The organism is Priestia sp. YIM B13489, assembly GCF_042787645.1.
GTDB lineage: Bacteria > Bacillota > Bacilli > Bacillales > Bacillaceae_H > Priestia > Priestia megaterium.
This window is the reverse complement of sequence record NZ_JBHZOQ010000053.1, coordinates 1-56,353: the sequence shown is the minus strand read 5'-3', so window position 1 is coordinate 56,353 and position 56,353 is coordinate 1. Positions and strand designations below refer to the sequence as shown.

Sequence of the window (56,353 nt, the reverse complement as noted above, 5' to 3'; positions counted from 1 at the left end):
AGCCTACGGATGAAAACTTCTCAGGTTTCATCTTTAAAATTCAAGCGAACATGAACCCAGCTCACCGCGACCGCATTGCGTTCGTACGCGTATGTTCAGGGAAATTCGAGCGTGGAATGAACGTGACGTTAGCAAGAACGAACCGTAAAATGAAGCTAGCGCAGTCTCATCAGTTCTTGGCATCAAGCCGTGAAACAGTAGACACAGCGTATCCAGGGGATATCATTGGCTTGTATGACTCGGGTACGTATCAGATTGGCGATACCATTGTAGGAGAGGGAAAAGTATTCGAATTTGATGCTCTTCCAAAGTTCCCGCCTGAACTGTTTGTAAAAGTTCGTGCGAAAAATGCAATGAAATCTAAGCACTTTGAAAAAGGGATTAATCAGCTTGTACAAGAAGGAGCCGTACAGCTTTACCGTACGCCGTTCTTTGGAGATTATATTTTAGGAGCAGTCGGTGAACTTCAGTTCCAAGTGTTTGAACACCGTATGAAAGGCGAGTACAACGTCGATCTTGAATTCACGCGCATGTCTCATAACATTGCAAAATGGGTAGACAAATCAACAATTGAAGATCGCATGCTAGATTCTCGCGTGATGCTAGTAGAAGATCGTGATAAACATGCCGTTCTTATGTTTGAAAACGATTTTGTATGGCGTTTGTTCCAGGACAAATATCCATCTGTTAAATTCCTAGACCCGTTTAATCTATAAAAGAGTATAAAAAAAGGAAAACGATACATACTACTTTCATAAGTAGACAGTCGATTTTCCTCCTTTGCTTAAGAGTCAGTATTTACTGGCTCTTTTTTTAGTGAGCCACTGATTTTAAATTTAAAAGAATGACTCCTGCAATGATTAATACGATGCCAAATACCATCGTGAGACTGCCGCTTTCTTTCCAAATAACTACGCCAATCACAGCTGTCACAGCAGTTCCTACACCAGACCAGATGGCATACGCAACGCTGAGTGGAATGTGCTGAAGCGATGTGGAAAGCGCATAGAAAGCCAGACCAAACCCTAATAAAACACCAAGACTAGGCCAAAATTTTGTAAATCCGTTTGATGCTTTTAACATAGATGTACCGAATAACTCTGAACTAATAGCAATCGCTAAAAATAAATAGGCTTTCATCGAAAACCCTCCTCTGTTAATTTCCGAAGTTGTTGTTGAATCTGTTTTTGCATGTCTGGATCCACGGGTGCGAGCCCAAACATTTGACTGAACCATAATCCGTCAGCTGCTAGGCGCACAATGGTAGCAAGGACTGGATCAATGTCGTCTTGTTCAATGTGCTGCTGCCACTTTTCGTATTGCTTTTGAAAGTGCTGCAGGAGTTCAGGATTGGTTGCAATACCTGCAAGTAACCCCGCGCTCATCACTTGTTCACGCTGAAGGTCATGAAGCGTCTCAGCGAGATAAGCCCGGCTCCATTTGCCAGGAGAATTGTCATGTTCAACTTGTACGTTTAGTCCGTCATCATATTTCTTTGTGACTGAATACAGCATTTGCTTAATCAATTCATCTTTTGAAGAGAAGTGATACAACAAACCGCCTTTACTGACGCCGGCTTCTTTTGCTACTTTTTCAAGCGTCAAATTTCCAACGCCGTCACGCTGTACAACCTGCGTAGCTGCAAGCAATATATCATCAAATGTAGACACACGAATTTCCTCCTTTTTGATTTTCCCTAGAATACTTTACCGTCTGGACGGTTTGTTTGGCAATACTTTTATTTCGAATTTCAAAAAAAATTTTTGTGCACACTAAAATATAAAGTATAAAAACAAAAATAAACGAGTAAACAAAGGGTTAATACCTTTACTATATGAAGAAAAAGAAAAAATAAAGCCTGGGTATATGAAAGATAAAAGAAAGGTGTGAAGAAACGGATGAGGGATGTGTATCAAAGTTTTCAAGAACTATCACAGTGTGAACGAGCGGGAATTGATTACGAAATAGAATGTGTCGTTCGCCGGAGAGAAATTGTCGTGCTTGCTATTCACGGAGGAACGATGGAAATTGGGACAGAAGAAGTAGCAGAAAAAATAGCAGAAAAGCTGAACGCAACGGTGTACGTATTTAAAACGCTGAAAACAGAAAATCCGTTTGAATTGCATGTTACGTCTGCAAACTACGATGAAGAAATGGCGCGTCACCTTGTTAAAAAATCAGAGGTCACGATTTCTCTTCACGGTGCCTACAGCGACGTCTGCACGACTTATATCGGAGGAAGAGACGAAAAGTTAGAAAAAGCGGTGCGTCATGCACTCTCAGGTTTTCCGATCAGTGAAACGCCCGTGCATTTAAAAGGCGTTTCACCTCGAAATATCGCAAACGGCAATCAGCGCCACAAAGGGCTGCAGCTTGAAATAACCACTCCGCAGTATGAACAATTATTACAGAACAATCAGCTGTTTAACGAGTATGTGAATGCGGTAGTATCGGCTGTGAACTCAGTGATGTAAAGATAAATTCAACAGCTTCCTGTATATTGGCTGCAATAAAGGCTGCTTGTACGTCAGCCCATTTTTCCCGTACATGTAACGTGTCGTGCCCAGCTCCTGTTAACACTAAAATACATTGTGCTCCTGCTGCATGGGCCGCTACGAGGTCTTTCCACCGGTCGCCAATCACGATGCAATTAGCCAAATTTAAGCTGTGCTCCTCGGCTGCTTTTAACAGCATGCCCGGCCTTGGTTTGCGGCACGAACAATTGTCTGAATCTTCATGAGGACAAAGGTAAACAGCATCAAATCCAAAAGCTAAAAGCTCAGAGATAAACTGTGATTTCTTTACCTTTCCTTTTGTAATATCGGGCTGATTCGTAAAGGAAAACAGCGGAATGTTTTGTTTCTTTATGTCTATAATCGCTTGCTTTGCTTGGGGGAACAGCTGAAAATCACCTGGATATTGTATTTCATTACTGCCTCCAATCGTTCCGTCTCGGTCTAAAAATATTGCTTCAATCATATTCTTCACCTCTTTTTCTATCATAATATAAAACAGGATTAATTTGGTAAAAACTTTGTTTTTTGAAAAAAATCAAAGAAATATGACTGTCTTTTTACTTCTCATCATATGGATAAGTTAAATAGAAGTGGTGAGGAGGGGAAGACAAGTGAACGAAGAATCGTTTTATTCACCATTTATAAGCGAAGACGGAAAGAAAAAAACAATTGGAGAAATTGAGTTTTCAGATGTGCAGCGCATGATGAAAAAACATTTAGAAGAAGGCTATCAGCTTGAGTTCAAGCGCGAAGTAAGCTCAACGGTCAAACGGAAAATCCCAAATATCATCGCTTCGTTTGCCAATGAAAAAGGAGGGTGGCTTATTTTTGGCGTAGATGAAGACGACCATTCCATTAACCTGCTCGAGCGCAAAGAATATGAGCTGTTTATTAATAATATGCTTAAAGATGTCACCAATCCCATTCCTCGTATCGTTACGCGTTTTTTATCACCTGAAGATCACCCCGGGCAAGGTGTTTTTGTTATTTGGATTCCTGAAGGCCCGAACCCTCCGTACATGTCTTACGGGAAAATTTACAGAAGAATTGGAAGCGGCACATCTCCCGTTACGGAAATCGATGATCGCTATCATTTAGATCGACTCTATCAAAAATCCGAGGATCAAACGCAGCGAATAGAGGAATTTTGCACAAAAGAACTGTCTATCTATAACAGAAAATGGCCGATGCACGGGAAAAGCTATATTCATTACGGGATGTGTAATATGTACGTGCTGCCACTATATGATTTGCATTTAGTTGAACAAATGGAAGAAGAACGGTTAAAGCAATATATTTTAAGCAAGTCTAGCGAGCCAAAATACTATCGTTTGGACGACGAGAGTACGGTGATGCTGCATACACCGTTTGTTAAAGCCTCTTATTCAGCGGAATCCATCATTTTTCGAAGCACAGATGTGATTGATGCGTATGATAAAACAATTGCGTGGGAGCAGTTTTATAACGGATCAGCTAAGTTTCATATTCCTATTCCGTACATGGAAGAATCAAAACCAATTCATGACGTATTAAAGTCAAGTATTTCAAGCTACATCGATGAGACGATTTTTGAGCAGTTTCAATATATAAACGGACCCTTTTTTCTCACATCTTTAATCAGCTGCATCGGCGGATACATTGATTGTATGATGGAATTAAAAGCAGAGCTGGAAGATATGATTATTGTGATTGACTTAGAGAACGTTCGAAACGATGTGCTTTACTTTCCACATGAGCAATTTCAAACATTTCTAGAAGAAGAAGGGCTCGTCTTTTCAGATAAAAAGCAATATCGATTTAATCGATCATTTAAAACAACAAAATTAGGAGGGAATCTGGAGCTTCTTGCCTACGTTGATTATATCGTGACAGCGTTTGGCCTTTCAAAAAACCAGTCCATTGACTTTCTTAAACACTCATTAAATCAAGGATAAAATATACAATTTTTTGACAATAACTAAAAAAATGACAAAAGTGAAAAAAAGTATGATAATATCTTTCGTAAGTAATGAGCAAGTAAAGAAGAGAAAGGGGACTCTTTTTTACGGATGCCGTTGCTAGGTAGGGTTAAACATAAGGGGAGAAAAGGCAATGAAAAAAGCGACATCCATACTTCTAATTGTCCTAGCACTGGCTGGGTTAGGAGGAGTATGCGCTGCTTATTACCATTTGGAGCAGCAAAAGCAAACGGAAGAAATGACGTATGAACAGAAGTACATAACCGTAAGAAATGCATGAAAAAACCAGCCGATCGGCTGGTTTTTTTTGGGTTTCAAGTCATAGTAAGTAAAATAAAGATTTTGCTTGTTCAGTTTTTTTAAATAACTCCAATGATGTATAGACGCAAAATAGAAAGCCAACGCTTGAAAAAACAAAAAACAAGCGGAGAAAAGGGCGTTTTCTTTGAATGCGAAAGTACGTAAAAACAGCGAGTGAACATACAAGCAGTACGCTCATAGCAGCAAATCGAATCGCGAGGTCTGCTAAATCATCAACCGTACGCTGAAACAATTTTAGCGTTTCATCGTTCAAATCAGTCGCAGGAATGTTCGTTTTATCTTGCTGATTTAACACCCCTACATCCCATTTTTCTCGACTATAATCATGAGAAACCGTGTAGTAAAACGGACCAAGCTTTTTTTCATCTGCACCGTCGTCAGCAAGTGCTGAAGCTGGGTGCATGAATGCTAGAACAAAAAATAAAAAGCTCCACTTTCTCATTACCAAAGCCTCTTTCTAACTCAGACTATCTCCCATTATAAACCAAAAATTTTTATGTTTCCATCATCCCTCTTTCCTATTTCCATTTCTATATATAAAGTGAAAGGGGGAATAAAAGATGGCAGAAAAAATTCAGCATTCAAGCCAGCTTCGCTTAGTATTAGAACAAGGAATAAAAGAGGATGGAAAACCCGATTTAAAGACAAAATCCTATATGAACATTCAGCCTGGAGGTTCTGCAGATGCACTCATTACAGCAAGTGAAACCATTGCCAGCCTGCAGTCACTGCCGCTTGTTGAAATCAACGAAGTTGTCACGTTTTCACTTTTAAAATAAGAAAAGAGGTAGAGTATGAAAACTTTAACGATGCAGTTTTTGAATGAGTCACAAAAAGCAGTAAGCCTATCGATTGAATCACCTAAAGATACGTTAGACGCGGCAGCCATTACAGCAGCAATGAACGCGCTGATCGCAAGCGATGTCTTTACTTCAAGCGGCGGAGCACTCGTTTCCAGAAAAGGCGCTCAAATCGTCGAGCGAAATGTAACCGAATTTACGATTTAAAAATGAAAGTCCTTCCACTTCGGTGCGAAGGGCTTTTTTAAAAGGAGAGAGGAAGATGACAGAGTGGTTTACGCTTGTCTCAGACGTTGGTTTTCCCGTTGTGGTGACGCTTTATTTACTTCACCGAATTGAAGCCAAGCTCGATACAGTTGTGCTATCCATTCAGCATTTAACCGATGAAGTAAAAAAGTGATTATGACAATTGTAAGGCAGTTGTCATGGAAAAGTTGACGGATTCGACACCTCACACTACAATTGGTAGTGTGAGGTGTCGAATATGAAAATTGAAAAATTCAAATTTAACGAAACCGGCCTTAATCGCTTTTTTGGCCCGCTTGAAGCAAAAATTATGACGGCTTTATGGAACGGAAGTGAAATGTCCATTAAAGATGTGCAGCACGTGCTTGAGAAAGAAAAAGCAGTGAACTTCAACACCGTTATGACCGTTATGAATCGATTGGTGGAAAAAGGCGTGTTGCAAAAGCGTTTAAAAGGACGTACGTCGATGTATCAGCCGATTCTCTCTAAAGAGGAATTTATCGACGCTCAGTCGAAAGAGTTAACGCACGAATTGATCGACGAATTTGGCTCGCTTGCTGTTACTCATATGCTTGATGCGTTAGAAGAAGTTGATGATTCACTGTTAAGCATGCTCGAATCAAAAGTCAAACAGTTAAAAAAGGATGAATAATCAATGAATCAAGGAATACTAAAGCGTTCTAAGCTTATTTTTAACCTGTGCTTTTTTATTGCCGTGACGTTGCTTATGCAAATGGGCATGTATGTGCTGCATTTGCTGTTTGGATGGAATTTATCGTTTAACTTAATTTTACTTTGTAACAAAGTAGCCCACTTTTTCGGCTTGTTTTTTATTGAATACATGCTGAATGCGGTTATTTTTCATACGATGTTTGTACTGTTCATTAAAGCTGTAAAGCAAGTGATTCAAATGCGGAAAGTCCGTAAAATGATTACGAAGCTGCGAAATGAAACAACAACGGCTCACCTGCAAAAAGCGTACGGAAAGAATTTAACAGTTTTAACAACAGATCAGCCCATTGCATTAACAATGGGATTGTTTAGACCGCACATCGTTCTGTCTACAGGGTTGCTCTCGGTGCTTGATGAAAATGAACTAGAAGCTGTTATTTACCACGAGCAGTCACATGTTGCAAATAAAGATCCGCTCAAAACATTTTTACTAAGCACGCTTGCTTCTGCATTATGGTATATTCCGTTTATTAAATGGAGCCATAAACGTTTCAAAGTCATGCGTGAAGTGCTGGCTGATCAAGATGCCATTGTGAAAAATGGCACGTCTGCTCACATCGGTAGCGCCCTTTTAAAAATGGTTAAAACGGGACAGACAAGTCTTTCGTGTGCGCACGTATCGTTTGCTGATACGTCGGTTAATTATCGCATTCAATATATTTTAAATCCGGAAACGAAAATGCCGATGCAGCCTCCTGTTATTTTAACGCTGACGTCGCTATACGTGTTTTTTATTTTGTGTGCGCTAATTTTTACCGCTCTAACAGCTTTGTAAGTTTGTAAGAGAGAAAGAAAAGAAGGAGATGAGATTGTGTCAAAAGCAAAGAAAAAGAAAAAAGTAACGCCCAATCAGCAAACGTCCTCGAGCAAGTGGATTTTTTGGGTGATTGGAATTATTGCGGTCTGTATTTTAGGGTTAATCGTCCTTTCTAATATGTCAAAGGGCGGAGGAGATGAAAAGGTCGCTCTTACATATGATAATCAGCCGTATCTTGGAAAAGAGTCAGCTCCGGTAGAAGTGGTAGAGTTTGGAGATTACAAATGTCCGGCTTGTAAAAACTTCACGGAATCCTTTTTCCCGCTGATTCAAAAAGATTATGTAGATACAGGCAAAGTCAAATTCTACTTTATGAACTATGCGTTTATCAACAATGACTCATCTCGTGCAGCAGAGTTTGCCGAGACGGTATATAAAGAGCTTGGGAACGATACATTTTGGAAATTCCATGAACTTCTTTATAAAAAGCAAAACGCAGCGGATGAAAAGAAAGATGTCTTAACGGAATCTTACTTAGAAGATACGCTGAAAGAAGTATCTAGCGATGCCGATGCGAAAAAAGTAGCGAGTGCTTTTAAAGATGGAAAAGGAAAAGATGCGTTTGATCAAGATATGAAGACAGCCAATAACTTAGGCATCACAGGTACACCAACCATTTATGTAGGCGGCAAAAAATTCGAAGGAAAAACAATCAATGACTTTGATCAAATGGTCAAAGATGCGGCTAAGGAGAACAAATAATGAACAAGTCTTTGGTCTTCGGGTGGATTACAGCGCTTATCGCGATGCTTGGAAGCTTGACGTTTAGTGAAGTTCTTCACTTTATTCCGTGTGAACTTTGCTGGTATCAGCGAATTTTAATGTATCCGCTCGCGATTGTGCTAGGTGTAGCCGTGTATCGGAATGATACGTTCATCTACAAATACGTCCTGCCGTTTTCAGTGATTGGTATGGCGCTTTCAGGCTATCATTATTGCCTGCAGAAGATACCGGCTCTTAAAGCATTTGAAACGTGTACAAGCGGTGTTCCTTGCTCAGGTCAATATATTAACTGGCTTGGATTTATCACCATTCCTTTTTTAGCGTTTATTGCGTTTACTGTCATTACAATTATGATGCTTGTTCTTCGCAAGCAGGCGAAAAAAGCTTAACCTCCGGGTTAAGCTTTTTTGTATGGAAACAAAAAAAGTCCCGCTTCCAAGAAGCGGGTGCAAATAGGGTACATCTATGAAAAATGATGAAATTGTTTTGACAAGAACAGTATATAAAAGAAAAGTGAAAAAACGGTGAAAAGAGAAAAGCTTTTTTAAAAAAAAGGTGAAAATATGCTTTTCTTACAAAAAAAGCCCCGCTCACAAAAAGCGGGGAATAAATAGGGGTCATTTATGAAAAATGATGAAATTGCTTTGACAAACTTAGTATACAAAAGAAAAGTGAAAAAACGGTGAAAAGATGGAAGCTTTTAGAAAAAATAAAAAAAGACCTGTTTTGGGGAAACAGGTCACTAGAAAGGGAGTAAAACTATGAAAAAATATGCTAATTGGCTTTACACATACTATCTTATCGCCCAATAGTGAAAAAACAGTGAAAAGAAACATCAAACAAAAAAAGACCTGCTCTGGGGAAGCAGGTCTTCACNTTCGGATGGAGATCATCTTCGCGTCTAGATGAGTAGCGTTAGCTACACTGTAAGAAAGCGACTTCTTGTCGCACCATACTCCGAGTTATCGGCACTATTATCAAATGCTTTTTATCTTCATTCTAATAACATTTAAATTAGTTTTACATAATGGATTAAAGCAATATCTCTTATCCAATAAAAAGACAGCTTGCTTTATCAGCAAACTGCCTTTTTTGTAATGACCCGTCCGGGATTCGAACCCGTGTTACCTTTTTAAAAGGACAATTTCTCGACCACTCGGCCAACGGACCAGATAAAATTATAAAATGGCAGAGAAGAAGGGATTCGAACCCTCGCACCGCGTTAACGATCTACTCCCTTAGCAGGGGAGCCCCTTGAGCCACTTGGGTACTTCTCTGTATGGATCTCCCACTGAGATACTGTGGAATAATAGTAGGCCTAAGTGGGCTTGACACCGACCTCATCAGACTTGGGCTCTACCAAACTGAGCTGNATTCGTTCATTTCAGTGCTATTCAAGGTGAAGGTTTCAAATCATTAGAAGAAGGTCAAAAAGTTACTTTTGATATCGAAGAAGGTCAACGTGGAGCACAAGCTGCTAACGTTCACAAAGCATAATTAAAAGTGATAACAAAAAAGACTCCTTATAAAGGAGTCTTTTTTTATGGTCTTATAATTAGCAAACTATGATTTATCTACTATTAGTTCAATAGAAAACCCAGGCTTTAAAAAAAGCCTGGGTTTTAGACAAGACGATCGATACAAGGTTAATTAGTTATAACATATATTAGAAATAGAAAGCAAATATGAACAAAGACTTTTATATATATAGGTAGTGTTTAATATTTTAAAAAGCATAGGTGTACATTATCTTCTATGGGGATTACGGGGGATTTTATCAATAAGGCGTTTTTTAGCTTCCATCTGACTTTTACATAAAGGACATTTCTGATGACTATCGTAAGAGAAGTCTTTCCTCATCCAGCCTTTACACTTTTCTACTGTACATTCCCAAATTTCTGTTTCTTCTTGAACCGGAGGTTCTTGATTTCTTTTACTATAATACATACTAATCACTACTCCTCTCTTTATAAGTATGCCTTATAAAGAGAGCATAGATACTTTATATCTTTTCTTTCATTCATATTTTATTAGCATCAATTTCACATTTGAAAAAAGTGGAGTGGGGATATTAAGATATAATAATTAATGTTTAATGAATAGTTGTTACCGTGACGTGTAAAATACAATGGAAATAAAAAAGAATTTTTTTAGAAAAACTATTGACGTTTCATTTGATATGTTTTATTATTATTAAGCGTCGTTGAAACGACAACTTATGATTTGAACANGAAATGTTTGACTTGCTCAATTTAAAAAATAAAAATTAACGTTGACGTTTGTCGCTTTGTTCAGTTTTCAAAGTTCAAAATTCCGATTGGTGGAGCCTAGCGGGATCGAACCGCTGACCTCCTGCGTGCAAGGCAGGCGCTCTCCCAGCTGAGCTAAGGCCCCATCATGGTACTGATACTGGTAATCGTGGTCGGGAAGACAGGATTCGAACCTGCGACCCCTTGGTCCCAAACCAAGTGCTCTACCAAGCTGAGCTACTTCCCGTTCATGGCGCGCCCGAGAGGAGTCGAACCCCTAACCTTTTGATCCGTAGTCAAACGCTCTATCCAATTGAGCTACGGGCGCTTATTAAAATGGTGCCGAGGGCCGGACTTGAACCGGCACGGTAGTCACCTACCGCAGGATTTTAAGTCCTGTGTGTCTGCCAATTCCACCACCCCGGCAGGACTTATACGTGGAGGCGGCAACCGGATTTGAACCGGTGATAAAGGTTTTGCAGACCTTGGCCTTACCACTTGGCTATGCCGCCAATATATATGGAGCGGAAGACGAGGTTCGAACTCGCGACCCCCACCTTGGCAAGGTGGTGTTCTACCACTGAACTACTTCCGCTTATTAAAATGAGCCATGAAGGACTCGAACCTTCGACCCTCTGATTAAAAGTCAGATGCTCTACCAACTGAGCTAATGGCTCTCTATGGCTGGGCTAGCTGGATTCGAACCAACGCATGACGGAATCAAAATCCGTTGCCTTACCGCTTGGCGATAGCCCAATAATTTAAATGGCGGTCCCGACGGGAATCGAACCCGCGATCTCCTGCGTGACAGGCAGGCATGTTAACCGCTACACCACGGGACCGAAATAGAAAATGGCGGAGGAAGAGGGATTCGAACCCCCGCGGGCTTTAACACCCCTGTCGGTTTTCAAGACCGATCCCTTCAGCCGGACTTGGGTATTCCTCCAACCCTATAAATGGTGGACCCTGCAGGACTCGAACCTGCGACCGGACGGTTATGAGCCGTCTGCTCTAACCAGCTGAGCTAAGGGTCCANACATCGAAAAAGTGTATTTTCAGCAGAAGTGTAAAAAGCAAATAAGCAAAAAGTGTAAAATTCGACTTGACGTCTACAGTAAGTTTTTAATATAAACTGAGTATAAGTAAATTATTTGATAAAATGATAAGTAAGATAAAGTAATCATTAAGATTTTTAGAAAGAGGTTTTTATGAAGTTTAATAAGGCGTTATCTCTTATTAGTTTTGTTACTGTTATAATCTTTTCAATTATCCCTCATGTTGGAATTAAAGTTGTTGACGAGATTTTTAGATCATATTATTTTGGCTTTCCAGCTCGTTGGTTAGGCTATCATAGAAATGGTCAGTTTAGTTTTCAAGTATTTAATCTAGTATTTAACTTTTTAATCTTTTACTTTTTATTTTGGATAATAAGTAAATTCCTAAAAAGAATTTTAAGAGTTCAAATTTAATTAGTGTCTCTTTTATTTTCGATAAAGTGTTTTATAGTAACTAAACGTTTATAAGATATACAGTTATAAAATAGAAAAACCTATTGGTTCATCCGGCACCAATAGGTTTTTCTATTTAAAACAACAAGGATTTTAAAGTATTGGATAGATGCCTCACGGCGTCTTGAGTAGTTAGTTTGTTCCGGATGTGAAAATTTATTCATTGTTGGCTAATTTACATTTTAATTTTATAAATAGACATACTAATTGTATCCAATTTATTTAGTAATCGAAGGTGGAAGTCTAATAATGATGTATGTCTTTGTGTGCTTTTTAGTTTTTAATTTACTAGCATTTTTCGCACCTAAAAAATTAGTCCCTATTGAAATATATGCTACATGTATTTTTGCCTACGCTTATGGGGTAACAACAGATTTAGTGTTAGACCTGCATTACAATTTGTATGGTTATCTTCAAAAAGGGTTTCAGTGGTTATCGCTTTTAGCAGTTATTATGTATTTTCCCTCTATCAGTTTTTTGTTTTTAAATTTTTACCCATTTAACAAAGCTTTAGGAAGAAAAGTACTTTATATTTTAAGTTGGACACTTTTTTCTGTTGTATTCGAATGGTTCGTAGTTAACACGGACTTTTTTTATTATAATGGCTGGAAATTACTATATTCGGCTCTAGTATACCCAATTATTTTTCTTATTCTTGTAAATAACTTGAAATTGGTGAGAAAAATAGTTTCTAGTAAACGATAATTATCCTTCTGAAAACTCGAAAAAAATCCAAAAAAATTATCTGTTAAGTTATTTTATTAGGTTCTTTTTGTTGGGTTCCCTATAGTAACTAAAAATATATATGATATACATTAAAAAATCAGAAGCAGCTACCTCTTCATGAGATAGTTACTTCTGATTCTGAATAGCAGTTAATTCATCTTATTCCTTGCATTAAGAAAATACATCCATACATGTATGACAGTTGTCATACTAGTTACTTGACGTTTGTATGTTTTATTACCAGCTCCTATGCGCTACTATAAATTAATAAAGAAAAGCTGAATATTAAACACAGTAAAGATTTAAGGAGGTCANGGCTGAAGGGATCGGTCTTGAAAACCGACAGGGGTGTTAAAGCCCGCGGGGGTTCGAATCCCTCTTCCTCCGCCATTTATTTATATCATATTCATATCATCGCGGGGTGGAGCAGTTCGGTAGCTCGTCGGGCTCATAACCCGAAGGTCGCAGGTTCAAATCCTGTCCCCGCAACCAACTAATTATTATTGAAATACAGGTCTGGTGGCGATAGCGAAGAGGTCACACCCGTTCCCATACCGAACACGGAAGTTAAGCTCTTTAGCGCCAATGGTAGTTGGGACTTTGTCCCTGTGAGAGTAGGACGTTGCCAGGCAATGAATAAGACCCTTATGAGCCTCTTATAAAAGAGCATAGGGGTTTTTTATTTGAAATATTCTATTATAAGTAATGAAAATAACGCTTATCAAAGCGCTTATATAGATTTTTTTGGAGGATTAGCTCAGCTGGGAGAGCACCTGCCTTACAAGCAGGGGGTCGGCGGTTCGATCCCGTCATCCTCCACCACCGTGCCGGTGTAGCTCAACTGGTAGAGCAACTGACTTGTAATCAGTAGGTTGGGGGTTCAAGTCCTCTTGCCGGCACCATTTATATCGGAGGGGTAGCGAAGTGGCTAAACGCGGCGGACTGTAAATCCGCTCCTTCGGGTTCGGCAGTTCGAATCTGCCCCCCTCCACCATCTTTATTGGGCTATCGCCAAGCGGTAAGGCAACGGATTTTGATTCCGTCATGCGTTGGTTCGAATCCAGCTAGCCCAGCCATAGAGAGCCATTAGCTCAGTTGGTAGAGCATCTGACTTTTAATCAGAGGGTCGAAGGTTCGAGTCCTTCATGGCTCATTTTAATAAGCGGAAGTAGTTCAGTGGTAGAACACCACCTTGCCAAGGTGGGGGTCGCGAGTTCGAACCTCGTCTTCCGCTCCATTTCTATATAAAAAAAGATATTGGGNGAAACTTCACCTGTCACTTTACAGGCTAAATTAGGTGAATATTTTTTCAACACAATGTTCTCATTATCTACAAAAATTTCAACAGGGTCGTTCTTTTTAATATTTAATGTTCTTCTTAATTCGATGGGTAAGACTACTCTTCCCAGGTTGTCTAGTTTCCTAACGATGCCAGTAGCTTTCAATTTAAAACCTCCATAAAATATTACTTACATACCCATTAAGTGTACAATATGCTTTTTATTGTTTTCATTAGTAATATATTACATTTTTTGACGAGGGAAGATATTTCAATATGATAAGGTTAGAAATAAAGGTTGCATGGAAGAATTATAATAGAAATTGTTAAATCACTCAGCATTTTTAGTTTAATCTGATGTGTTGATTAGAGATGTAACTTATTTAAGATATTTATAACCTACATAAAACTAACTTTAGCATATAAGTAAATACTAAAACATTTTATAAAAATTAATAGTTTCATTATTTATACTTAGTGACGACAAATTGTGTGTTTTTCTTCAAAATAAATAGTAGTTAAAAGGTTTTATCATTCAATTAATGATATAGATTCTCCATATGTTCTTCTTTTTTCTATCTATAAAATTACTCCATCTTTCTCCTTGGCTGATATAATCATTAAACGTAGCATTCTTCATTACAATATGACCTCCACATTCATCTGCCACTTGTTTAGCAGACTCTTCATCAATGGGAAATGCTAATGATTCCTCATTAGTAAATTCGTAACTGGATACCTCTTTCCTTTTTACGTTCTTATACGAATGATATACGTAATATAATTTACCTACCTTTATAAAATAGTATGGATACTCGCTGTTAGGCAACTTTACTTCCCTCCATTTCTGCATCCTTCAATTGCTTTATAAGTTACTATTACTATCTTACTTGGACTTAAAAAGGTAAAATCCTTCTACGCCAAAGGGTTTCCTTCTTCATGTGTCCCGGAAAGCTGTATTATGTAAACTAGATCTGTATATCATATACAACTAAAAAAGAAAAATTCGGCTAAATGTATTGTTAAAATTACTGTTATTATGTAAAATTTTCTTATAAAACAGACTATGTGTTACTGGCGTAAACATGGAGAACCATGAGGAAGCACATAGATAACGGCCGTACGCCTGGGCAAAGTATTTGAACATGAGTTCAAATACTTTTTTTATTTAGAAAGGGGATTTTTTACATGAAAGAGATTGGTTTACGGTACGGAATGAACCCAAATCAAAGTAAAGCTAAAGTTCGGAATGCTAAAAACACGCCTATTAAAATCTTAAATGGAGAAGCGAGTTATATTAACTTTCTAGATGCATTAAACGCTTTTCAACTGGTTCAGGAGCTTCGACAGGCTACTGATCAACCTGCAGCTGCATCCTTTAAACACGTAAGTCCAGCAGGTGCAGCTGTGTACTCTCCACTAAATGAGACACTTACTGAATCCTATTTTGTTAAAGGCCTAGACCTGTCTCCATTAGCGATTGCTTATGCAAGAGCGCGTGGGACAGATAGGATGTCTTCATTTGGAGATTGTGCTGCTTTTAGTGATGAAGTGGATATAACTGTAGCTAACCTCCTCAAAACAGAGGTTTCTGATATGATTGTTTCACCAAGCTACACTCAAGAAGCACTAGAGATTTTGAAACAGAAAAAGAAAGGAAAATATCTAATTTTAGAGATTGATCCAAATTATGTGCCTGATCTAATTGAAAAAAGAACGATATTTGGCATTACTCTAGAACAACAAAGAAATGATGTACAGATTGGGAAAGAAGTTTTCAATCAGATTGTTACGACTCAATGTGATATCCCTGATCATGCAAAGAGAGACCTTCTTGTTGCTCTTATTACATTAAAATATACACAATCAAACTCCATTTGTTTCGCATTAGATGGCCAAACAATTGGAATTGGTGCTGGACAGCAGTCCCGTATTCATTGTACGAGGTTGGCTGCTGAAAAAGCTGATAAATGGTGGCTAAGACAACATCCAAGAGCCCTTAACATGAAGTTCAGAGAAGGCATTTCTCGTGTAGAAGTTAATAATGCAATTGATGGATGGCTGAATGATGATATTACTGAGGTAGAAAATGAGCACTGGAAACAATGTTTTGAGGAGGTCCCTGCTAGGCTAAGTAAGAGTGAAAAACGAGAATGGCTAAAAAGATTAAAAGGCGTTTCCTATGCATCCGACGCTTTTCTACCTTTCCGTGATAATATCGATCGTGCGGCTCAAAGTGGCGTTAAATATGTGGTTCAAACAGGAAATTCTTTACGAGATGAACAAGTTACACAGGCAGCAAATGAATATGGGATGATCATGGCACATTCAGGTATACGTGTATTCCATCATTGAGCTATGAATTAAATATGATTAGCCCAAAAGAGCCAAGACTTATAAAGGGATTGGCTCTTCTAGAATGTTTTCGATACATGCGATTATGGCAACTACATTTTATATCATTTACATATAGTCATCTTTCTTATGAAACGAGGTTATTATGAGTGTCTTTAATTTAATTCAGCTAATTTTTTCAAACGTTCTTTGTCCCTAATAATGTAACCTCGCGACTGCTTTTCAATAGTCTTTGATTTACATAGCTGGGCTAGTACATGGAGTAGATGGCGATATGATACACCCAAGTATTCGCATACTTCAGTATGTTTTTCTTTATAAAAGTTATCATCAGCCGACAACATTATAAAAGCAGCAAGACGGTTCTCGAGTGGATAGGCCTGATTTTGTGTATACTTTGCTGAAATTTTAGTTGCTTTCTCACTTAAAAAACTGCATAAATATCTGAGAAATGTTACATCTGTTAAGAGCTTATTTTTACAGGTGTTAATAGGAATAGCTAAACAAATGGTTTTAGTGACAGTTTGTATAGCTTTAGAATATCTTTGTGAATTTAATAGTTCCACTTCCCCCATAAATGTTGGAGCTTGTAAAAAATTAATCAAGGACACTTTCCCATTTTCGTGTGTAACATAGAGTTTTGCCTTACCTTCAACAAGATAATAAATATATTGAGGATAGGAGCCTTCCTTATAGATAAATTCACCACGTTCAAATTCGCAGACCTGAATAAATGGAGTAATTGGAAAGGAAAAAAGTGATTGAATAGAGTATTTCTCGATATAGTAACTTTGCATAGGCTCGTTTAAAAATTTCATTTTTTCTCCTACTATTATAAAAATATGAGATATCTCACATTATTTTATGTTTTTACATGCTATGATGCAATAAAAGTTGATAGATCAATAGGGAGTTGTTTCATAAAGATGATCAAACAAGATGAATATTGGAATGAAGTAGCTAATAAAAAAGAATTTACTACGCCTTTTCAACCTGAATTATTCCTAACACATGTTAATCACAATGCTGCCATATTAGATTATGGTTGTGGGTATGGACGGACTTTATTGGAATTAAGAAGTTACGATTATAACAATTTACATGGTGTAGACTTTTCAGAAGAAATGATTAAAAGAGCTAAGTCTCATAACTCAGAAATCGATTTTCAAGTTATTCAAAGTGGGAAGCTTCCTTTTTCTAATGATTCTTTGGATGCTGTCTTACTTTTTGCAGTTTTAACATGTGTTCATAAAAGTGAGGAACAAAACGCTATTTTAAATGAGATTAAACGGGTACTAAAGCCAGGAGGTATTATTTACATCAACGACTTTCTACTGAATAGTGATGAAAGAAATAAATTACGTTATGAAAAGGCACTCACTAAGTATCATACATACGGGGTTTTTGAATTACCAGATGGGGCCATTTTACGTCATCATAGCGAAGAACGTGTGAAAGAATGGGTAGATCAATTTGAAACCTTAGAATACAAGAAAGTAGAATATACAACTATGAATGGAAATCGTTCAAATGGTTTAGTTTACATGGGGAAATTAAATTGAATTTATTATAGATAACATATAAAGGGGAATTGTAATGCTAGAGAAATTAGAGCTGGAAAAGATTAATCTTCAAGAAATTACAAAAGATATTAAAGATCAACACTTGAATTTTCCTGTATCGAATATTAATAATCACTGTCTTCGTATAGCTGTATTTTCAGGCGAATACAAATGGCACTATCATTCTAATTCAGATGAGCTTTTTATGGTTTTGGAGGGAGAACTTTTAATTGATTTTAAAGATAGGGATACAGCCGTGTTAAAACCGAATGATACGTTACTTATACCAGCTGGAACAATACATAGAACCAGAGCGAAACAAAGAACAGTAAATCTTTGTTTCGAGGATATAAACGCTGATACCATAATTATTGATGAGTAAATGAAATAACATAAACATTGTAAAAGCCATTTAAGATAAGTCTTAAATGGCTTTTACGTATGTACAGATAAATTCTTATAAGCTGTTTTATGTAAACAGAATATGTTACCGATCTTCCAAGAAAAAATTCTGAAAAGGTATGTTGAACATCACCATTTAGTGAGATATATAAATAAAATAATGAAAAAAGTATTAAGCGAGAAGGTGCGTCTCGTCTAATACTTTTTTCATTATTTTAAGTGGTAAGTTTTATGTTTAATTTTATGAAATCCTATCTGTGAGTCTACTAAATACAATCGGCTTTGTACTCAACATTGGTGGTAAATGCAATTTAAACTGTGATAATTCGCCTTCTACGTCCATCTCATAGGCAATTAACACAGTCATTTCCGTATGAGAAAGATTCCACTTTGTCGTGTATACATTGTAATGATGATGTTTCATCTCTATATTAACTGATTCCCACTTTAAATATAACGTATCGTTTTGTTTATACACTTCCATTTTCCCATATGCAGGATGCTCAAATATCCCTGTATATTCTTCTACTGCATGTGTAAGGGTTGTCTCTTTTACTTGTGGAAGAGGCTTATCTAATTCTTTCATCATTTCTTTAAATTTAGCTGTATCTTCTATAGCTCTTTTACGCCAGTCAATTGCATCTAGCTCCAAATATTGAATTTTTTCTGCGATGTCTTTTCGTGTTAGTGAAGATCCATACCATAGTAATTCATGACGACTAACACCAGAACGATGAGAGGCCAAATTACGAGCTGTAGTTTGTGAGCTTGCTAGAGGATCATGGAGTGAAAAAGCAGGAATATACGTTTGAACAGATTTATCCCAATTAAACTTTTGTTGCTGAGCAAGTAAACTTAGAGAAAGCGTCCCAAAAGCTTTTGTAGATGAACCAATTGCAAACAGTGTACTTGGTGTAACAGGTTTTTTATTTTCAATGTCGCGATACCCAAATCCTTCAGAAAGAATAATTTCTCTATCTTTTATGATTGCGACTGCTGCTCCTGGCACATTTAAATCTTTCATCATTTCCTTTGTATAACCACCCAGGCGACCTGTAAGAGAGGATTTTATTTTTTGCATAAGAATTTTTCTCCTTTACCATTTTTTTCTACAAGTAGGTTATTTCGAGATAAAGAAGAGAAAGACCTTGTTGTTAACAAAGATGTCATATTTTTAGTTTCTGACTAGGAGTTATAGTTGACATATAAATATATTCTTTTTAAGAACAATGGACAAAGATTTTAGATATCTTGACTATTCATAACGCACATTATGTTAATTAACTTTGTATGTAATCTCCATCAATAGTTTACAAATTCTACAAAATAAATAATACTTATATTTATTGGAAGTTGCATAAGACATAGAAGGGGAATTTTTTTATGAACAAAGTTATGGATTATTACTCAACATTTGATGAGTGGGGACGCCTAGATAGAGAACCCTTAGAGTTTCAAATAAACTGGCATTATATACAAGAGTATCTACCGGAAAACGGCAGTATATTAGATAATGGGGCTGATCCTGGTAAATATGCAATGACACTAGCCGAGAAAGGATTTCAGGTAACGCTAACTGATCTCACTCCTAAATTAGTAAAGGTAGCTGAAAATAAAGCACAAGAACTTGAGCTTTTTAATCAATTTAATGGATTTCATATTATGGATGCAAAGGATTTAAATTTATTAAAAGACAAAGAGTTCGATGCTTCCTTGATGATGGGGCCAATGTATCATCTACAGAATGAACAAGATCGTGATGCTGCTGTTAAAGAACTGTACCGCGTGACAAAAGATGAGGGAGTTGTATTTGTTGCCTTTATGTCCCGAATTAGGCACGCTATCTCTTCACTGTTAAATCCAGAGGCGTGGAAACCCAATAATACAATGGACAATATCGAAGAGTTTATTGCTACTGGCGAATTTAATCATCAGGATGAAGGAAGATTTACAGGAGCATATTACTTTGATCTACAAGAAATTAATCCTTTTATGGAATCTAATGGATTTGAAACCTTAAGTCTAATTGGATCATCTAGTATTGGTTCTCTTTTATCTAAAGAACAATGGAATTATTGGACAGACAAGGGACAAGTTGAGTTTGATCGATTAATTGAATTATTAAAGAAAACAGCAACCGACCCTTATACTTTAGGCGTTTCGTCACATTTGCTTTATATTGGTAAGAAAAAAAGATAACTAAATAGTTATCTTTTTTCACGATCAGTCTTTAGATATATCTGATTGCATTAAGTAAATAATAAAGTACTTTACATATTATTAAAGTTTCACTATTTATACTTAGGGGAGACACATGTAAGAAAAGCCCTCAAAATTAATTGAGGGCTTTTCTTACATGTGTGGTTGATCATAGCTGCTTTTAATAGTTGATAAAAGTGTAATATATACATGTACATATCTAAAATATAGTATTGGGTTATAATTTGTCCAGTCAAAAGGTAAGCAAAATAAAAAGCCACCCAGTATTTGCAGGACAGGTGGCTTTTTACTATAAAATGCATGTGCAGACACATAATAACATATTTTTGCTATATAGACTATATTTTTCCGTACGAGCATATGTATAAAACATGCGCTTTTTATACATTTTTTTCTCGTTCGTCTCCTACTAAAGCGTTAGTATGTCAAAGATATATAAAAAGCTGCATTAACGAGAAAATATCCTCATCGAGAACCCCTACTGCCACAAGGGTTCTTTTGCTTTCTTGCTTCCTTGAAGATGTTTTATGCTAACTATAAAAAGAAAGATAACATTAGATTATTTGTGTCAGACATTATAACAAAGTTATAGCTTGTTTATATCAGTTTCCGGTAATATAAAGTTAGTTGATTGAAGATTCAGAAATCTTTTTTTACATAAAGACAGCACCTAAATAATTAGGTGCTGTCTTTATGCAGAGTGGACAGACATTTTAATTAAAATACTAGGTATAAAAGTCGAAAAGAGTCTGCTTTCATTCTTCATATTTGAGTTATAACTTTACTTCTAACTCTCTAAGCAGTTGCTTTACTCCCTCACGGCTTAGAATTACTTTTCCTTTTGCCAAGATTAGATTATCTTCGNATAAAACTAATTCAACCATTGCGTTCTAAGACATTTTGGTATGAAACATGGCTAAATCTAAAAGATTTTTATGGTTTGGAGTAATTAGGATTATCGAAAAGAAATTCTTATAGACAAGCCTTTTTTTCATGTTCCTATAACGTATTTTATGGTGCGACAAGAAGTCGCTTTCTTACAGTGTAGCTAACGCTACTCATTTAGACGCAGAGATGATCTCCATCCGAAACGGCATTCTTGGTAACGAGTCTGGCGGTTGCATGAGGAAATGTGGAAACAGAGGACAAATGCATGGTCCAGAATACTGCTAGGAGAAAATAGGCACGGCAAACGAAAGTGAAGGTTTGTAAGCTTCGTCAAGGTTAGCTCAAGATAATGCACAGCTTTGCTTGGGTCTTGGCAAGAGGAACAGTAGATTCATAAAGCTACTCTGATGCGTCCCGCATCTTGCCCGGAGTAAAGAACCTGCCTTCCCCTATTGCATCTGTAGAAAGTGAAACTTGGTAAGCCCTATGTCATCTGCATAAGCAGTAGGATGACTGTAAAGTCAAACAATGTGACAGAGGGTATGGGATATGAGAAAAAGCGAAAGCCGTTACCCTGAAAAGGAACAGGAAAGCAGAATGATTGTATAACTGGACGGATACTGTCGGTTTTACAGACAATGACAGGCTCGAAAGAGCGCCCACTTCTCATGGGTCTTCAACACGAAAATAAATTTGTGGCTATCTTCTAACGAAAAGGAGCGTGCTGTTATGAATACCTCTCTACGAGCGTCGGCGCACGTCTCGCATAAAGATTGGTACTCTATTGATTGGAGTATTATACAAAAATATGTAGGGAAGTTACGACAAAGAATTTATCGTGCCGAACAGCAAAATCAACAAAGAAAAGTAAGGAAACTTCAACGTTTACTCCTACGGAGTAAAGCAAATCTACTGCTTTCCATTCGCAGAGTAACACAACAAAATAACGGTAAGCGAACACCTGGTGTAGATGGCTATACGGCTTCAAAACCAAGCGAACGTATCAAACTTTATAAACAAATAGTTAAATGTAATGTCTTTCGACATCGTCCAAAGCCAGCAAAACGAACGTTTATCCCGAAGAAAAATGGAAAAATGAGACCTCTCGGTATCCCCACGATACGAGATCGAGTGTATCAAAACATAGTAAAAAACGCACTCGAACCACAATGGGAGGTCAAGTTTGAACCAACTTCTTACGGTTTTCGTCCTAAACGAAGCACACACGATGCTATAAGTAATCTTTTTAATAAGCTTAACACGAATAGTAAGAAAAAGTGGGTATTTGAGGGAGATTTTTTAGGATGCTTTGACCATCTTAATCATGATTGGATAGTAGAACAAACATCTATGTTTCCAGGAAACACTCTCATCAAAAGATGGCTTAAAATGGGTTACATAGAGCAGGATATGCTTCGTACGACAACAGAAGGAACCCCTCAAGGGGGAATTGTGTCTCCCCTTCTAGCTAATATCGCCTTATGTGGTATGGAAGAAGAGATTGGTATTGTTTATAAAAAGACATACAAACCAAACGGAGGATACGCAATTGATCCAAAATGTAAGATAGGGCGTGTTCTCTACGCAGATGACTTCGTCATCGTAACGGAAACGAAGGAACAAGCTGAAAGTATGTATGGGAAACTCACCCCTTACCTACGAAAACGAGGAATTACACTTAGCAGGGATAAAACTAGGGTTACACATATTGAGGACGGGTTTGATTTTCTTGGCTTCTCGCTGCGCCAATACAATACGGGACAAGGAAAGAAACTATTTATCAAACCTAGCAGAGACAGCATTAAAAAAGCTAAAAATAAGATAAAAGATACGTTCTCTGTGATGAGAGGACGACCGGTAAAAGAAATAATACGTGTTCTAAACCCGATTATTCGTGGCTACGGACACTATTGGAAACATGTCGTATCTAAAAATACTTACGACTACATGGACAATTATATTTTTCTAAAAGTGAGAAAACACCTGAAACAATTGCACCCAAAGAAATCGAGAAAATGGATTAGCAAGCGTTATTTTAAGAAACCCCACCACGGTGGAAATAATAGATGGATTCTCACATGTCCACTTACTAACATTCAATTGTTAAAGATGTCCTGGATTAAGATAGAACGACATGTCATGGTAGCCTACAAAAACAGCCCAGATGATCCGAGTCTAAAAGAGTATTGGGAAAAACGAGACCGTAAGGTCTTTAACAATGAAAATACATTCGATAGGATGAAACTTGCAAGAAAACAAGGATATCGTTGTGCATTGTGTAAGCAGACTCTACAAAATGGAGAAAAAGTTACAGTGCGAAACCTAGAGGTTTCTACAAGTACATCTACTAAGTTAGTACATGTACCGTGTATTAAATAAGTTGTTCGGATAAAAAGAAGGCTTGAGCCGTATGACGGGAAATCTGTCACGTACGGTTCTTAGGGGGGCGGGTGCTCGTGAGAGTGCCTGCCTACCCGACTTAAGTACAGCTATATGCAGTTATCCACTACTTTACCATAATATGTTAGACTTGTAGTAAACGGTGGTGGGACGATGAGTAATGATAAAGAAAAGCCAGAAAGAATGAGAGAAAATTTAAAACAAGAAGAAATAAAAAGAAACCCAACTGGAAATCTTAATGACGCTTTCAATCGAAATGAAGCTGGAAACCTTTCTGGTTTAGCAGGTAGCTTAGGATGGAAAGGTCTTGGTGTGCTCATTCTTGTAATTGTTATAGGCTTCATAGTCGCATCTATATTTTTAAGGTAATACAAACGATTTCTAAAAGAGGAACAGCTGATTAGCTGTTCCTCTTTTAGATTAGTACCGATAATTGGTTTTATGTTAACTAAAAGGCGAAAAAGCCATCTTTGGGGAAGATGGCTTTTTCTACTGATAAATATTAGGTTGTAAGTTGAGTCCTAAAAGACTTCTTGAGTATCTTGCTCAAAGATTGAAATAACTATGCAGCTGAAAAAATATAGCAGGAAATATCATGTTGCATTTGAATACTAGTACTATACTCTTAAAACGAAAATGGGGGCTAGTATGATGCTGGTAAAAAAGATGTTAAATGGCATTATGATGAAAGAAATCACCATTAAAGAATTAGCTGATCAGTATGGTGTAAGTACTCGTACCATTCAATCAAAGATTAAGAAATTAGGTTATGAATGGGACAGTAAGGAAAGCATTTATCGCTATGTTGGAGAAGAATCAGAGCCTTTAGATATTGATTTTAGTACCCTTATCTCTAAAAACAGTAAAATGCCAGCAGAACAAAAGCTAGCTACTAGCGAAGTAGCAGCTAGTACGAGCTATGTTGATGAAAGTGAAAGTACGAGCACTAGCTCTTCAAAAGCTAGCACAGTAGATGCAATTGACCTCTTGCTACAAAGTCCAAAAGATCGTTCAAAAAGAGTATATCGAGGGTTTTATTTTGATGATGATGTGTTAAGCATTATTGATCGAGTTCCAAAGAGTTATAAATCTGAATTGGTGAATGAAGCGCTAAGAAAAGTTTTTAAGGAAAAAGGATTATTAGACTAAAAACAAAAAGCAGGCTTAAGCCTGCTTCTTTAGCCTTTAAGGCTATTATAGTTAAGAAATACGTATTAGTTTTTGTGAAGGTTCTTGATGTAGATTCTGAAATTGTTGAATAGCGTCTGTCATAGATTCAGTATTTAATTTCTTTAAGATACTTTTTCTTTGATTTTTAATGGTGCTTTCTTCTTTATGAAGCATTCTTTGTATTTCTGAAATAGAGTGACCATCAATAGCAAGAGCAAAGACTTCTTGTTCTGCTTTAGTAAACTGATTCATGAAGACTTTCTCTTTTAGCATTTTACATTCTTCTTCTACACTTTTTAGTCGAGCAACTTCATCTACTAAATCGGAAGCTAGACTTAGAACATGTTCAATGCCTATTAATAATTTTTCAGTTTGATCCATGATAAGACCCTCCTATTTTTTGAGGGCAACCCATGTTATAATACTACTGTTAAGTTGAGTATTATGTTTTTCGCATGGGGTGTTTCTCTGCCAGGAGAAATGCCCTTTTTCATTTTGTTGTGTCTAATCTTGGTGTTAAACGTTTGAATCACCTCCTTAATTTATTTATCTTCCTTGTTATCAATCTCGTTATATTGCATTAAAACGTTTAATCTTGAGTTTTTACCGCCCTTAAAGATCTTATCTGGATTGATTTGATAGGTTCCAGCTCTAATCTTTTTAAGAAAGTCTGATTCTTGTAGAGCTTTCATTGTTTCAGCAATCGTAGGCTGAGAAATTCCTAATTTCTGTTCAATTTCTTTATAAGTCATTAAAAACATGTTCTCGCTATTAAGGTTATCCATTATGAATGTAAGAACTTTAAGTTTCTTATTACCTATTAAATCAAGACTTTCAACTATATGACCTAACCAAATTTTATGGAAATTAGCATCTCGTTCTTCAATGCTTATAACTTCCATTTCTTCGATTTCTCCAGTCTCTGAGTTTATGTATTTTTTTGTTCCTACAACTTTTGTTGCTTTTCTAGTTACTCCTTTTTTGCGTTTGTAATTAGACATTTTTTTAACTCCTTTATAGAAAAATAATCCAGTCTCTTTTTCATATTTTGAGTATATAATAACAAGAGACTTAAGTAAACACTTAAATCTTATTTAAGTAAACACTTAAAAAAATTTAAGTGAACACTTAAAAAAATTTAAGTGAACAAATCACCCTCAAGCCCTTGATATAAAAGGGTTTGTCTAACATTTCACCTTTTTTTCACTCTTATCTATTAATATATTTGCTATTTTTAATGCAAGGTTCGAGTAGTATTTTTTCAGAAAGTCACTGAAAAAATCTCCACTCTTTTCTCCTTGCATTAAAAATTTCGGCAGGGTTGGTTATATCGCCAAGCCGAACATACCCAAAACGAAGTTTAAGATGATCGGCTTGTGACGGCCATTATACCTGCCGAACCGCCAGAGCAGCCGTCCATAGTTGGTGATTTTGCTGAAAATAGATTACACAAACGGGGACTAGTCCCCGAACCCCTAGCCAGCACGCCACCCCAAAACGAACGGGGTTGCACGGGTAAAGTTGTAACTCATAATTAAAGCGAATAGCATGCATGGGGGGCGTTCTTTGTTATTCTTTAAAGGACATTTTAGGTGAGAAATATAACTATTTATATAAATACGCGTGCATGGGAGGGAACGGCATGTCAGATACAAAGCTTGGCCAAGAACCAGCTTATTGGACTAGTGAAGTAGCAAAGAAACTTGAGGTGTCAGATAGCACTTTAAGAAAGTGGTGTATTCAATTGGAGGCCACAGGTTATAAATTTATTAAAGGAGAGAATGATAGTCGGGCTTTCACTAAACATGACTTAAACGCTTTACAACTATTTAAGCAAATCGTAAAAGTCCAAAGGAAAACCAAAGAAGTAGCATCTTTAGAAGTGGTTGAGCGTTATGGTGCACGGCAAGGAACGCCCCCCATGCAACCTGCACAAATGGCCGTTCAAGCTCATGAGTTCAAAGATAAAATTGATGATATGGCTCAAAGTATTGAAGAAATAAAAAAACAATTACATGAACAAATGGAATTTAATAAAAAGCTTGTAGAACGTATGGATCAGCAAAGTATGAGTCATATACGTGAAATTCAGGAAACAAGAAAGCAACTTGCTGCTACCCAAGAAAAAAAGAAGTGGTGGGAATTTTGGAAATAAAAAAAGACTGCTGGTTATTCAGCAGTCTTTTTTTATTTAAATGATTTGTTTACGGTAACATCTTACTCTCTACTTATATTATAACTCTATTTGGAAATTATTTATAGACTGTTTTTTCACTCATGTCCAGCCTTATACTGTTATACGCAAGTCAAAAAGTATAAAGGGTGTGGCTATATGAATGATAAGAAAAATGTCTTAGATCCTGGTCCGTTTTTTCATGGTACTAAAGCAGAACTGAAAATTGGAGACCTGCTTGAACCGTTGTACTTATCCAATTATCAGGATAAAAAATCTAACCATATCTATTTTACTGGAACATTAAACGCTGCTAAATGGGGTGCTGAATTAGCAAGGTCTAATTCAAAAGAGAGAATTTATATTGTGGAACCATTAGGCGATTTTGAAAATGATCCAAATTTAACGGATAAAAAGTTCCCTGGAAACCCAACACGTTCATATAGATCTAAATCTCCTTTGAAAATAGTAGCTGAATTAGGTTCATGGGAAAGGCATTCCGATGAAGAAATAAATCATATGCTTACATCTTTAAAAAAGTTAAGTGAAGAAGGAAAGAATATAATATACGATTGATTTTCATATTATTAAAATTCTAGCCAAATGCCTGATTAACAATAAAGGCCGCCTTATCAGCTAATAGATAATGGGCGGTCTTTGTTATACATACAATTGTTATCTATATACACAAATGATAAAATTTAGGATTTAAAGAATATATATTATTTAAATGATAAACCTAAGAAAAAATAGGCTTAGGAGATTACAAATGGAACCAATTAAACCAACTAAAGTGGGATCAAAAAAATCAAATCTCAGCGAAAAGCTGTTATCTGCAGAATTGGGGAAACTTTGGGCAACCTATATGGGCAATAGCATGTCCACATGTATTCTAAGCTACTTTCTTAGACATGTTGAAGATCAAGATATAAAAAAATTATTGGAAAACGCTCTAAATTTAAGTAAAGAATTTCAGAAAATCATAAAAGATATTTTCATAAAAGAGAACTTTCCTATCCCTCAGGGCTTTACAAAAGAAGATGTTAATCTTGACGCTCCAAGATTATTTGAAGATGAGTTCTATGTATATTATTTAAAGTACGTATCTAAAGTAGGACTTAGTCTTTATAGTGTAGGAATCCCCTTAATATATAGAGATGATGTAAGGGAATTTTCCCTTTATTGTATGGAATCAACTATAAAATTGGGGGAAGATATCAAAGATATTTCAATGAATAAAGGGTTAGCTATTAAATCGCCTATTATTCCCACACCACAAAAAGTAAATATAGCACACAAAAATTATCTAAAAGGTTTTATTGGCGATGTTAGACCCTTACATGCATTGGAAATTGCTCATTTATACGATAATTTAGAGACTAACCTGGCAAGCAAGGCTTTAGTAATGGCGTTTAGTCAAGTTACAAAAACGAAGAAGGTTAGAGAGTTATTTGTAAAAGGAGAAGAACTAACTGATAAAATAGTTGAAGGTTTTATACAAAAACTTCATCATGATAATTTGCCTTCCCCCTCATTAATTGATCATTTAGTAACAACTTCAACAACTTCTCCTTTTTCCGATAAATTAATGGTATTTCATAAAATGGATATGTTTTCAATGAGAGTACGAAACTTTGGAAACTCAATGGCTGTAAACGGAAGACGCGACTTAGCGCTAATGTATGCAAAATCTTTAAAGGATATATCAGATTTTGTTCATGATGCCGCGGATATCATGATAGAAAATGGGTGGATGGAAACTCCACCTGAAGCTGCGGATAGAGAAGATTTAGCTTCAGAGTAGGAACTACGCCATTGTCAATGGTAAGCGGACCGTAGGGAGCATTAAGGAATTGACAATGTCACTACACCAAAGACCCTCTTGGCACTCAAACAAACACGTTTGTTTGACGCCAACCGGCGAGGGAGCCCCCTCAAAAAAGTGAGGGGGTTGGGGGAGTTTTTTAGGTGGGGTTAAGGGGAAGATTTCCCCTTACAGGTGGTGGACGGCGTCCACGGTCTTCATGAAAAAGGGCATCCGTTTAGGATGTCTTTTTTCATTTTGGCGGAGCCAAACACAGGGAGGAACTCCGACCGCCACCTCGTAGAGCGCGCTCCCAATTTTATCGAAGATGAAAAATTGGTGTAGTGCGTTACACCAAATCTAAAGTTGTGGTATGCTATACCTAAGTACAGTGGTCGAAATGGGGGATTGAGGGATGGCAAAATATGGGATTATCCGCATGCAAAAGTTCCACAAAGACGCAATATTGGGGATCCAGAAACACAACCAACGAGAAGGCGAGAACAGTAAAAATAAAGACATCGATTCAACCAGAACGATGCTCAACTATGACTTTGTGAACGAGGACAAAATTAAGTACCATGAAGAAATTAAGAAGATGACGGCCACCCGTGTGAAACGAAAAATTCGGAATGATGCGGTCCTGGTGGCAGAGTTCTTTGTATCGGCCAGTCCGGAGTATATGCATGCGATGTCGCCAGACAAGCAGCGCAAATATTTTGAAGCATCACTGGACCATATAGCCGGTAAGTATGGCCAACAGAACATTTTATATGCTGTGGTACATAACGATGAAGCAACGCCACATATGCACGTGGGTTTTGTTCCCATCACGGATGATCGGCGCTTGGCGGCGAAAGAGTACTTTCATGGGAAAACGAAGATTCGTAGAATTCAAGATGATTTTCACAACTACATGAACAAACGTGGCTATGACATTGAGCGTGGCGAGCCGAGCGAGCTGCAGCATAAAAGTGTTCATGAATTTAAGAAACAAGAACGAGAAAAAGAGCTAAAGCAATTGGAACAGCAAGTAGCTCATAAGGAAAAAGAGATTAAAAGAATCGACATGGTTCGACAAATGAAAGAAACAGATATTGTAGAGATACGTAGTGATAAGCGAATTGAAGAACTATGCAGCCAACCTATTGAACTGGAGGCGGCCAAGACAGTCATGGGTTCCAAAGTAAAGGTGGAAGAATCAGATTTTCATGAGCTTATTAGTCTTACCAAAGAGCTGCAGCAAACATTGGCGGCCGAGCATGAGCGTACGCATGCGTTGAGTCACGAAGTGGATCGTTATGAGAAAGAGAATAAAGCATTAAAGCATGATTTGAGCGAGACTAAGCAAGAATTGCAGATATACGTGACGCATCAAGATGGCGAAGTGGAGAAGGCTAAGAAACAAATGCGCCAGAAGCTCGTCCGTGATTTTTCAGCTGAACAAAAAGAAAAGGTCAAAGATGAGGTTAAGAGAGAGCTAGAGAAGCAATATGAAGCTCATATAAGCTCTCTGAGCGATGATTTAATGGTTGAGAAGCAGAAACATGAGAAAACGAAAAAAGAGCTTGTAGAGGCAAATGAAGTGAATAATAGCTTAACAAAAATGAACATTGATTATATAGAGAATTATGTACCAAAAGAAGAGCTTGATAAAGTGAATCACGAGGTTAATGAATTACGAAAAGAAAATAAGACATTAAAAGCTTGGAAGGAAAAAGCATTGAATTGGATTGATAAGCATGTTGAGAAGATGAAGCAAATTTCATTCTTTCAACATGTTGGTGGAATTCAAAAACGAAATAAAAGACAAGATCAGGAAATTGAAAGATAGTGATATAAAATTTAGCTAAGAACAGCAAGCATAAGAGCAATTTGAGTCAACAGAATCTCCTTCAAACTAGAATCAGTACAGGTAGAGTGTTGTTCTACTAAAAATAATAGTTCTCTGTTGAATAATAGGAGTTCGTATCTATTTAACATGAGGTTTCTCCTTTTTTATACAAACTATTTTTTAAAAGCTCTTAGCAAAATAAATAGTTTTATATACACAAAAAAGCCATCTCATTCTATGGGCATTGGCTTTGCATAGAAATGAGATAGCTTTTTTACAGGGTTCGAACGTATAACAATTATCGAAAAGATAGCTGCAAATTAATAGTATCATCTTTTTTCCATAAAAACTATATTTTTCCGTTATAGAATTAAAGGAGTGGTAGCTCTAAAAAGAGAAATAAAAAACGCTTAAGCAATTATACTCAGTGTTCTTTTATTTTATTTCATATCAGTCGATGATGGATATTGTTCAGAGAGGATTAAATCATCTTCTACAAGAACATAAGGGTGTGTTTCCATCAAAATATTCCTAAGGTATTTTGGCATTCTTTCACTTTTATACGCACAAATTAATGGGAAGGATAATTGATTCACAGCGCTATCCACTATCTTTTCAAAATCTTCGATTAGATGCAGAGGATCTTCCATACTACTCCATTCTACATGTGCCCATGATCGAAAAGAAATTCCTTTTTCTAGGTAAGGCTGTACAGTTTTATTAAAGTAATCGAGAATTGCAGGGGGATGATAACTACCACTTGAATAATAGAAATCGAAATTGTTAATACGGTTTATCATTTTCATTTGATCTGTGGTCAATAGTGTTTTTAGTTCGTTATGAATGAAAGGATATAAACGGTCATTTTCAATAATAACAATGCAATCTCCCGCAAAAATTCCATCCTGGATATAATTTACGGCTTGTTTTATATAACTCTCTGACTCGTTATAGGAATACAGTACATGAACACTCTTTTGGTCTTCAAACAACTGATTCATTTTATTTTTGAACACATAATCCCTTCTTTCTTCTATCTCTCTAATTATACTTGGACTATGTAAATTGAATACAGTGGTAATTTTTTTATTTATACTTTATCGTAGCTTAACATATGAATAAAAGGTGCACTTTTTATTCATTCTTTCACTAATCGCTTACTGAAAAAACGTTGGTTTATCAAGGATGTATAAAAAGCTGCATACTCCGGAAAAAGAACCCTCGGCGGAACCGTTCTGCGACAAGGGTTCTTTTTTGTGGTGTGTTCCGGAAAGAGTGATTATGTTAACTACCTTTGTATATGATATACAGCTTAAAAGCGAAAAAGCTACTGGAACCTTTTCAGTAGCTTTTTCTATACTCTATTTATGTCGAAGACAGATGACTTCTTAAGTAGTTTGCTTAAACTAATGAATTTTATTCTTAAATAATCTAAAAAAAAGAAAGCTGTCAGGGAGGACAGCCTTCTTTTTCATAAGGTTGCAGTGGAAGACGCCGTTCAGGCATCTTGAGTAGTTTGCTCAAAGACTAAAATAACTATGCAGCCTTGAAAATTATAGCAGGAAATATCATGTTGCATTTGAATACTAGTACTATACTTTTAAAACGGAAGTGGAGGCTAGTATGATGCTGGTAAAAAAGATGTTAAATGGAATTATGATGAAAGAAATCACAATTAAAGAATTAGCTGATCAGTATGATGTAAGTACTCGTACCATCCAATTAAGAATTAAGAAACTAGGATATGAATGGGACAGTAAGCAAAGTATTTATCGTTATATTGGGGAAGAGCCAGAACCTTTAGACCTTGATTTTAATACCCTTATTTCTAAAAATAGTAAAGTGCCAGCAGAACAAAAGCAAACTAACAGTGAGATAGCAGCTAGTGTTAGCTATCTGAATGAAAGTGAAAGTACTAGCGATAGCGTTTCAAAAGCTAATACAACTACTAGCAAAGTAGATGCTATTGATCTATTGCTCCAGAGTCCAAAAGATCGTTCTAAAAGAGTGTATCGAGGCTTTTATTTTGATGACGATGTGTTAAATATTATTGATCGCGTCCCTAAAAGTTATAAATCTGAATTAGTAAATGAAGCTTTGAGAAAAGTATTTAAAGAAAAAGGATTATTAGACTAAATAAAAGTTAAAAATAACTCATATATGAGTTAAAAATAACCCCTATAAGGGTTAAAACTAACTTGTATATGAGTTATTCTTCTCTTTCAAAAAAACCTTATAAACCCTTATATATCAACGTTTATATCAATATATGAAATTCTTTTTTCTTCTTTTATTTTTTAAGGTGTTCCGAAAATTAACATTATATTAAGTAAAATTGTATAGAGTATTCATTATTTCTTTGGGTTAGGTTAATTGCCTATTATTATCCATGTGGCATACCTTTAATTAGGCAACTGCATAGGATGAAAAGGTAAAATAAAACCATAAGAGGAGAATGAATATGCATCATAGATCATCTTATCACCATCAATGGCATTATCCGATGTATTACAATTGGAATCCAAATTGCTATAATTGGAATAATAATTATTCGAACAAGGAAGATTTTTATTACAAAAACGGTAAATTGAAAGATTACGGGCCAAAGCCATTTGTCGTTAATATCAATGAAGCAACGAAGCAAAATAATATGTATCGTACTGCTTTATGGACTGGAACCCATTTGCAAGTTACTTTAATGAGTCTCAATGTTGGCGAAGATATCGGTTTGGAAATGCATTCTGACGTTGATCAATTCTTACGTATTGAACAAGGTCAGGGAATTGTTCAAATGGGCAAGAGTAAAAATAATTTAAACTTTAAAAGAAATGTCTATGATGATTCTGCAATATTTATACCTGCTGGAACATGGCATAATCTAACCAATACCGGTAATACTCCTCTAAAACTTTACTCGATATATGCTCCTCCTAATCATCCATTTGGCACTGTTCATGTTACTAAAGAAGATGCTATGGCTGCGGAAGAAGCCCACAACCATAGCAATGGAAATACATTGATTTCTGGCAAGACTCCGGATGAATGGGTACAGTACACAGAATTTCTGGTAAATGAAGGGCTAGAGGATGTTAAAAGAGGAATAAATGCTACACACATTCTTCAAGAATTTATTCTAATGGGAGTTCTTGTGGGGAAAGGGTATTCTCCTGAAAAAGCATATGAAACAGTAGAAGAATGGGAACGTACAGGGAAATCTAAACTTCTCCAGCAAAGCAAAAATATGTAGAAAGGATCTTCTTTTAGAAGATCCTTTTTCAGTACCGATAAAATCCATTATGGAAACTAATTTTGTATAGCATATACAGCTTAAAAAACAGAAAAAACTCCACAGGCGGTCGGGAGTTTTTTCTGTTACTTGGATTGTATGCAATTGGGTTCTATGAGAGGATGCTTTATAGCATCTTGAGTAGTTTGCTCAAGATGTTATAAAGCATTCATTTTTATAATTATTAAATAAAAAGAAACAGACTTGTTAGGAAGTCTGCAACTGCAACAAGAAATAAAGCTATTTACATACAACAGGTATTGTATATGATCAAGCGAACTTTAGCAGTCTGCCCTATTGAGGAGATTCTATACTTTATTGACCTTAGGTAGACTAGATTTGTATATCGTATATATTTTTAAAAAAGAAAAGACCACCTCTTCCCAGTTAAAAGAGATGGTCTTCCTTTATTCGTTGAATTGTAGTCGTAAATGACTCTATTACAGCGTCTTGTTTAGTTTGCTCTAATTATTTTTGTGTTATACATCTGGACAATTTGCTTAGTGATGGGCAGCAACATATATTATGTATGACAAATACGACAACTCTTACTCTATTTTCATCCTTTGTAAGGATGGCAAAAAGCCCATGAACTAATTCATGGGCTTCTTTCTAATAGCAATATATGAACTAGAGATCTATTTGAAGAGCAAGGAGGTTGCTCAATATTATAGTATGCAAAGTAATGAAAAAGGTTTGGACAGGCGTTCATTTTATCTAAGTTTTTACTAATTCTTTCTTATAAAATATATTTTCGGTCAATAGAGGCTAGTCTTTTATACAAGGTACGAGTCGTATTTTTTAAGAAATCCACTTAAAAAATCTCCACTCTTTTCTCCTTGTATAAAGACTTTCGGCAGGTTTGGATCTCTCGCCAAGCCGACATACCCAAAACAAAGAATATAAGGAATCGGCTTGTTTACGCAAGTATACCTGCCGAACCGCCTGTTCATCTGTTCAGAAGTAACAATCTTACTCCAAGATTAGCAACACATTAAAAACATAAGAAGCCAGCCTCTACCCCAAAACAAAGAGGGAGATAAGCTGCATTGTCAATGGTAAGCGGACCGTAGGGAGCATTAAGGAATTGACAATGTCTCTGCACCCAAACCCTCTTGGCACTCAAACAACCACGTTTGTTTGACGCCAACCGGCGAGGGAGCCCCCTCAAAGTTTTGAGGGGGTTGGGGGTGTTTGTAGAAGCCATTCCAAAGGAGCTTTCCTTTGGCAGGTGTGGACAGCGTCCGCGGTTTGGCTCCCCCTTGAAAAGGGGGCTGGGGGGATTGTTATGCCAGGCATAACCAAGCTCAATTGGGTACCAATTGTAGAGCTTGCCTTATTCCGACTGTTTGGTGTATTATGGAAGCATACAGCTGGAATTTTACACCAAGTTCACCACGCCCAGTAGGTGAACATAAGGAGGAATAAAGGAATGAGCGAGACGAAAGGCGAGCGTAGGAACGAGCCTAAACAGGTGAAGTTCCGTGTCACTGAAGAGGAATTTGAACGGCTATCGCTGATGGCGGATAACGTAGGAATGACGGTGCCTGCCTTTGTGAAAGCAAAGGCACAGGGTACCCGCGTACGACAGCCGAAGATCAATCGTGAGGGTGCTCTGGCAATTGCGAAGGAATTGCGTGCTGTGGGTACCAATGTGAACCAAATTGCGAGATGGTGCAATGCACGAGACATCGAACAATTAAGTGAACAGGAGCTTGAGAGATTGGTATACAATCTCGACGAAATTAAAAAGGGATTGGCTGCAGCATGGCAACAATTAAGCTGAGTACGACGAAAAATGCCAATGCGTTACTGAAGTACGCTGAGAAGCGTGCTGAGGTATCAAATTCGCTTGATTGCGATGTGGACTATGTTCGGAACCAATTTAAGGCTACAAGGGAAATATGGGGAAAAAACGGCGGCATACAGGCCCATCATGTGATTCAGTCATTTAAGCCAGATGAAGTGGATCCCCAGCAAGCCAATGAAATTGGGTTACAACTAGCTGAGAAAATGGCAAAAGGTCATGAGGTGGCCGTCTATACACACACGGATAAGGATCATATCCATAACCACATCGTGATTAATGCGGTGAACTATGAGGATGGCCGAAAGTTTCATGCCCATGGCCAAGAAGCCATTGACCATTTTCGTGAGGTAAGCGATCAGTTATGCAAGGAGCATGGCCTCTCCATTGTGGAAGAACGCTCGGCCAATGTTCGCTACACATTAGCTGAACAATCCTTACTTGAGAAAGGTGAGTCTAGTTGGAAGGATGAAATTCGGACGGCCATTGATTCTTCAAAAGAACAAGCAACTAGTTTTGAAGAATTCCAGGAACGTTTAAAAGACCAGGGCGTCCAAGCAATGCTACGAGGTAAAAACATCACGTATGAGCATCTAGAATCGAATAAAAAGGTACGTGGCACGAAATTAGGGTTGGCGTACGAAAAGGAGACGATTTTACATGGCTTTGAAAGACAAGTTACAAGAGAAAGAGAAACAGCAAGTTCAGCAGAAAGAGGAGTTACAACAGTTACAGCAGTTATATCAGGAGATGATCTTACGTCTCAGAGCAACAGAGGGCTATCTCTCGACGTTCCTGAAAGAAAACATGAACAAAGAGATGATGATCGAACAAGAGCTCAAGGAGATCAAACAGACGAGCCAAGACGTACAGAGGGAAATGGAATTGACTTCGATGACGTTGCTCAGCAAATTAGAGAACGACATCGTCACACACAAGCAGTATACAAACGAAACTTTGGCCGAGATGAAGACGGCCATCAGAGCATTGCACAGCGAAATGAAACAGAATCAGGAATTTTTGAGCAAAGAGTTTCAAACAAACAATCAAGCAATCAAGGACGAGCTAGAGAAGATCAACAACAACCTGGGGAGCAAGTTCGACAGCTTGAGCGCGACAGCGAAGGAGGAACTCAGCGAGGTCGAAAAAAACAGCAAGACTATGATATCGAACGCTAAGTTAGGGGTAGCATTTAATGGTTGGCTAGATTGGGTGAAATATGGGGCTGGTGCAGCTGTCTTTATGGTACCTATGTTTTTCTTGTTTAAATGGTTTTTTGGGTTATTTGGAATTAGTTTAGGATAAAAAAGTAGTCTTGTGCAGAATTAGTTGAAAAACTGCGAAAAGACTAGAAAAAGAGGGAATTTATTGATAGTGTTGAAAGTAGTATAAATGAGAAAAACCGCCAAAGCTTTGGACGGCAGGCGGTTTTTCATAAGAGAAAGGGAATTGGTCCCTTATACACATATTGATGTACATATTCTATCATAAGGGACTAATTCCTGCCACATAGGGAGAGGAATTAGTATGGTTAAAAACGAAAAAAACTTATCAAGTTTAGGACAATCTTTATCAGAGGCCAATAAAAAGGCTAGATTGAAAGACCTTCAAAATGAACAAATTTTAAGTCATGAAGAAATGGAAAAAGCCAATGAACTTCAAGCTAAAGCTAATGCAGCTGGAATGAAGTTAGTTCCCCAAAGGAAAGTTAAAAATAAAGCTCGCTTTGTTCAAATAATACAAGAGAATTGGGCTTATCTTCAAAATATAGGTTATTTAAAAAATGAAGAAATTATATTTCTAATGAGTTTGATTCCGTTTATTGGTTTTTCATCTAATGCTATTGTAGATGATCCTAAGAAGAAACAGCCTATACCTTTGACTCAAAGGGCTTTATCACATGCTTTAGGTACAAGTGAATCAAAGGTTAGTAGAGTCGTTAAGTCTTTGTATAGTAAAGGAATCATCGCACGCTCAGAAGGCTATGTAGAGGATAATAACGTTAAAACCTATGCGTTATTTATTAACCCTCATGTTCTTTATGCAGGTGATCGAGATAAAATAGAAGAAGGTTTAAAAATTCAATTTGTAAAGTTAATGAAATCAAAAATTTTAAGTAAACTTCCTGTTAGATTTTTTTAAAAGACTCTTGTAGAAGAGTCTTTTTTTATTTTTAAGCTAGTTTCGTACTTATCAAATTTGATAAGTATACTTATCAAATTTGATAAGTACGAAACTAATATAAAATCCTTTATTATCAAGGCTTCAACCTACTTTAATTATGTTGTACCTTCTCACTCTCTATTTAAATAGCAATTCGCTTATAGAATTGCAAGGGTCTTTTTATAATTTTTTCGTTAGAAAAATAATAGCCTAAAGGCTAAAAAAACGTCTCAAGACGGTCATCTTTTAATTAAAAAAACTACCCAATCAATTTGAGTAGTTTAACGTAACCATAATTGCCACCATTTCTTTTTAGCTTGTTCTTTTGATAAGCTAGTAGCTATTTCTTTTTGTGATTCTTGCATTTCTCTCAATGTTGTAACCAATGTTTTATCCCTTTGTTCCAAGCTATCTTTTATGTATGCTTCTTGTTTTAAGAATTGTTTTTTGAATTCTTCTTGCTGTTTTTCTATAATTTCATTTTGACTCTTTACTAATTGTTTCAACTCATCTAATTCTGTCATAACAGTTGTGACCTTATTAGTTATAACCGTTATATCTTCTGTTGTAACAGTTATGTCCGTTATATCAGTTGTGTCAGTTATAACTTTACCGTTTACAATCTCCTTTACAGCCTTTGGAACTGTCATGCCTTTTTCATTTTTTAAAAGTATCAATTCTTTAAATAAATTTATATCATCTTGTGAAAACAAGAGTTGTCCTTGCTGATTACGTTTAAAGTTATAACCATGCTCTTCAAAAAGTAAATAATATTTCTTTGCAGTTGAAGTGGTAACTCCAATAGCTCTTGCTAATCCATCTACTTTTTCATAGAATTCCATGTACATAACAGTTATAACCTCCAATTTATTAAGGATCATAACTATTATAACACCCTCAAATAAGATATTAGTGTCTTAAAGAAAATAAAAAAGCAACCTCGGGCATTGGAAAACGAGGTTGCTTTTTAAGGGATTACACCTATGAAAGTGTAAAAAATCAATTCGTTTAAATAATATCATTTTTTTAACATAAATACTATATTTTTCTTATTTTACATATGAATAAAAGGTGCACTTCTTATACATTCGTTTTTTCTCTACCTACTGAAAAAACGTTGATTTATCAACGATGTATAAAAAGCTGCATACTCCGGAAAAAGAACCCTCGGCGGAACCGTTCTGCGACAAGGGTTCTTTTTTGTCGTGTCTTCCGGAAAGAGTGTTTATGTAAACTAGGAATGAATATGATATTCATATTATTAGAGATATAATTTAAGTAACTATTTGTAAAGGAGTTAGTTTATTGAAAAAGTATGAAAAGATGTTAATAGCATTCAATGATAAGGAATTAAATTGTTATGCGAATCAAGGAGATTGGCTTTATATTGCAACTAAGAAGGATACAAAAAAGGGATTATTTCGTTTAGCTAACTACTTGCATTATTTTGTTTCTTTAAATTCAGAACGCATTCCTTCTGAATTTGGGGTTGTAAAGAAGATTGAAGGCTATGTTACAGCAGAAGATTTAGCTAAATTGGATTATGAAAGTAGAAAACAGGATGTATCACTTATAACAGATCAAGTGTTAATAGATTATGAAAAATTCCTTCAAAAGATAAATGCTCAACCTGAACATACTCCTATGGCAGTTACATGGTTAGAAAAAAGGTTCCCTAATAATACAAAAGAGTTAAGGGTACATAAAAAGTTCTTTTCTGGCATGTCTAAAGCAGAAAAGAAATCTATATTTGAATTTACAATTAGAGATGGCTCTCAATAACACAAGCGCTAACAATTTGACGTTAGCGCTTATGTTGTTCCTAAAATCTTGATTATGTTAACTGATTTTGTATATTATATTCACTTTTCATATTAGCATTCGAAACTTTTATTAGTAAAAAAAAGAAAGAACAACATAACATTTTCTTCCTGTGATAGCATCAATTTAAGTAAATTCATAAATAAATTAGGGAGAGATCAGAATGACAGTTCGCTTAGTGAAAGGATCAGATTATTATATACTATCACCGTTAATCAACGAATGGTGGAATGGAAGACAAATGTCTGACTTGTTGCCAAAGCTTTTTTTTTGATCATTTTAAAAATACTAGCTTTATTGTTGAAGAAGAAGGTGAAATCATAGGCTTTTTAATTGGATTCTTATCTCAATCTTATTCGAATGAAGCATATATTCACTTTGTTGGAATTCATCCGCAGCACAGGGGAAAAGGTATTGGGAGACATTTATATAATCAATTTTTCGACGTAATTAAACAAAATGGCCGTAATATTGTTCGCTGTGTGACTTCTCCTGTGAATAAAGCTTCAATTGCTTATCATACTAAAATGGGTTTTGAAATTGAACAGGGGAATAAACCTAATCAAGATAAGGTTCTATTTGTAAAGTACTTGAATTAATTCAACTACTTTTTCTAACGATATGGTACATTATGGTAACTAGATTTGTATATCCTATTCTATTTTAAAGTACATTAATTGATAATTGATTGGATTAATATGTAATTTTGTGTCTTTTGATAAAAATATTGCGTTATACTAGGTTAAAAACTAAAGGAGTTTTGAACTTGAAAGTTGCATATTTAGGGCCCCAAGGCACATTTTCAGAAGAAGCTGCATTTCGTTATTTTTCATCTAATAAAGTGGAGTGGCTTATGTGTGAATCCATTTTAGATGTACTGGATGCTGTTAAAGAGCATCGAGTTCATAAAGGCTTAGTACCAATTGAAAATTCAATTGAAGGTACAATCAATATGACAGCAGATGGCTTATTAATGGATGATTTTTTTATTGAAGAAGAAGTAATTCTTCCTGTTTCTTTACACTTACTTACAATGAAAGGTGTCGAACCTGATCAAATTGAAGAGGTTTGGTCAATTCCACCAGCATTAGCTCAATGTAGAAACTACATTCGAGAACTAAGAGCTACAAGTAAGCATTTTAATAGTACAGCTTCTGCTGCTAAAAATTTACGTGATGAAGCTAGAAAAGATGTAGGTGCCATTGGTTCTGAATGGTCTGCAAGAATGTTTGATTTACAAGTAACGAAAAGTAATATTCAAGATCATGGCGAGAATTGTACCCGTTTTGTTTTAGTGGGAAGGCATGAAAATAAATTAACTAAAGGGAAGAAGACAATGTTAGTAGTAACGCCTAATGAGGAACGATCTGGTTTATTAGCGATAATTTTAAATGTATTTTCATCACTCTCTATTAACCTTACTTGGATCGAGTCTCGCCCTACTAAGAAAAAATTAGGTACATACCGTTTTTTTATTGAAACTGAAATGAGTTTGCAGGAAGATAGTGTACGTAAAGCTATTACTATTTTGGAAACGTATGGCCATGAGGTTTTAGTTTTAGGAAGCTACAATACAACAAAATTATAAAAATAGATAAAGCTCCAGAAAATCAATGATTTTTTGGGGCTTTGTTTGGTAACTGTGATTAGATTAACTAACTTTGTATAGAGTATTCATTATTCTTTTGCTAATTCTTCTTCCTCAATATCAGGAAGCAAAGGACGATGAGATATAGAAGATGAAAGGATGATAGATGTGGTTACTTGTCCATAAGGAATAAGTTTATCTACTAAGTCTTCTAAAAAATGAATAGAACTTACAGCTGTTTTCATAAAATAGCTATCCGTTCCCGTCACTCGGTGACACTCAAGAATATCTTGCTCACTTTTTATTTTTTCCTCAAATTCACGACAACCACATTTAAGATTACCTATTTGGATAATTGCTTGTACACTTTTTCCAATTGCTTGTGGAGATATACGAGTAGTAAACCCCTCTATTACTCCACTTTCTTGAAGGCGTCTTAACCGTTCATTGATGCTAGGACGACTAAGGTGTAATTCTTTAGAGAGTTGAATAATGGTCATTCTACTGTCTTCTTGAAGAAGTTTAAGAATCTTATAATCAATGTAATCCACGTTTTTCACCTCTTTTTTCACTTTTGCTCATTATCTAAACAAATTTTATCCAAAATCAAAACTATAATTCCATTATTTGTACATTTATGCATATAAATATACCTTATTGTTTTCTATAATGCTAGTAGACATGCAGATATGGTAAAAGGAGGAGATGGATTGGATAATTCATTAAAACAGAGTATTTCGGCTCCTCAGGGAGTAGCACTATACGTAGGAGCTGTTTTAGGATCAGGAATTCTTATTTTACCAGGGATGACAGGAGGAATTGCTGGAGCTAATGCCCTTATCTCTTGGATTGTGATGATATTGTTAAGTATTCCCTTAGCTTGTACATTTGCTTTTTTATCAATTGATTATCCTAGCTCTGGAGGTGTAGCTACTTTTGCTAATAAAGCCTTTGGCCATTATACAGGTGCCTTGATAGGGTGGTTCTTTTTTATAGCAGGTAGTATTGGACAGATTATTGTGTCCTTAACTGGTGGAACTTACATTGCCTTTGCTTTTCAGTTACCTCATTATGTTGCTTATATTATTGCTGGAGCTTTACTTGTTATTTCTGTGACAGGGAATTACTTTGGGTTAAAAACGAGTGGTAAAATGCAATTGGGAATTGCTGCTCTTACATTTTTTATCTTATTAGGCACTATCTTTTTAGCTATTCCATCTATTCGTTATGAAAACTTGGTTTGGAATGTTGGCCCTAACAGTATTAATCCCATAGCTCAGTGTGTCATGCTTATTTTTTGGTCTTTCTTTGGTTGGGAAGCTATCTCAAGCTTAGCTCCAGAGTTTAAGGACCCTAGAAAGAAAAACATTCTCATTTCAACCGTTGGAGCAATTATAATTGTAGGTATTCTTTACATAGGCATCGCTTTTGCTGTCATTGGTACAAACTCCTACTCTACCGGCACTGAAAACATGAGTGAAGCCATGAATCATGCATCACTCTCAGAAGTAGTCACGAAGGGAATTGGAAAAAATGGAGGCTGGGCCACTGGAATCGTTGCCTTTACGATATGTTTAGGAACAATGAATGCTTTTGTCGCTAGTATGAGTCGTTTAGGATATTCCTTAGCTAAAGATAATATTGCACCCTCTTGGTTAAGCAAAATTAATGAAAAATATTCTACACCAGGCCGTGCTGTATTAGTAGTAGGTAGTATTGCTGCAATTGGTTTATTAGCGAGCTATATTTTTAAAATTGAATTAGAACAACTTGTATTTATTCCAAATTCGTTAGGAATTGCAACGTATATAGTGGGATCTGCAGCAGGAGTAAAATTAATTAAACACCTTGTAGGTAAGGTATTTGCAGCCATTGCCTGTATTTTATGTTTCATTGCTTATTTCTTTGTAGGCTCTTTTCTTTTAATCCCTATATTAGTATCTATATGTTGCTTCTCTTATCTTTATATAAAGAGAAAGCAGTCTAATAAATTAGCTAAAGAAGCTTAGCCTAATCAAAAGCAGACCTTTAGATTTATGAAAGATCTGCTTTTTTTTGCTACCGGGAAGTCACATTATGGTAACTTAAGATATATATGATATACATCTTAAAAATTAAAAAACTATTCCTGAAGGAGGGACTCAGATTTGTATATGTAATACCCACGTCTAACTTGTGAAATTTTAGGTTCAAAATAATGAATACGTTTATAAATAGCAGCAAAGCTGTCTGTATTGTAATTGATTTCATTTTTGAGATACTGACAAATCTCTTTTGAAGAAAACAAACGATTAGGATTGTTTTTAAGTAAATAAATAGATTCAATCATAGCAAGATCCTTTTTTGTTTCCTTTTTTAATGTTGATAACTCAGTTTTTTTAAAATCCGTTAATTGTTTGCATAAAAGTCTTTTTTTAACCTTTAATTTCATAATATCTCTATTGATTTCTTTTAATTTAACTTCTAAATAAATTTCTTTATTCTCCACATTTCTTCTCCTTATTTTTTACTTTCTATAATATTACATTTTTCATACGTAAAACAAGGAGTAATCTAGATAAAAAAAGCAGTCTTAAGCCTGCTTTTATATCAATATATGAAATTCTTTTTCCTTCTTTTATTTTTTAAGGTATTCCGAAAAATCATATTATATTAACTTCTGTTGTATATAGTATTTATTCTAAAATAAATTGTAATCTTTGATAAAATGTAATTATAAGGAATTATTTAAAATGAAGTTGTTTAATATTGGTGCTTGAAGGAGATAGTATATGATTATTAGAGAAATTAAAATTGAAGATAATAAAAAGATAAAAGAAATAATACAGAATTCATTAAAATCGCTTGGTTTAGATATTCCTGGAACAGCTTATTTCGACCCCCAACTTAACAACCTTTACCAGCATTATAATAATCTAAACTATGCGAAATATTGGGTATTGGAAATGGATCAAGAAGTTGTTGGAGGAATTGGTATAGCTCCATTTAATGAACAAGATAAAGTTTGTGAATTGCAAAAGCTATACTTAAGTCCAAAAACACAAGGTTTAGGGCTTGCAACAAAGCTAATGGAAACAGCTTTGTTATTTTCTTCTAAACATTATAAAAAGTGTTATTTAGAAACACAGCATGAATTAAAGGCTGCATGTAAATTATATAAAAAATTTGGATTTAAACTTTTATTGAAACCATTACCAGGTTCTGAACATTCTGCTATGGATGCATGGTATATAAAAGACTTGAATTAACCCTATCAATTCCCTAATTAAGAATATTTTTAACCTTTCACTACGTTAAGTTTTTCTACTTCTAAAACAAAAGAGGAAAGTCTAAACTTTCCTTTTTTGTTGTTCCTAGAACTGTGATTATGTTCACTAAATGTGTGTAGTGTACCAAATTATTTTCTCCATAAAACCCTATATTGTATGCTAATATCATTAGGATAGAGTTAAGAAAAAGAGAAGGTAAAGAAAATGATTATTTTATTATGTATAGGGCTAGTAATTATTATAGGTGGATGCTTTTATTCTAAAAGGATTCATAAGAAAATATTCGCTGAAGGGAACCTTCCTGGTTCAGATAATTTACTAGGAATCATCTTACTTTTTATGCTAACAGTCTTAAATTTTTCACCGTGGTACATAACGAAAAGTGTAATTGTTTTAACTGGATTTCTAATCATTTTTTGGACGTTAAAATATCATGTATCTTAAAAGAGCTGCTGCTGATTTCAACAGCAGCTCTTTTGTATTTGTACCTATAAGCTGTAGTTGTTGGCTGATGCCTCACGGCGTCTTGAGTAGTTTGCTCTGGTTATGATGTTTTAATTCATTGTTTTCGAGGAATGCGAAATGCATTCTCGGACTTTTCAAATCCAATATGAGGATAATAATCCATTGCTACTGAAGAAGCTAATAATATTAATGCAACTTCTTCTCCTAATATATCTTGTAAACGTTGAACGAGTTCTTTACCAATTCCTTTATTTTGATAGTCTTTATGAATAGCTAAATCGGATAAGTAGCAGCAATAACTATAATCAGTAATGGCCCTAGCAATTCCTACGAGCTGTTGGTTATCCCATGCTGTAAGATTGATATCTGAGTTTTTAATCATACGCTCAATTCGTTCTAATTCATTAACAGGTCTTTTAATACCAGATGATTTAAAAACATCTGCTACTTCTTTTGCACTTATTGAAGCATTAACTTTATATTCAATTATCATATGTATTCCACCTTCAATTCTTTGTAGTTGTTATTTTTTTAATCTACTTTGAGTATAAAAAGAAACTGAAACTCTTAACAGTTCCAGTTTTTATATAATTTATAGTGTCAGTCTTCAAAGGATTGCTTCCGAGATCTATGATTATGTTAACTATCTCTGTATATCCTATACATTAAGATTTTGCTTGTAATTTATAACTTTGATAGGGATTTTATATAGATTAATTGAAAATATAGGAAATATATCTTTTAAGGAGTGTCTATATAAAATGTCTTCTAAACCGGATCTAGTTTTAGATATAGCTGGAGTACTTGCAACTAATCTTTCTCCACACTTTTGGAACGATTTATCTCTAAAGTTCGAAGTCCCGTATGAGAAACTTATTCAATTTAAAAAAGAAACTCGTAAAGAATTATGGACTGGAGAAATTACAGAAAAAGATTTTTGGTTAAAGTTAAATACCTCTTTTCCTTCTGTTGAAATAAACTATGCAAAGTCTAAATTAAAATCAATTATAAAACCTTTACCAGCACTTAAACAAATACCTCTATGGAGTCAGTATGCCAATATCCATTTATTAAGTAATCATCGAATTGAGTGGATACAACATATTCTTGCTGAGGTTAAACCTTACATGAAAAGTATTACTATTTCTGGAGAAGCAGGTTGTTGTAAACCAGATAGGGCCATATATCTGAAAGTTGGACGATATTTAGATAAAAAGCATATTCTATTTGTTGATGATCAAGAAAAGAATCTTAAAGAAGCTCGTAACTTGGGATGGAACACTTTATTAGCTGATACAGAAGGAGCATGGGTAGAAAAAGTTGTTTGTTCTTTATAGTTAAAGCTGCCGATAAAATCCATTATGGTGCGACAAGAAGTCGCTTTTATATAGTGTGGCTTACGCCACTGGTTTAGACGCAAAAACTATCCCCGTCCAAAACTGCGGGCCTGGTAACGGGCTCGTGGGTTGCATGCGGAAATGCGGAAACAGAGAGTCAATGCACGACTCGGAACACTGCTAGGGGAAGATGAGTATGGTGAACATTAGTGAAGGTTTGTAAGCTTCGTAAATTTTAGCTCAGGATAGTGCACAGATTTGCCTGGGTATTGGCAAGAGGAAAAGCAGATTCATAATGCTGCTGTGACGCGTCCCGTATCTTGCCCGGAGTAAAGAGCCCACCTAACCTCGTCGTATCTATAAGATGCGGAACTTGGTAAGCCCTTTGTTATCTGTGTAAACAGTAGGATGACTGTAAAGTCAAACGATGTGATAGAGGGTAAAGGATACGAGAGAAAGCGAATGCCGTTATCTCGAAAGAGAACAGGAAAGCAGAAAACTGTATAACTGGACGGATACTATCGTCCTTACGGACAAACCCATGATAGGCCCGAAAGGGAGCTTACTTCTCGTTGGTCTCTCGTAGGCACATAAGGTTGTGGCTATCTTTTGACGAAAGAAACGTACTGTTATGTATACCTTCATTTGGAGCGTCGGCGTACGTTTTACTTACCGATATGGTGTGTGATGAGGATACGACAACAAATGGACCTGCAATGGGAGGCTTGAGCCGATGTGTCTTGAAAGGGACTCGCACGGTTCTTAGGGGAGGCAGGGGCAGTGATGCCCCTAACTTACCCGACGTAACTACAAGTGCATATTGTATGCACAAAGTTACTATTGAAAATAGAAAAAGTAAAAGGTAGAATTATAATTGTTAGATTTTTCTAACTTCTAGTTTTAGCTGAGTTGAGTAAAGGAGAGATGAGTTGAGATGAGTAAAGCAGAGTTTTATGAGCAAGTTGGAGTAGCCATGACATGTAGGTCTTATGGGGAATACGAAAAGATGTTTTTGCTAGAAGACAACTTTCTTAAAAAAGGTAAAATCTTAGATGTTGCAGCTGGAGCTTCTTCATTTATAGCAGAAGCTAACAAAAGAGGCTATGATGCTGTTGCTGTAGATCCTCTCTATGATTTAACAGTTGAGCAAATGACCTTACATGGACAGAAGGAAATGAAAGAAGCCACCGAAAAACTGACTAAAAATGTGTCGTTCTTCTCTTGGGATTCTTATAAGAACCTGGAAGAACACGATAAGATAAGAGAAGATGCTTTTAAAACCTTTTTAAATCACTATAAAAAAAATTCTATAGAAAAACGTTTTGTTGCTGGAACTTTACCGAATTTACCTTTTGATGATGGGGCATTCTCGCTTGTGTTATGTAATCATTTCTTATTTCTTTATCAGGAGCAGTTTGATCTTGAGTTTCATTTACGTGCCATTCAAGAAATGATTCGAGTAACTAAAAAAGGCGGTATGATTAGAATTTATCCGTTAGTAGGATTTAAAAATGAACGATATCCTTATTTAGATGAATTAATGGAAGCTTTAAACGATGAAAATACAATAGTTAAAACTACAGATACAACATTTCGCTTTGTTCCTGCAGCCAATGAACTTTTAACTATAAATAAACTATAACGATACAAAACAAGTATTTCTCCAATAGAGAGACTTGTTTTTTTTATGAAGCCGTAAATGATTTCGGATAACACGTTTTATGTTAACTAAAAAAAGAAAAACAGCATTAGATTATTTGTGTCAGATATTATAACAAAGTTATAGCTTGCTTATATCAGTTTCCGGTAATATAAAGTTAGTTGATTGAAGATTCAGAAATCCTTTTTTGCATAAAGACAGCACCTAAATAATTAGGTGCTGTCTTTATGCAGATTGGACAGACATTTTAATTAAAAGACAAGGTATAAAAGTCGAAAAGAGTCTGCTCTCATTCTTCATATTTGAGTTATAACTTTACTTCTAACTCTCTAAGCAGTTGCTTTACCCCCTCACTGCTTAGAATTACTTTTCCTTTTGCCAAGATTAAATTATCTTCANAAAAAGAAGGCTTGAGCCGTATGACGGGAAATCTGTCACGTACGGTTCTTAGGGGGGCGGGCGCTCGTGAGAGTGCCTGCCTACCCGACGTAACTATGTTTGTATATCATATAAAGCGTAAAAATAGAAAAAACTCCCTGCCATCTGGGGAGTTTTTTCTGCTACATTTATTTTATTGAAGGATCTAAAAGTTACAGCTTATTGAGTACTTTGTTCTAAAAACATAAGATTATTCTTTTTTCTTAGCTAGTTGTTCTTTGTCTTGTGTTCCAGGTGGTTGTTCAAGCCATTTATGATGGATCATGATATCAGCTCCATCTTTCGCATATTGACCGATTTCAAGTGATAGCCTTTCATAATTGATAACAAGGTCACTTCGTTGACTTGCAGCTGCTGCAGTCGCATAGTTACCTGTTCCTGCTGCGCTCAAAAAGCTCATATGAAACATCGCTAGTCGATCAGAGAAGACAGGTGTGGTTAAGTCACTAATTGCAATATCATGTGGAACCGGTGGCTGAATATGATTATCTAGGAGGGCTTTGCCAAAGATCTGCACATGTTTTTCCGAGATTTCAGCCCCTCTTAACATCCATTGTTGAATTTTTTCACGTTGAGATGTCTGAGCAAAGCTAAGAGCTAGCTTACTGCCGATGATGTTGGTTTGAATGTTCATATATAAATGCGATATTTCAATGGCATTCAAAGGACGTTCTTTGCTAAAAAACGAAAAGCCACTAAGATAGCTTTTGCTGTCTACAGTATCTGGTTGAGTAGGGTAAGCAATATAAGGAGCTCGAACAAATAACCCTTTTGAAAGGGCGATATCCGAACTTTCATCATATAAATTGGAGGCCTCTTGAAGCCCCTCTTTAAAATATAATCGTATATCTTTTCGAGCACTCATGGATAGAAACCCACCAAATGCTAGCATCCCTATTTTTGCCATGTGATTAACGTATGTAAGAATAAAGGTATCGGTGTACAGACGGCCAGTATCCTTATTCACATCGTGTTCATTTGTAAATCCTATAGGAAGAGGAATTTCTTCTCTTTGAAATAAAGCACGAAGTTTTTCTACATGAACAGCTGAAAGATCATAAGCTATTTGAACAATCGATTTAATTTCTTTATCTTCAATATGTTTTAAGAAATAACCAAGTATACATTTGGACATACTATCATTCATATAGCCAGTCCACGTGCAGGCTATTTCAGCTGACGTAAGCTTTGTGTTATGTTCAGTCATGAGCAGTTTCCTCCACTTGATATTTTAGGTTGTCACTATATCATTTGCAGAAAACTGCTATTTTTATGCCTTTTATGAATATATATAATCTGATTCAAATTACTTGTCGTTGTTCCAAGTATATTGAAACAAGTATATTTTTTCACTTCTATAGTTTCCGATAAGGTACATTATGGTAAATAAAAGCTGATATAGGCTGTTTTTTTAGGGGAATTAAAAAAAGAATAAATTAGAAAGATAAATGACATAATCAAGATAAATACATATAATTAGGAGGCTTTAATGGCTAAGCATAATGTAAGATTATCAAGTCCTGAAATTGGTGGTTTATGGGGAGTTTATATACAAGAAACAATGTCTACTTGTTTGTTGAAATATTTTCTTCATCACCTACAAGACAACGAAATAAAGCCTATTTTACAAAAATCTTTACTTATCTCTCAATCACATCTAAAGCAAATTAAGGATATTTTTTCTGAGGAGAATATCCCTTTACCAGATGGGTTTACGGACAAAGATATTAATTTGTCAGCGCCGCCCCTTTTTTATGACCTTTTTGCTCTGAGTTTTGTCTACTCAATGAGTCGCATGTCAATGGTTAACCTAGGGTTTGCTACTTCTACTGTTGCTCGGGCAGATGTTCTTGATTTCTTCACTCAGGCTTTGAATCAAGCTACAGAGCTCTATGCAGAATCCACTACTCTAATGTTATCTAAAGGAATTTACGATCGACCACCTATGATTACCTATCCTGAGAAAGTTGAATATATAAAAAAACAATCTTATATAGTAGCAGCCATAGGAAAAAAAAGACCTTTAAATGCTGTTGAACTTACTGAAATGTTCTTCAATATTGAGCGTAACTATTTCTCGGTACTACTCTGTATGGGCTTATTACAAGTGATTAAGGACAAGGAAATTAAAGATTATATAGAAGATGGAATGGATATATCAGAAAAACAAATCAATTTCTTGAATGACCTTTTAAAGGAAGAAGAACTTCTTGGTACAGTTCCTGTTAGTATAGAAGTAACAAATTCAACCGTTTCTCCTTTTTCCGACAAGCTTATTGTTGCGCTTTTTCATTTTTTAAATTCCATTGATGTGACACTTATTGGACATGCTTTATCTTTATCCATGAGGACAGATTTAGCTACTTATTACAGTAAATTAATTGGAGAAATATTAATTTATGCTGGAAAGGGCTTTAATATTATGGTCAACCGGGAATGGCTAGAACAACCTCCTCAAGCACCAAATAGAAAGGCTTTAAAAGGAAAGTAAGTAAGTTAATTAATAAGAAGATTCTACTTGAGAATGTTGAATAACACTCTAAAAATCCGTTATATAAAAATGCTTCAAAAAGCCCTTGATGAAAGGGCTTTTTAGCATGCTGGGTTCAATAATGTCTGTTATATTAAGTAAATAGTAGGTTATTTCATAAAAGTAATCAGTTTAACTGTTTACTCTTAGTGACGACAAATGGATATATTTATATATTTTACCAAAAGGTCGGCTTACCAACCATAAACCAAAGCATAGTCATTAATAGAATGATATAAATCCAAATAGATCGCTTTAGTTTAGTTGCCAGTTCTTTTTTATTATGCCCTTCCTCCTTGTACTTTCGAAGAGTGGGGGAAAATGCACGGGCCAGAAAGAACAATGAGCAAAAGAGGAAAATCAGTGTCATTATAATCCATGGAGTGGTCCACGTCCATGGACCACACATAACAAGGAGTATCCCTGTTATAACGAGAACATGGCCTGTATGTTTTGCGAGCCTAACGACAGATTGAAACGTGCTCAAATAGGCATTCGTTTCTTCTTCTCTTGAATTATGTAGTTTTTTAACGAGTGGCNGCCTGTGCTTGTGCTGCTGCTTGAGCTTGCTCTTGTTCTTTTTGTGCCTGCTCTTGTGCTGCCTGTGCTTGTGCTGCTACTTGAGCTTGCTCTTGTTCTTTTTGTGCCTGCTCTTGTGCTGCCTGTGCTTGTGCTGCTTGAGCTTGCTCTTGTTCTTTTTGTGCTTGCTCTTGTGCTGCCTGTGCTTGTGCTGCTTGAGCTTGCTCTTGTTCTTTTTGTGCTTGTTCTTGTGCTGCTTGTGCTTGTGCTGCTTGAGCTTGCTCTTGTTCTTTTTGTGCCTGCTCTTGTGCTACCTGTGCTTGTGCTGCTTGAGCTTGCTCTTGTTCTTTTTGCGTTTGTTCTTGTGCTGCTTGTTCTTGCTGAGCTTGTGCCGTTTGAGACTGCTGCGCTTGTGGAGCTGCCTTTGCTACTGGCGCACTAGCTGTTTGAGATTGAGCTGCTTGTGCCGTTTTAATTTTAAATTGTTCTCCAGGGAAAACTAAGTCTGATGTTAAACCGTTCCATTCTTTAATTTCTTCTACTGTTACGCCATAATGTTGACCGATTGACCACAAAGTGTCACCACGTTTTACAGTATGTACGATTTCTTTTATGCTAGATAAGTTTAGTGTCTGATTTGGATAAATTAGTGTTGATGTTAAGTTATTAGCATCTTTTAGCTCGTCTACGCTCACATTATGATTTTGAGCGATTTTCCATAAAGTGTCACCTTTTTGTACTTCATACGTTCCGCTTGTAGAGGCAGATGCTGCACCTACAAATCCTGCTGAAAGAATTGCCGTTGTCCCTAGAGTAAATACAAATTTCTTCATTTTCCGAATACCTCCTTATTTACTCAATGACTGAATGATACCACCTGTTCATTTCACTTCCATTACAGGAATATTTTACTTTTATTACGGATTTAATTAATTTTAAACATTTTCTTGTAATATTTCTGACAATTCATTTTTGAATAATGATTAAATTTCATCAAAATCATGTCAAAATTTGAAGAAAACTCTATAAAAAGTTGGAGTTGTATTCGGTGATAAAAGTAACTTATCAGCAAAAAAAACCTTCTAAAAGCAGTTAGCTTTTAGAAGGTTTTTTTACTGATATGAAACAGTTAAAGTTGGAGCATATGCAGGATTGTCGCCCCCATAAATTTCAACTACGTCACTTAAAAAGTCCGCTGGACCTGAGCTTGACAAGCGAAACTGAGTTTTGCCGGTCCTATTCATATATCCCCAAAGCGAGGAAGGAAGTTGAATAGTTGTATATCCATTATTGAGTGAAGGCACTGATATTTGGAAGCCTCCTGAAATAGATGGTGAAGCCTGATAATCTATTTGTTCTAAAGCACTGCTAGTTCCAAATACACCGCTTTTAATATCGCCTTTCAAAGATGAAATATTACCAGTTGAAGATTTGCGATAAATTTTTAAAGATACATCCGTAATGATTGCATCATCAGGTAAAGAACCTGTGTCAAAAGATAAAATGGTTCGGTATGTGTCGGTATTGTACATTCCTTTATCCCCAATTTTATGAATAGAACTACTCATACCGTCAGCTGATAAGTTTCCGATAAATCCATCTTCAGCAGCAAGTGAAGAAAATACTGAAGATTTCTCTGAAGTTCCAGAAATTTGATAAACTTCCGTCTTTACTTCCTCTTGGTTACCCGCTGCGTCTACACTAAAAAACTTTACTGTTTTGCTAGAGTTGATGGTAATAGGCTTAGAGTACTTTAGAGAATTAACAGTTGGTATGCTTCCATCTAATGTATAGTAAGTGGTGGCAGGTTCATTGGTTGATAATGTAACAGAAACAGAACTTCCATACGTTCCTCCCGCTGGTGAAGCAGCTGTAACCGGTGGGGATATATCTCCTGGATTAGGAGCATCACCATTTTTCGGATGGCTTTTAAAAAAGTTCCAGCTTAATTTAGTTGCATTTGGTCCTGTAGGATCTGTATAAGAACCGGATGTACTTCCCCCTGACCAAGCATGTCCCATTCCTTCTATCATGTACTTTTCCATTACTGTTTTTCCTGCTGTATCTTTGTAAATATATTGCGTATAGCTTCTTCCACCAGATACTGTACCTGTTGCAGTTTGATCTGCCGTATCATCAATATCGTTATTATCCAGCCCATCAGACGCTCTATCATTTGTTTGAGCCCATTGCGATAATATTTGATGCGCATTTATAGGCGCAACAGTGTAGTCAGCTGTCCCATGAAACAAAATAACTGGAACCACTCGTTTATGATCTCCCATGGCTGAATAGGCTAAATCTCCTTGTTGGATAGGATTAGGACCTCCACTGCTCATTGCTGTATAAGCACCTGTCACATTAGTCGCTGCTTTATATTCTAAGCCAGCCCCAACGCTGATAGCCGCAAATATGTCTGGATAAGTAGCTCCCATAATAACACTCATAGCTGCTCCAGCAGATAGCCCTCCAACAAAGACTTGGTCGGCATCTATTGAATAACTGCTTTTTATTTGATTGACCATTCCAGCAATTAACGCTGGTTCACCGCTTCCCCTTGATTGATGAGCAGTATCAAACCAGTTCCAACACTTATTTGAATTAGCAGAAGAGGGTTGTTCTGGATAAAGAACAAGAAACTTCTCTGTCTCCGCCAGTTCATTCATTTGTGTTCCTGCTGCAAATTGATCAGGGTCTTGAGTACAGCCATGTAGCATAACTACTAGAGGTAAGGCAGCACCTCCCTGATAACTGCTAGGTACGTACAGTTTGTATGTCCTTCCGTTATATGTTTTAGAGGTAAAACTTCCTGCGGCTGAAGAAGATACAGCACCTAAAGATAAAAAAAGTATAAAAATCATCCCTGCTATAAATAATCGTTTCATCTTCCTGCTTCCTCCTTATATTGATATGGTTATACTTAGCAGCAAACATACATATCGGTATGGTATGGAAATGAATAAGAGTTACTAGTAAGATGATAGCAAGGTTTTATGTAATAAAATTTATATTAACTGCACGATTTGCCTACGGTTATGAGGACGAATAAAATCATTCATCTCCCAAAAAGGAAAACGCTTACATAAAATTGTAAACGATTGTGCCGATAAATACTATAAAAAAGACATACCTTTTAAAAATAGGCCGGTATGTCTTCTATGGATTGCTTACTTAAGTATTCATATTGTGACTCGCTGCAATTTACCATAGCAATGGATTGAGGATAACGTTGTAAATGAGAAGGGAGCTCCTTAAACCCAAACTGATGATAATATTCAGGAAGAATATCGCTATACAGCATAAAAATAGCGCTGCGCTTCTCTATCTTCATCTTTTTAAAAAAGTCTTCAAGCATATCACGGCCATACCCCATTCGTTGATAAAGCTGGTGTACAACAACAGATCCAATACCGTGCAAAGCAAACTTTAATCGAGGAGTTTGTAAAAGAAGCAAAATAAATGAACCAATAATTTGATCCTCTTCATTTACGTATACATACCGAATTCCATATGTTTCTTCTTTTTGATTATCTCTCACATACTCTTTGTACGTCCTGCCTTTAGGCCATGCGGCATATCCCATTTGATAGACTTCTGCCAATTCTTCAGACTTTATTTTTCTTAATAACATGAACATCCCCTCTTTATTTATAATCCCATACGTCAGCAGACATTTTTTATAAAGTTAAAAATAGTTCCTGTATGTATATATTATACTTCATCCTACGGAAGCTTTCTTGCTCTGAGTCCTATTAACAGCTAATATGTGAGCTACTTTCTCAAAAAACTAGAAAAATTCCTGATAGTTGTTCCTCACCCATAGCAGTCATATAGGTAAAGATACTCTTTATCATTCCATAAAAACATAGAGATGTAAATGTATTTCCAGCTTCATTTAGCATTCATTACGTATTACTCATCAAAAAAAGCATAGAAACTACGCTCTATGCTTTACAGTGAAAGTCATCATCATTTCTTAAGCTTTTTCGTTCTCTACATACTCCACTAGATGAAAGAAAAAACGATATGTAAGAATAAGAACTTCACCTATCGACATTTTTTCATTAAACTCTTTTATAGCATCTAACTCAATATTCACATCCCATAATCCATCTTTATCATTAAATAAAAGCTGGACGCTTGTTGGACTTTCATTAAGTTCTTTAGCAAAAAATTGTTTTAGTAAAGAACCGAATTTTTTTTGCATATGTAGCCCGGTTAATACTTTATATGTGCCAAACACATCATCCACTTCAAAAGAACATCCATCAAGCTTAATAAATTCGAACCATTTTGATTCTACATATAGAAATTCACTTCTGTGTTCTTTCAAGTAAGAAATGGGCGTATCTAAAAACGAAAGAGGAGATTCTTCTGCGATCAGCTCGTCCGTTTCTTTATCTACTCTTTCGATATAAGAATCTTTAAAACGTAAAGATTCCTCTTTTTCTTCTATCATCAGGTTTTGCGGTACCAACTTTTTTTGCAACGCATATTCCTTTTCTTCCTGGTATAGAGATAAAGATTGACCTTGAACGTTCATTTCTTTTTCAATATAAGTTTGAATATTACTTTGTAACATGAAAAAACCTCCTGATTAATCTGCATCACTATCTTATATCATAACCTAAACAAGTGTTTATAAATATAGCCAAACAAAAAATCCTTAGGCATAGCCTAAGGATAATAATGATATATTCAAGTATGTATAAAAGATAATTTGGTTGCGGGGACAGGATTTGAACCTGCGACCTTCGGGTTATGAGCCCGACGAGCTACCGAACTGC

At 36.0% G+C, this 56,353-nt stretch carries 56 protein-coding genes, 19 tRNA genes, 1 rRNA gene, 3 pseudogenes and 1 riboswitch (1 of these 80 cut by a window edge); of the genes and pseudogenes, 45 read left to right on the top strand and 34 right to left on the bottom strand.

Features of this window, described 5'->3' with window-relative positions:
* On the top strand, positions 1-716 hold the end of the coding sequence (locus tag ACFX4W_RS06120) for a peptide chain release factor 3 (RefSeq protein ID WP_016764821.1). 862 nt of this gene lie to the left of the window's left edge; the window shows 716 of its 1,578 coding nt (coding positions 863-1,578); its start codon lies off the left edge, out of view; it ends in the stop codon at positions 714-716.
* A 97-nt stretch (positions 717-813) separates the two neighbouring features.
* On the opposite strand, the gene ACFX4W_RS06115 is transcribed toward ACFX4W_RS06120, so the two are convergent.
* Both ACFX4W_RS06115 and ACFX4W_RS06110 read right to left on the bottom strand, forming a co-directional pair.
* Positions 814-1,140: a DMT family transporter gene (locus tag ACFX4W_RS06115; RefSeq protein ID WP_013057875.1), complete on the bottom strand. Its 327-nt coding sequence runs from the start codon at positions 1,138-1,140 to the stop codon at positions 814-816.
* A complete protein-coding gene (locus ACFX4W_RS06110) occupies positions 1,137-1,670 on the bottom strand; it encodes a TetR/AcrR family transcriptional regulator (protein ID WP_043981414.1) in 534 nt (177 codons plus the stop codon). Before ACFX4W_RS06110 ends, ACFX4W_RS06115 begins: the two co-directional genes overlap by 4 nt.
* A 228-nt stretch (positions 1,671-1,898) precedes the next feature.
* On the opposite strand from ACFX4W_RS06110, the gene ACFX4W_RS06105 reads away from it, so the two are divergent.
* Positions 1,899-2,474 carry a poly-gamma-glutamate hydrolase family protein gene (locus tag ACFX4W_RS06105; protein WP_043981415.1) on the top strand — a complete coding sequence of 192 codons (576 nt, stop codon included), beginning with the start codon at positions 1,899-1,901 and terminating at the stop codon, positions 2,472-2,474.
* Here the strand turns inward: ACFX4W_RS06105 and ACFX4W_RS06100 are convergent.
* Complete coding sequence (locus tag ACFX4W_RS06100) at positions 2,425-2,979, bottom strand: HAD-IIIA family hydrolase (protein ID WP_043981416.1); 555 nt, start codon at positions 2,977-2,979, stop codon at positions 2,425-2,427. The genes ACFX4W_RS06105 and ACFX4W_RS06100 overlap by 50 nt on opposite strands.
* A 148-nt stretch (positions 2,980-3,127) precedes the next feature.
* Here ACFX4W_RS06100 and ACFX4W_RS06095 point away from each other — a divergent pair, with 148 nt between their 5' ends.
* Both ACFX4W_RS06095 and ACFX4W_RS06090 read left to right on the top strand, forming a co-directional pair.
* Positions 3,128-4,450, top strand: coding sequence for an AlbA family DNA-binding domain-containing protein (locus ACFX4W_RS06095; RefSeq protein WP_043981417.1), 1,323 nt, complete (start codon positions 3,128-3,130; stop codon positions 4,448-4,450).
* Positions 4,451-4,607: 157 nt separating this feature from the next.
* A complete protein-coding gene (locus tag ACFX4W_RS06090; protein WP_013057870.1) occupies positions 4,608-4,754 on the top strand; it encodes a hypothetical protein in 147 nt (48 codons plus the stop codon).
* Positions 4,755-4,793: 39 nt separating this feature from the next.
* Here ACFX4W_RS06090 and ACFX4W_RS06085 read toward each other — a convergent pair whose 3' ends face one another.
* Positions 4,794-5,237, bottom strand: a complete 444-nt coding sequence (locus ACFX4W_RS06085) for a hypothetical protein (protein WP_043981418.1) — start codon at positions 5,235-5,237, stop codon at positions 4,794-4,796.
* Between the two features lie 118 nt (positions 5,238-5,355).
* Between ACFX4W_RS06085 and ACFX4W_RS06080 the strand changes: the two genes are divergently transcribed.
* From ACFX4W_RS06080 to ACFX4W_RS06050, 7 genes are all read left to right on the top strand, one after another.
* Entirely contained in the window at positions 5,356-5,574 is a 219-nt protein-coding gene (locus tag ACFX4W_RS06080; RefSeq protein ID WP_043981419.1) for a DUF1659 domain-containing protein, read from the top strand.
* 15 nt (positions 5,575-5,589) lie between these two features.
* A complete protein-coding gene (locus tag ACFX4W_RS06075; RefSeq protein ID WP_034650620.1) occupies positions 5,590-5,802 on the top strand; it encodes a DUF2922 domain-containing protein in 213 nt (70 codons plus the stop codon).
* A 55-nt stretch (positions 5,803-5,857) separates the two neighbouring features.
* Entirely contained in the window at positions 5,858-5,995 is a 138-nt protein-coding gene (locus tag ACFX4W_RS06070) for a YvrJ family protein (protein ID WP_013057866.1), read from the top strand.
* Between the two features lie 84 nt (positions 5,996-6,079).
* Positions 6,080-6,493, top strand: coding sequence for a BlaI/MecI/CopY family transcriptional regulator (locus ACFX4W_RS06065; protein WP_013057865.1), 414 nt, complete (start codon positions 6,080-6,082; stop codon positions 6,491-6,493).
* A 3-nt stretch (positions 6,494-6,496) separates the two neighbouring features.
* Positions 6,497-7,348: a M56 family metallopeptidase gene (locus ACFX4W_RS06060; protein ID WP_043981420.1), complete on the top strand. Its 852-nt coding sequence runs from the start codon at positions 6,497-6,499 to the stop codon at positions 7,346-7,348.
* A gap of 36 nt (positions 7,349-7,384) precedes the next feature.
* Complete coding sequence (locus tag ACFX4W_RS06055) at positions 7,385-8,092, top strand: DsbA family protein (RefSeq protein WP_043981421.1); 708 nt, start codon at positions 7,385-7,387, stop codon at positions 8,090-8,092.
* The gene (locus ACFX4W_RS06050) at positions 8,092-8,502 is read left to right on the top strand and encodes a disulfide oxidoreductase (RefSeq protein WP_043981422.1); all 411 of its coding nucleotides are present in this window, start codon (positions 8,092-8,094) and stop codon (positions 8,500-8,502) included. Before ACFX4W_RS06055 ends, ACFX4W_RS06050 begins: the two co-directional genes overlap by 1 nt.
* A gap of 797 nt (positions 8,503-9,299) precedes the next feature.
* Here ACFX4W_RS06050 and ACFX4W_RS06045 read toward each other — a convergent pair.
* A tRNA-Ser gene (locus tag ACFX4W_RS06045) sits at positions 9,300-9,390 on the bottom strand.
* A 97-nt stretch (positions 9,391-9,487) separates the two neighbouring features.
* On the opposite strand from ACFX4W_RS06045, the pseudogene ACFX4W_RS06040 reads away from it, so the two are divergent.
* Positions 9,488-9,610, top strand: a pseudogene (locus tag ACFX4W_RS06040) (cold-shock protein); the annotation flags it as partial.
* A 249-nt stretch (positions 9,611-9,859) separates the two neighbouring features.
* On the opposite strand, the gene ACFX4W_RS06035 reads toward ACFX4W_RS06040, so the two are convergent.
* The 12 genes from ACFX4W_RS06035 to ACFX4W_RS05980 all read right to left on the bottom strand — a co-directional run bounded on the left by ACFX4W_RS06035 (position 9,860) and on the right by ACFX4W_RS05980 (position 11,396).
* Positions 9,860-10,060, bottom strand: a complete 201-nt coding sequence (locus tag ACFX4W_RS06035) for a cold-inducible protein YdjO-related protein (RefSeq protein WP_043978988.1) — start codon at positions 10,058-10,060, stop codon at positions 9,860-9,862.
* A 371-nt stretch (positions 10,061-10,431) separates the two neighbouring features.
* Positions 10,432-10,507, bottom strand: a tRNA-Ala gene (locus ACFX4W_RS06030).
* A 25-nt stretch (positions 10,508-10,532) separates the two neighbouring features.
* A tRNA-Pro gene (locus ACFX4W_RS06025) sits at positions 10,533-10,609 on the bottom strand.
* 4 nt (positions 10,610-10,613) lie between these two features.
* A tRNA-Arg gene (locus tag ACFX4W_RS06020) sits at positions 10,614-10,690 on the bottom strand.
* A 9-nt stretch (positions 10,691-10,699) separates the two neighbouring features.
* Positions 10,700-10,788, bottom strand: a tRNA-Leu gene (locus tag ACFX4W_RS06015).
* 12 nt (positions 10,789-10,800) lie between these two features.
* A tRNA-Cys gene (locus tag ACFX4W_RS06010) sits at positions 10,801-10,874 on the bottom strand.
* Between the two features lie 8 nt (positions 10,875-10,882).
* Positions 10,883-10,957: transfer RNA gene (locus tag ACFX4W_RS06005), tRNA-Gly, on the bottom strand.
* Positions 10,958-10,966: 9 nt separating this feature from the next.
* Positions 10,967-11,039, bottom strand: a tRNA-Lys gene (locus tag ACFX4W_RS06000).
* Between the two features lie 4 nt (positions 11,040-11,043).
* Positions 11,044-11,118 (bottom strand) — tRNA-Gln (locus tag ACFX4W_RS05995).
* A gap of 10 nt (positions 11,119-11,128) precedes the next feature.
* Positions 11,129-11,204, bottom strand: a tRNA-Asp gene (locus ACFX4W_RS05990).
* 11 nt (positions 11,205-11,215) lie between these two features.
* A tRNA-Ser gene (locus tag ACFX4W_RS05985) sits at positions 11,216-11,308 on the bottom strand.
* 11 nt (positions 11,309-11,319) lie between these two features.
* Positions 11,320-11,396, bottom strand: a tRNA-Ile gene (locus ACFX4W_RS05980).
* A gap of 723 nt (positions 11,397-12,119) precedes the next feature.
* Between ACFX4W_RS05980 and ACFX4W_RS05975 the strand changes: the two genes are divergently transcribed.
* The 9 genes from ACFX4W_RS05975 (at position 12,120) to ACFX4W_RS05935 (ending at position 13,833) form a co-directional block, all read left to right on the top strand.
* A complete protein-coding gene (locus tag ACFX4W_RS05975; protein ID WP_377559321.1) occupies positions 12,120-12,575 on the top strand; it encodes a CBO0543 family protein in 456 nt (151 codons plus the stop codon).
* A gap of 436 nt (positions 12,576-13,011) precedes the next feature.
* A tRNA-Met gene (locus ACFX4W_RS05970) sits at positions 13,012-13,088 on the top strand.
* Between the two features lie 23 nt (positions 13,089-13,111).
* A 5S ribosomal RNA gene (gene rrf / locus ACFX4W_RS05965) occupies positions 13,112-13,227 on the top strand.
* 115 nt (positions 13,228-13,342) lie between these two features.
* Positions 13,343-13,418: transfer RNA gene (locus ACFX4W_RS05960), tRNA-Val, on the top strand.
* A 4-nt stretch (positions 13,419-13,422) separates the two neighbouring features.
* Positions 13,423-13,498 (top strand) — tRNA-Thr (locus ACFX4W_RS05955).
* A gap of 8 nt (positions 13,499-13,506) precedes the next feature.
* Positions 13,507-13,590 (top strand) — tRNA-Tyr (locus ACFX4W_RS05950).
* A gap of 7 nt (positions 13,591-13,597) precedes the next feature.
* Positions 13,598-13,672 (top strand) — tRNA-Gln (locus tag ACFX4W_RS05945).
* A 4-nt stretch (positions 13,673-13,676) separates the two neighbouring features.
* Positions 13,677-13,749 (top strand) — tRNA-Lys (locus ACFX4W_RS05940).
* A gap of 9 nt (positions 13,750-13,758) precedes the next feature.
* Positions 13,759-13,833, top strand: a tRNA-Gly gene (locus tag ACFX4W_RS05935).
* A gap of 28 nt (positions 13,834-13,861) precedes the next feature.
* On the opposite strand, the pseudogene ACFX4W_RS05930 reads toward ACFX4W_RS05935, so the two are convergent.
* Together ACFX4W_RS05930 and ACFX4W_RS05925 are read right to left on the bottom strand one after the other, a co-directional pair.
* Positions 13,862-14,041, bottom strand: a pseudogene (locus ACFX4W_RS05930) (AbrB/MazE/SpoVT family DNA-binding domain-containing protein); the annotation flags it as partial.
* Positions 14,042-14,410: 369 nt separating this feature from the next.
* Positions 14,411-14,704: a hypothetical protein gene (locus tag ACFX4W_RS05925; RefSeq protein ID WP_377559320.1), complete on the bottom strand. Its 294-nt coding sequence runs from the start codon at positions 14,702-14,704 to the stop codon at positions 14,411-14,413.
* A 231-nt stretch (positions 14,705-14,935) separates the two neighbouring features.
* A riboswitch (ZMP/ZTP riboswitch) is annotated at positions 14,936-15,014 on the top strand.
* Between the two features lie 49 nt (positions 15,015-15,063).
* Here ACFX4W_RS05925 and ACFX4W_RS05920 point away from each other — a divergent pair.
* Positions 15,064-16,230, top strand: coding sequence for a phosphoribosylaminoimidazolecarboxamide formyltransferase (locus ACFX4W_RS05920; protein WP_280559328.1), 1,167 nt, complete (start codon positions 15,064-15,066; stop codon positions 16,228-16,230).
* A gap of 155 nt (positions 16,231-16,385) precedes the next feature.
* Here the strand turns inward: ACFX4W_RS05920 and yeiL are convergent, their stop codons facing one another.
* Positions 16,386-17,048 (bottom strand): transcriptional regulator YeiL, encoded by a 663-nt coding sequence (yeiL, locus tag ACFX4W_RS05915; protein WP_043979256.1) that lies wholly within the window; start codon positions 17,046-17,048, stop codon positions 16,386-16,388.
* Between the two features lie 108 nt (positions 17,049-17,156).
* Here yeiL and ACFX4W_RS05910 point away from each other — a divergent pair, with 108 nt between their 5' ends.
* Together ACFX4W_RS05910 and ACFX4W_RS05905 are read left to right on the top strand one after the other, a co-directional pair.
* Positions 17,157-17,792: a class I SAM-dependent methyltransferase gene (locus ACFX4W_RS05910; protein WP_080781613.1), complete on the top strand. Its 636-nt coding sequence runs from the start codon at positions 17,157-17,159 to the stop codon at positions 17,790-17,792.
* 52 nt (positions 17,793-17,844) lie between these two features.
* Positions 17,845-18,174 (top strand): cupin domain-containing protein, encoded by a 330-nt coding sequence (locus ACFX4W_RS05905; RefSeq protein WP_165575992.1) that lies wholly within the window; start codon positions 17,845-17,847, stop codon positions 18,172-18,174.
* Between the two features lie 261 nt (positions 18,175-18,435).
* Here ACFX4W_RS05905 and ACFX4W_RS05900 read toward each other — a convergent pair whose 3' ends face one another.
* On the bottom strand, positions 18,436-19,275 hold the full coding sequence (locus ACFX4W_RS05900) for a serine hydrolase (protein ID WP_237074711.1): 840 nt from the start codon (positions 19,273-19,275) through the stop codon (positions 18,436-18,438).
* Between the two features lie 302 nt (positions 19,276-19,577).
* On the opposite strand from ACFX4W_RS05900, the gene ACFX4W_RS05895 reads away from it, so the two are divergent.
* Complete coding sequence (locus tag ACFX4W_RS05895) at positions 19,578-20,393, top strand: class I SAM-dependent methyltransferase (RefSeq protein ID WP_237074712.1); 816 nt, start codon at positions 19,578-19,580, stop codon at positions 20,391-20,393.
* 794 nt (positions 20,394-21,187) lie between these two features.
* On the opposite strand, the gene ACFX4W_RS05890 is transcribed toward ACFX4W_RS05895, so the two are convergent.
* Positions 21,188-21,298 carry a hypothetical protein gene (locus tag ACFX4W_RS05890; protein ID WP_377559318.1) on the bottom strand — a complete coding sequence of 37 codons (111 nt, stop codon included), beginning with the start codon at positions 21,296-21,298 and terminating at the stop codon, positions 21,188-21,190.
* Between the two features lie 733 nt (positions 21,299-22,031).
* Here ACFX4W_RS05890 and ltrA point away from each other — a divergent pair.
* The 3 genes from ltrA to ACFX4W_RS05875 all read left to right on the top strand — a co-directional run bounded on the left by ltrA (position 22,032) and on the right by ACFX4W_RS05875 (position 24,851).
* Entirely contained in the window at positions 22,032-23,681 is a 1,650-nt protein-coding gene (gene ltrA, locus ACFX4W_RS05885; protein WP_377559317.1) for a group II intron reverse transcriptase/maturase, read from the top strand.
* Positions 23,682-23,855: 174 nt separating this feature from the next.
* Positions 23,856-24,071, top strand: coding sequence for a DUF6366 family protein (locus ACFX4W_RS05880; protein WP_057245196.1), 216 nt, complete (start codon positions 23,856-23,858; stop codon positions 24,069-24,071).
* A 279-nt stretch (positions 24,072-24,350) separates the two neighbouring features.
* Positions 24,351-24,851 carry an HTH domain-containing protein gene (locus ACFX4W_RS05875; RefSeq protein WP_258006123.1) on the top strand — a complete coding sequence of 167 codons (501 nt, stop codon included), beginning with the start codon at positions 24,351-24,353 and terminating at the stop codon, positions 24,849-24,851.
* 51 nt (positions 24,852-24,902) lie between these two features.
* Here the strand turns inward: ACFX4W_RS05875 and ACFX4W_RS05870 are convergent, their stop codons facing one another.
* Complete coding sequence (locus tag ACFX4W_RS05870; RefSeq protein ID WP_377558868.1) at positions 24,903-25,253, bottom strand: LuxR C-terminal-related transcriptional regulator; 351 nt, start codon at positions 25,251-25,253, stop codon at positions 24,903-24,905.
* A 161-nt stretch (positions 25,254-25,414) separates the two neighbouring features.
* Entirely contained in the window at positions 25,415-25,873 is a 459-nt protein-coding gene (locus tag ACFX4W_RS05865) for a replication/maintenance protein RepL (RefSeq protein ID WP_098250102.1), read from the bottom strand.
* Between the two features lie 641 nt (positions 25,874-26,514).
* Here ACFX4W_RS05865 and ACFX4W_RS05860 point away from each other — a divergent pair.
* The 4 genes from ACFX4W_RS05860 to mobV all read left to right on the top strand — a co-directional run bounded on the left by ACFX4W_RS05860 (position 26,515) and on the right by mobV (position 30,683).
* Complete coding sequence (locus ACFX4W_RS05860) at positions 26,515-27,027, top strand: DUF3967 domain-containing protein (protein ID WP_377559057.1); 513 nt, start codon at positions 26,515-26,517, stop codon at positions 27,025-27,027.
* Positions 27,028-27,204: 177 nt separating this feature from the next.
* Complete coding sequence (gene arr, locus ACFX4W_RS05855; protein ID WP_097824827.1) at positions 27,205-27,621, top strand: NAD(+)--rifampin ADP-ribosyltransferase; 417 nt, start codon at positions 27,205-27,207, stop codon at positions 27,619-27,621.
* Between the two features lie 193 nt (positions 27,622-27,814).
* Positions 27,815-28,849, top strand: a complete 1,035-nt coding sequence (locus ACFX4W_RS05850) for a DUF3231 family protein (RefSeq protein WP_377559059.1) — start codon at positions 27,815-27,817, stop codon at positions 28,847-28,849.
* Positions 28,850-29,264: 415 nt separating this feature from the next.
* Complete coding sequence (gene mobV / locus ACFX4W_RS05845; RefSeq protein WP_377559316.1) at positions 29,265-30,683, top strand: MobV family relaxase; 1,419 nt, start codon at positions 29,265-29,267, stop codon at positions 30,681-30,683.
* 440 nt (positions 30,684-31,123) lie between these two features.
* On the opposite strand, the gene ACFX4W_RS05840 is transcribed toward mobV, so the two are convergent.
* Positions 31,124-31,699, bottom strand: a complete 576-nt coding sequence (locus ACFX4W_RS05840; RefSeq protein ID WP_377558888.1) for an MEDS domain-containing protein — start codon at positions 31,697-31,699, stop codon at positions 31,124-31,126.
* Positions 31,700-32,306: 607 nt separating this feature from the next.
* Here ACFX4W_RS05840 and ACFX4W_RS05835 point away from each other — a divergent pair.
* The 5 genes from ACFX4W_RS05835 to ACFX4W_RS05815 all read left to right on the top strand — a co-directional run bounded on the left by ACFX4W_RS05835 (position 32,307) and on the right by ACFX4W_RS05815 (position 37,918).
* Positions 32,307-32,819, top strand: coding sequence for an HTH domain-containing protein (locus ACFX4W_RS05835; protein ID WP_255255792.1), 513 nt, complete (start codon positions 32,307-32,309; stop codon positions 32,817-32,819).
* Between the two features lie 325 nt (positions 32,820-33,144).
* Positions 33,145-33,930, top strand: coding sequence for a cupin domain-containing protein (locus tag ACFX4W_RS05830; RefSeq protein WP_377558841.1), 786 nt, complete (start codon positions 33,145-33,147; stop codon positions 33,928-33,930).
* Between the two features lie 1,471 nt (positions 33,931-35,401).
* On the top strand, positions 35,402-35,755 hold the full coding sequence (locus ACFX4W_RS05825; protein WP_012209755.1) for a plasmid mobilization protein: 354 nt from the start codon (positions 35,402-35,404) through the stop codon (positions 35,753-35,755).
* Positions 35,737-36,954 (top strand): relaxase/mobilization nuclease domain-containing protein, encoded by a 1,218-nt coding sequence (locus ACFX4W_RS05820; RefSeq protein ID WP_377558842.1) that lies wholly within the window; start codon positions 35,737-35,739, stop codon positions 36,952-36,954. Before ACFX4W_RS05825 ends, ACFX4W_RS05820 begins: the two co-directional genes overlap by 19 nt.
* A gap of 349 nt (positions 36,955-37,303) precedes the next feature.
* Complete coding sequence (locus tag ACFX4W_RS05815; RefSeq protein ID WP_377558843.1) at positions 37,304-37,918, top strand: helix-turn-helix domain-containing protein; 615 nt, start codon at positions 37,304-37,306, stop codon at positions 37,916-37,918.
* Between the two features lie 302 nt (positions 37,919-38,220).
* On the opposite strand, the gene ACFX4W_RS05810 is transcribed toward ACFX4W_RS05815, so the two are convergent.
* Positions 38,221-38,787 (bottom strand): DUF3967 domain-containing protein, encoded by a 567-nt coding sequence (locus ACFX4W_RS05810; RefSeq protein ID WP_377559314.1) that lies wholly within the window; start codon positions 38,785-38,787, stop codon positions 38,221-38,223.
* Between the two features lie 457 nt (positions 38,788-39,244).
* On the opposite strand from ACFX4W_RS05810, the gene ACFX4W_RS05805 reads away from it, so the two are divergent.
* From ACFX4W_RS05805 to pheA, 3 genes and pseudogenes are all read left to right on the top strand, one after another.
* Positions 39,245-39,721: a hypothetical protein gene (locus tag ACFX4W_RS05805; protein WP_237074710.1), complete on the top strand. Its 477-nt coding sequence runs from the start codon at positions 39,245-39,247 to the stop codon at positions 39,719-39,721.
* A 202-nt stretch (positions 39,722-39,923) separates the two neighbouring features.
* A pseudogene (locus ACFX4W_RS05800) lies at positions 39,924-40,359 on the top strand (GNAT family N-acetyltransferase).
* Between the two features lie 167 nt (positions 40,360-40,526).
* Positions 40,527-41,348 carry a prephenate dehydratase gene (gene pheA, locus ACFX4W_RS05795; protein WP_377559313.1) on the top strand — a complete coding sequence of 274 codons (822 nt, stop codon included), beginning with the start codon at positions 40,527-40,529 and terminating at the stop codon, positions 41,346-41,348.
* Positions 41,349-41,437: 89 nt separating this feature from the next.
* Here pheA and ACFX4W_RS05790 read toward each other — a convergent pair whose 3' ends face one another.
* Positions 41,438-41,899 (bottom strand): Lrp/AsnC family transcriptional regulator, encoded by a 462-nt coding sequence (locus ACFX4W_RS05790; protein ID WP_195694549.1) that lies wholly within the window; start codon positions 41,897-41,899, stop codon positions 41,438-41,440.
* Positions 41,900-42,058: 159 nt separating this feature from the next.
* On the opposite strand from ACFX4W_RS05790, the gene ACFX4W_RS05785 reads away from it, so the two are divergent.
* Positions 42,059-43,357, top strand: coding sequence for an APC family permease (locus ACFX4W_RS05785; RefSeq protein ID WP_377559312.1), 1,299 nt, complete (start codon positions 42,059-42,061; stop codon positions 43,355-43,357).
* Between the two features lie 113 nt (positions 43,358-43,470).
* On the opposite strand, the gene ACFX4W_RS05780 is transcribed toward ACFX4W_RS05785, so the two are convergent.
* The gene (locus ACFX4W_RS05780; protein ID WP_377559310.1) at positions 43,471-43,836 is read right to left on the bottom strand and encodes a hypothetical protein; all 366 of its coding nucleotides are present in this window, start codon (positions 43,834-43,836) and stop codon (positions 43,471-43,473) included.
* 283 nt (positions 43,837-44,119) lie between these two features.
* Between ACFX4W_RS05780 and ACFX4W_RS05775 the strand changes: the two genes are divergently transcribed.
* Entirely contained in the window at positions 44,120-44,596 is a 477-nt protein-coding gene (locus ACFX4W_RS05775; protein ID WP_377559309.1) for a GNAT family N-acetyltransferase, read from the top strand.
* A 580-nt stretch (positions 44,597-45,176) separates the two neighbouring features.
* Here the strand turns inward: ACFX4W_RS05775 and ACFX4W_RS05770 are convergent.
* A complete protein-coding gene (locus ACFX4W_RS05770) occupies positions 45,177-45,575 on the bottom strand; it encodes a GNAT family N-acetyltransferase (RefSeq protein WP_377559308.1) in 399 nt (132 codons plus the stop codon).
* Positions 45,576-45,843: 268 nt separating this feature from the next.
* Between ACFX4W_RS05770 and ACFX4W_RS05765 the strand changes: the two genes are divergently transcribed.
* Together ACFX4W_RS05765 and ACFX4W_RS05760 are read left to right on the top strand one after the other, a co-directional pair.
* On the top strand, positions 45,844-46,419 hold the full coding sequence (locus ACFX4W_RS05765; RefSeq protein ID WP_377559307.1) for an HAD-IA family hydrolase: 576 nt from the start codon (positions 45,844-45,846) through the stop codon (positions 46,417-46,419).
* 934 nt (positions 46,420-47,353) lie between these two features.
* Positions 47,354-48,061: a class I SAM-dependent methyltransferase gene (locus ACFX4W_RS05760; RefSeq protein ID WP_377559305.1), complete on the top strand. Its 708-nt coding sequence runs from the start codon at positions 47,354-47,356 to the stop codon at positions 48,059-48,061.
* 325 nt (positions 48,062-48,386) lie between these two features.
* On the opposite strand, the gene ACFX4W_RS05755 is transcribed toward ACFX4W_RS05760, so the two are convergent.
* On the bottom strand, positions 48,387-48,464 hold the full coding sequence (locus ACFX4W_RS05755; RefSeq protein ID WP_377560521.1) for a hypothetical protein: 78 nt from the start codon (positions 48,462-48,464) through the stop codon (positions 48,387-48,389).
* A 243-nt stretch (positions 48,465-48,707) separates the two neighbouring features.
* Entirely contained in the window at positions 48,708-49,724 is a 1,017-nt protein-coding gene (locus tag ACFX4W_RS05750; RefSeq protein ID WP_043980901.1) for a DUF3231 family protein, read from the bottom strand.
* A gap of 282 nt (positions 49,725-50,006) precedes the next feature.
* Between ACFX4W_RS05750 and ACFX4W_RS05745 the strand changes: the two genes are divergently transcribed.
* Complete coding sequence (locus tag ACFX4W_RS05745) at positions 50,007-51,008, top strand: DUF3231 family protein (protein WP_043980899.1); 1,002 nt, start codon at positions 50,007-50,009, stop codon at positions 51,006-51,008.
* A 1,670-nt stretch (positions 51,009-52,678) separates the two neighbouring features.
* Here the strand turns inward: ACFX4W_RS05745 and ACFX4W_RS05735 are convergent.
* From ACFX4W_RS05735 to ACFX4W_RS05725, 3 genes are all read right to left on the bottom strand, one after another.
* Entirely contained in the window at positions 52,679-54,451 is a 1,773-nt protein-coding gene (locus ACFX4W_RS05735) for an extracellular catalytic domain type 1 short-chain-length polyhydroxyalkanoate depolymerase (protein WP_043982679.1), read from the bottom strand.
* A 248-nt stretch (positions 54,452-54,699) separates the two neighbouring features.
* Positions 54,700-55,197 carry a GNAT family N-acetyltransferase gene (locus tag ACFX4W_RS05730; RefSeq protein WP_013081583.1) on the bottom strand — a complete coding sequence of 166 codons (498 nt, stop codon included), beginning with the start codon at positions 55,195-55,197 and terminating at the stop codon, positions 54,700-54,702.
* A 345-nt stretch (positions 55,198-55,542) separates the two neighbouring features.
* Complete coding sequence (locus ACFX4W_RS05725) at positions 55,543-56,148, bottom strand: hypothetical protein (RefSeq protein ID WP_043982677.1); 606 nt, start codon at positions 56,146-56,148, stop codon at positions 55,543-55,545.
* Positions 56,149-56,353 lie beyond the last annotated feature (205 nt).

Coding starts and splice junctions, on each gene's coding strand:
- ACFX4W_RS06115 (WP_013057875.1), bottom strand. CDS start 1,140: ATGAAAGCCTATTTATTTTTAGCGATTGCTATTAGTTCAGAGTTATTC.
- ACFX4W_RS06105 (WP_043981415.1), top strand. CDS start 1,899: ATGAGGGATGTGTATCAAAGTTTTCAAGAACTATCACAGTGTGAACGA.
- ACFX4W_RS06100 (WP_043981416.1), bottom strand. CDS start 2,979: ATGATTGAAGCAATATTTTTAGACCGAGACGGAACGATTGGAGGCAGT.
- ACFX4W_RS06090 (WP_013057870.1), top strand. CDS start 4,608: ATGAAAAAAGCGACATCCATACTTCTAATTGTCCTAGCACTGGCTGGG.
- ACFX4W_RS06085 (WP_043981418.1), bottom strand. CDS start 5,237: ATGAGAAAGTGGAGCTTTTTATTTTTTGTTCTAGCATTCATGCACCCA.
- ACFX4W_RS06080 (WP_043981419.1), top strand. CDS start 5,356: ATGGCAGAAAAAATTCAGCATTCAAGCCAGCTTCGCTTAGTATTAGAA.
- ACFX4W_RS06075 (WP_034650620.1), top strand. CDS start 5,590: ATGAAAACTTTAACGATGCAGTTTTTGAATGAGTCACAAAAAGCAGTA.
- ACFX4W_RS06070 (WP_013057866.1), top strand. CDS start 5,858: ATGACAGAGTGGTTTACGCTTGTCTCAGACGTTGGTTTTCCCGTTGTG.
- ACFX4W_RS06065 (WP_013057865.1), top strand. CDS start 6,080: ATGAAAATTGAAAAATTCAAATTTAACGAAACCGGCCTTAATCGCTTT.
- ACFX4W_RS06060 (WP_043981420.1), top strand. CDS start 6,497: ATGAATCAAGGAATACTAAAGCGTTCTAAGCTTATTTTTAACCTGTGC.
- ACFX4W_RS06050 (WP_043981422.1), top strand. CDS start 8,092: ATGAACAAGTCTTTGGTCTTCGGGTGGATTACAGCGCTTATCGCGATG.
- ACFX4W_RS06035 (WP_043978988.1), bottom strand. CDS start 10,060: ATGTATTATAGTAAAAGAAATCAAGAACCTCCGGTTCAAGAAGAAACA.
- ACFX4W_RS05975 (WP_377559321.1), top strand. CDS start 12,120: ATGATGTATGTCTTTGTGTGCTTTTTAGTTTTTAATTTACTAGCATTT.
- ACFX4W_RS05920 (WP_280559328.1), top strand. CDS start 15,064: ATGAAAGAGATTGGTTTACGGTACGGAATGAACCCAAATCAAAGTAAA.
- yeiL (WP_043979256.1), bottom strand. CDS start 17,048: ATGAAATTTTTAAACGAGCCTATGCAAAGTTACTATATCGAGAAATAC.
- ACFX4W_RS05910 (WP_080781613.1), top strand. CDS start 17,157: ATGATCAAACAAGATGAATATTGGAATGAAGTAGCTAATAAAAAAGAA.
- ACFX4W_RS05900 (WP_237074711.1), bottom strand. CDS start 19,275: ATGCAAAAAATAAAATCCTCTCTTACAGGTCGCCTGGGTGGTTATACA.
- ACFX4W_RS05895 (WP_237074712.1), top strand. CDS start 19,578: ATGAACAAAGTTATGGATTATTACTCAACATTTGATGAGTGGGGACGC.
- ltrA (WP_377559317.1), top strand. CDS start 22,032: ATGAATACCTCTCTACGAGCGTCGGCGCACGTCTCGCATAAAGATTGG.
- ACFX4W_RS05880 (WP_057245196.1), top strand. CDS start 23,856: ATGAGTAATGATAAAGAAAAGCCAGAAAGAATGAGAGAAAATTTAAAA.
- ACFX4W_RS05875 (WP_258006123.1), top strand. CDS start 24,351: ATGATGCTGGTAAAAAAGATGTTAAATGGCATTATGATGAAAGAAATC.
- ACFX4W_RS05870 (WP_377558868.1), bottom strand. CDS start 25,253: ATGGATCAAACTGAAAAATTATTAATAGGCATTGAACATGTTCTAAGT.
- ACFX4W_RS05865 (WP_098250102.1), bottom strand. CDS start 25,873: ATGTCTAATTACAAACGCAAAAAAGGAGTAACTAGAAAAGCAACAAAA.
- ACFX4W_RS05860 (WP_377559057.1), top strand. CDS start 26,515: ATGTCAGATACAAAGCTTGGCCAAGAACCAGCTTATTGGACTAGTGAA.
- arr (WP_097824827.1), top strand. CDS start 27,205: ATGAATGATAAGAAAAATGTCTTAGATCCTGGTCCGTTTTTTCATGGT.
- ACFX4W_RS05850 (WP_377559059.1), top strand. CDS start 27,815: ATGGAACCAATTAAACCAACTAAAGTGGGATCAAAAAAATCAAATCTC.
- mobV (WP_377559316.1), top strand. CDS start 29,265: ATGGCAAAATATGGGATTATCCGCATGCAAAAGTTCCACAAAGACGCA.
- ACFX4W_RS05835 (WP_255255792.1), top strand. CDS start 32,307: ATGATGCTGGTAAAAAAGATGTTAAATGGAATTATGATGAAAGAAATC.
- ACFX4W_RS05830 (WP_377558841.1), top strand. CDS start 33,145: ATGCATCATAGATCATCTTATCACCATCAATGGCATTATCCGATGTAT.
- ACFX4W_RS05825 (WP_012209755.1), top strand. CDS start 35,402: ATGAGCGAGACGAAAGGCGAGCGTAGGAACGAGCCTAAACAGGTGAAG.
- ACFX4W_RS05820 (WP_377558842.1), top strand. CDS start 35,737: ATGGCAACAATTAAGCTGAGTACGACGAAAAATGCCAATGCGTTACTG.
- ACFX4W_RS05815 (WP_377558843.1), top strand. CDS start 37,304: ATGGTTAAAAACGAAAAAAACTTATCAAGTTTAGGACAATCTTTATCA.
- ACFX4W_RS05810 (WP_377559314.1), bottom strand. CDS start 38,787: ATGTACATGGAATTCTATGAAAAAGTAGATGGATTAGCAAGAGCTATT.
- ACFX4W_RS05775 (WP_377559309.1), top strand. CDS start 44,120: ATGATTATTAGAGAAATTAAAATTGAAGATAATAAAAAGATAAAAGAA.
- ACFX4W_RS05770 (WP_377559308.1), bottom strand. CDS start 45,575: ATGATAATTGAATATAAAGTTAATGCTTCAATAAGTGCAAAAGAAGTA.
- ACFX4W_RS05765 (WP_377559307.1), top strand. CDS start 45,844: ATGTCTTCTAAACCGGATCTAGTTTTAGATATAGCTGGAGTACTTGCA.
- ACFX4W_RS05760 (WP_377559305.1), top strand. CDS start 47,354: ATGAGTAAAGCAGAGTTTTATGAGCAAGTTGGAGTAGCCATGACATGT.
- ACFX4W_RS05750 (WP_043980901.1), bottom strand. CDS start 49,724: ATGACTGAACATAACACAAAGCTTACGTCAGCTGAAATAGCCTGCACG.
- ACFX4W_RS05745 (WP_043980899.1), top strand. CDS start 50,007: ATGGCTAAGCATAATGTAAGATTATCAAGTCCTGAAATTGGTGGTTTA.
- ACFX4W_RS05735 (WP_043982679.1), bottom strand. CDS start 54,451: ATGAAACGATTATTTATAGCAGGGATGATTTTTATACTTTTTTTATCT.
- ACFX4W_RS05730 (WP_013081583.1), bottom strand. CDS start 55,197: ATGTTATTAAGAAAAATAAAGTCTGAAGAATTGGCAGAAGTCTATCAA.
- ACFX4W_RS05725 (WP_043982677.1), bottom strand. CDS start 56,148: ATGTTACAAAGTAATATTCAAACTTATATTGAAAAAGAAATGAACGTT.